Source organism: Mycobacterium sp. IDUB_37 (assembly GCF_055419245.1).
The window spans coordinates 297,759-355,429 of record NZ_JBVAXG010000001.1 but is presented as its reverse complement, the minus strand read 5'-3'; the positions used below and the strand labels follow the sequence as shown (position 1 = coordinate 355,429).

The 57,671-nt window shown below is 65.6% G+C and carries 50 protein-coding genes and 1 pseudogene (2 of these 51 cut by a window edge); 14 read left to right on the top strand and 37 right to left on the bottom strand.

Features of this window, described 5'->3' with window-relative positions; all coding sequences use genetic code 11:
• Window positions 1-516: the 5' portion of a 50S ribosomal protein L3 gene (gene rplC / locus ACZY1I_RS01630; RefSeq protein WP_463752538.1), read on the bottom strand. The gene continues 138 nt to the left of window position 1, outside the view; 516 of the gene's 654 nt are visible here — the first part of the coding sequence; the start codon lies at window positions 514-516; its stop codon lies off the left edge, out of view.
• Between the two features lie 13 nt (window positions 517-529).
• Window positions 530-835, bottom strand: a complete 306-nt coding sequence (rpsJ, locus tag ACZY1I_RS01625) for a 30S ribosomal protein S10 (RefSeq protein ID WP_085179197.1) — start codon at window positions 833-835, stop codon at window positions 530-532.
• A 383-nt stretch (window positions 836-1,218) separates the two neighbouring features.
• Between rpsJ and ACZY1I_RS01620 the strand changes: the two genes are divergently transcribed.
• Window positions 1,219-1,605, top strand: a complete 387-nt coding sequence (locus ACZY1I_RS01620; RefSeq protein WP_463752537.1) for a hypothetical protein — start codon at window positions 1,219-1,221, stop codon at window positions 1,603-1,605.
• Between the two features lie 36 nt (window positions 1,606-1,641).
• Window positions 1,642-2,892, top strand: coding sequence for a cytochrome P450 (locus tag ACZY1I_RS01615; RefSeq protein ID WP_463752536.1), 1,251 nt, complete (start codon window positions 1,642-1,644; stop codon window positions 2,890-2,892).
• Here ACZY1I_RS01615 and ACZY1I_RS01610 read toward each other — a convergent pair.
• Window positions 2,858-3,517 carry a TetR/AcrR family transcriptional regulator gene (locus ACZY1I_RS01610; RefSeq protein WP_463752535.1) on the bottom strand — a complete coding sequence of 220 codons (660 nt, stop codon included), beginning with the start codon at window positions 3,515-3,517 and terminating at the stop codon, window positions 2,858-2,860. The genes ACZY1I_RS01615 and ACZY1I_RS01610 overlap by 35 nt on opposite strands.
• Window positions 3,518-3,818: 301 nt before the next feature.
• Here ACZY1I_RS01610 and ACZY1I_RS01605 point away from each other — a divergent pair, with 301 nt between their 5' ends.
• Window positions 3,819-4,523 carry a PE family protein gene (locus ACZY1I_RS01605; protein WP_463752534.1) on the top strand — a complete coding sequence of 235 codons (705 nt, stop codon included), beginning with the start codon at window positions 3,819-3,821 and terminating at the stop codon, window positions 4,521-4,523.
• A 13-nt stretch (window positions 4,524-4,536) separates the two neighbouring features.
• Here the strand turns inward: ACZY1I_RS01605 and mftG are convergent, their stop codons facing one another.
• The 7 genes from mftG to mftA form a co-directional block, all read right to left on the bottom strand.
• Window positions 4,537-5,970: a mycofactocin dehydrogenase MftG gene (mftG, locus tag ACZY1I_RS01600; protein ID WP_463752533.1), complete on the bottom strand. Its 1,434-nt coding sequence runs from the start codon at window positions 5,968-5,970 to the stop codon at window positions 4,537-4,539.
• An 8-nt stretch (window positions 5,971-5,978) separates the two neighbouring features.
• Window positions 5,979-7,403 (bottom strand): mycofactocin biosynthesis glycosyltransferase MftF, encoded by a 1,425-nt coding sequence (gene mftF, locus ACZY1I_RS01595; protein ID WP_463752532.1) that lies wholly within the window; start codon window positions 7,401-7,403, stop codon window positions 5,979-5,981.
• Window positions 7,400-8,194, bottom strand: coding sequence for a mycofactocin biosynthesis peptidyl-dipeptidase MftE (gene mftE / locus ACZY1I_RS01590; RefSeq protein WP_463752531.1), 795 nt, complete (start codon window positions 8,192-8,194; stop codon window positions 7,400-7,402). Before mftE ends, mftF begins: the two co-directional genes overlap by 4 nt.
• 176 nt (window positions 8,195-8,370) lie before the next feature.
• Window positions 8,371-9,546: a pre-mycofactocin synthase MftD gene (gene mftD, locus ACZY1I_RS01585; protein WP_463752530.1), complete on the bottom strand. Its 1,176-nt coding sequence runs from the start codon at window positions 9,544-9,546 to the stop codon at window positions 8,371-8,373.
• A 2-nt stretch (window positions 9,547-9,548) separates the two neighbouring features.
• Window positions 9,549-10,754: a mycofactocin radical SAM maturase gene (mftC, locus tag ACZY1I_RS01580; RefSeq protein WP_463752529.1), complete on the bottom strand. Its 1,206-nt coding sequence runs from the start codon at window positions 10,752-10,754 to the stop codon at window positions 9,549-9,551.
• Window positions 10,751-11,062 carry a mycofactocin biosynthesis chaperone MftB gene (gene mftB, locus ACZY1I_RS01575; RefSeq protein WP_463752528.1) on the bottom strand — a complete coding sequence of 104 codons (312 nt, stop codon included), beginning with the start codon at window positions 11,060-11,062 and terminating at the stop codon, window positions 10,751-10,753. The genes mftC and mftB overlap by 4 nt, the downstream gene beginning before the upstream one ends.
• Window positions 11,063-11,064: 2 nt before the next feature.
• Window positions 11,065-11,178 carry a mycofactocin precursor MftA gene (gene mftA / locus ACZY1I_RS01570; RefSeq protein ID WP_463752527.1) on the bottom strand — a complete coding sequence of 38 codons (114 nt, stop codon included), beginning with the start codon at window positions 11,176-11,178 and terminating at the stop codon, window positions 11,065-11,067.
• A 111-nt stretch (window positions 11,179-11,289) separates the two neighbouring features.
• On the opposite strand from mftA, the gene mftR reads away from it, so the two are divergent.
• From mftR to ACZY1I_RS01550, 4 genes are read left to right on the top strand one after another with little or no spacing between them, the layout of a single operon-like run.
• Window positions 11,290-11,886, top strand: coding sequence for a mycofactocin system transcriptional regulator (mftR, locus tag ACZY1I_RS01565; protein ID WP_463753454.1), 597 nt, complete (start codon window positions 11,290-11,292; stop codon window positions 11,884-11,886).
• Window positions 11,883-12,938: a DUF2332 domain-containing protein gene (locus ACZY1I_RS01560; protein ID WP_463752526.1), complete on the top strand. Its 1,056-nt coding sequence runs from the start codon at window positions 11,883-11,885 to the stop codon at window positions 12,936-12,938. Before mftR ends, ACZY1I_RS01560 begins: the two co-directional genes overlap by 4 nt.
• Before the next feature lie 40 nt (window positions 12,939-12,978).
• Entirely contained in the window at window positions 12,979-13,500 is a 522-nt protein-coding gene (locus ACZY1I_RS01555) for an RNA polymerase sigma factor (RefSeq protein WP_463752525.1), read from the top strand.
• Window positions 13,497-14,753 (top strand): VOC family protein, encoded by a 1,257-nt coding sequence (locus ACZY1I_RS01550; protein WP_463752524.1) that lies wholly within the window; start codon window positions 13,497-13,499, stop codon window positions 14,751-14,753. Before ACZY1I_RS01555 ends, ACZY1I_RS01550 begins: the two co-directional genes overlap by 4 nt.
• Here the strand turns inward: ACZY1I_RS01550 and ACZY1I_RS01545 are convergent, their stop codons facing one another.
• The 9 genes and pseudogenes from ACZY1I_RS01545 to ACZY1I_RS01505 form a co-directional block, all read right to left on the bottom strand.
• Window positions 14,754-15,932 carry an NAD(P)/FAD-dependent oxidoreductase gene (locus tag ACZY1I_RS01545; protein WP_463752523.1) on the bottom strand — a complete coding sequence of 393 codons (1,179 nt, stop codon included), beginning with the start codon at window positions 15,930-15,932 and terminating at the stop codon, window positions 14,754-14,756.
• A gap of 25 nt (window positions 15,933-15,957) precedes the next feature.
• Window positions 15,958-16,776: a mycofactocin-coupled SDR family oxidoreductase gene (locus ACZY1I_RS01540; protein ID WP_463752522.1), complete on the bottom strand. Its 819-nt coding sequence runs from the start codon at window positions 16,774-16,776 to the stop codon at window positions 15,958-15,960.
• Between the two features lie 68 nt (window positions 16,777-16,844).
• Entirely contained in the window at window positions 16,845-17,648 is an 804-nt protein-coding gene (locus ACZY1I_RS01535; protein WP_463752521.1) for an SHOCT domain-containing protein, read from the bottom strand.
• Window positions 17,649-17,736: 88 nt separating this feature from the next.
• Window positions 17,737-18,246, bottom strand: a pseudogene (locus tag ACZY1I_RS01530) (PGRS repeat-containing protein); the annotation flags it as partial.
• A 72-nt stretch (window positions 18,247-18,318) separates the two neighbouring features.
• The gene (tuf, locus tag ACZY1I_RS01525) at window positions 18,319-19,509 is read right to left on the bottom strand and encodes an elongation factor Tu (RefSeq protein WP_463752520.1); all 1,191 of its coding nucleotides are present in this window, start codon (window positions 19,507-19,509) and stop codon (window positions 18,319-18,321) included.
• Between the two features lie 122 nt (window positions 19,510-19,631).
• Entirely contained in the window at window positions 19,632-21,737 is a 2,106-nt protein-coding gene (gene fusA, locus ACZY1I_RS01520) for an elongation factor G (RefSeq protein ID WP_463752519.1), read from the bottom strand.
• 73 nt (window positions 21,738-21,810) lie between these two features.
• Window positions 21,811-22,281: a 30S ribosomal protein S7 gene (rpsG, locus tag ACZY1I_RS01515; protein ID WP_463752518.1), complete on the bottom strand. Its 471-nt coding sequence runs from the start codon at window positions 22,279-22,281 to the stop codon at window positions 21,811-21,813.
• Complete coding sequence (gene rpsL / locus ACZY1I_RS01510; RefSeq protein ID WP_463752517.1) at window positions 22,281-22,655, bottom strand: 30S ribosomal protein S12; 375 nt, start codon at window positions 22,653-22,655, stop codon at window positions 22,281-22,283. Before rpsL ends, rpsG begins: the two co-directional genes overlap by 1 nt.
• Before the next feature lie 272 nt (window positions 22,656-22,927).
• Window positions 22,928-23,575, bottom strand: coding sequence for a TetR/AcrR family transcriptional regulator (locus tag ACZY1I_RS01505; RefSeq protein ID WP_463752516.1), 648 nt, complete (start codon window positions 23,573-23,575; stop codon window positions 22,928-22,930).
• A 233-nt stretch (window positions 23,576-23,808) separates the two neighbouring features.
• Between ACZY1I_RS01505 and ACZY1I_RS01500 the strand changes: the two genes are divergently transcribed.
• Window positions 23,809-24,174, top strand: coding sequence for a DUF3060 domain-containing protein (locus ACZY1I_RS01500; RefSeq protein ID WP_463752515.1), 366 nt, complete (start codon window positions 23,809-23,811; stop codon window positions 24,172-24,174).
• A gap of 56 nt (window positions 24,175-24,230) precedes the next feature.
• Window positions 24,231-24,710 carry a DUF3060 domain-containing protein gene (locus ACZY1I_RS01495; RefSeq protein ID WP_463752514.1) on the top strand — a complete coding sequence of 160 codons (480 nt, stop codon included), beginning with the start codon at window positions 24,231-24,233 and terminating at the stop codon, window positions 24,708-24,710.
• Here the strand turns inward: ACZY1I_RS01495 and ACZY1I_RS01490 are convergent.
• The 6 genes from ACZY1I_RS01490 to ACZY1I_RS01465 are packed head-to-tail and all read right to left on the bottom strand — an operon-like array spanning window position 24,694 to window position 30,455.
• On the bottom strand, window positions 24,694-25,470 hold the full coding sequence (locus ACZY1I_RS01490; RefSeq protein ID WP_463752513.1) for a crotonase/enoyl-CoA hydratase family protein: 777 nt from the start codon (window positions 25,468-25,470) through the stop codon (window positions 24,694-24,696). The genes ACZY1I_RS01495 and ACZY1I_RS01490 overlap by 17 nt on opposite strands.
• Window positions 25,467-26,204 (bottom strand): PaaX family transcriptional regulator C-terminal domain-containing protein, encoded by a 738-nt coding sequence (locus ACZY1I_RS01485; RefSeq protein WP_463753453.1) that lies wholly within the window; start codon window positions 26,202-26,204, stop codon window positions 25,467-25,469. The genes ACZY1I_RS01490 and ACZY1I_RS01485 overlap by 4 nt, the downstream gene beginning before the upstream one ends.
• Window positions 26,205-26,226: 22 nt before the next feature.
• Window positions 26,227-27,165 (bottom strand): crotonase/enoyl-CoA hydratase family protein, encoded by a 939-nt coding sequence (locus tag ACZY1I_RS01480; RefSeq protein ID WP_463752512.1) that lies wholly within the window; start codon window positions 27,163-27,165, stop codon window positions 26,227-26,229.
• A 9-nt stretch (window positions 27,166-27,174) separates the two neighbouring features.
• On the bottom strand, window positions 27,175-28,803 hold the full coding sequence (locus ACZY1I_RS01475; RefSeq protein ID WP_463752511.1) for an acyl-CoA dehydrogenase family protein: 1,629 nt from the start codon (window positions 28,801-28,803) through the stop codon (window positions 27,175-27,177).
• 47 nt (window positions 28,804-28,850) lie between these two features.
• Window positions 28,851-29,693 (bottom strand): extracellular catalytic domain type 1 short-chain-length polyhydroxyalkanoate depolymerase, encoded by an 843-nt coding sequence (locus tag ACZY1I_RS01470; protein WP_463752510.1) that lies wholly within the window; start codon window positions 29,691-29,693, stop codon window positions 28,851-28,853.
• Between the two features lie 6 nt (window positions 29,694-29,699).
• Window positions 29,700-30,455, bottom strand: a complete 756-nt coding sequence (locus tag ACZY1I_RS01465; protein WP_463752509.1) for a deoxyribonuclease IV — start codon at window positions 30,453-30,455, stop codon at window positions 29,700-29,702.
• Between the two features lie 105 nt (window positions 30,456-30,560).
• Between ACZY1I_RS01465 and ACZY1I_RS01460 the strand changes: the two genes are divergently transcribed.
• Complete coding sequence (locus ACZY1I_RS01460; protein WP_463753452.1) at window positions 30,561-32,465, top strand: neutral ceramidase; 1,905 nt, start codon at window positions 30,561-30,563, stop codon at window positions 32,463-32,465.
• Here ACZY1I_RS01460 and ACZY1I_RS01455 read toward each other — a convergent pair.
• The 5 genes from ACZY1I_RS01455 to ACZY1I_RS01435 all read right to left on the bottom strand — a co-directional run bounded on the left by ACZY1I_RS01455 (window position 32,459) and on the right by ACZY1I_RS01435 (window position 44,320).
• Window positions 32,459-33,394, bottom strand: a complete 936-nt coding sequence (locus tag ACZY1I_RS01455; RefSeq protein ID WP_463752508.1) for a hypothetical protein — start codon at window positions 33,392-33,394, stop codon at window positions 32,459-32,461. The genes ACZY1I_RS01460 and ACZY1I_RS01455 overlap by 7 nt on opposite strands.
• A 140-nt stretch (window positions 33,395-33,534) precedes the next feature.
• Window positions 33,535-37,485: a DNA-directed RNA polymerase subunit beta' gene (locus tag ACZY1I_RS01450; RefSeq protein ID WP_463752507.1), complete on the bottom strand. Its 3,951-nt coding sequence runs from the start codon at window positions 37,483-37,485 to the stop codon at window positions 33,535-33,537.
• Window positions 37,486-37,533: 48 nt separating this feature from the next.
• On the bottom strand, window positions 37,534-41,067 hold the full coding sequence (rpoB, locus tag ACZY1I_RS01445; RefSeq protein ID WP_463752506.1) for a DNA-directed RNA polymerase subunit beta: 3,534 nt from the start codon (window positions 41,065-41,067) through the stop codon (window positions 37,534-37,536).
• A 550-nt stretch (window positions 41,068-41,617) separates the two neighbouring features.
• Window positions 41,618-42,604, bottom strand: a complete 987-nt coding sequence (locus ACZY1I_RS01440; protein WP_463752505.1) for an ABC transporter ATP-binding protein — start codon at window positions 42,602-42,604, stop codon at window positions 41,618-41,620.
• A 201-nt stretch (window positions 42,605-42,805) separates the two neighbouring features.
• Window positions 42,806-44,320 carry a carotenoid oxygenase family protein gene (locus ACZY1I_RS01435; RefSeq protein WP_463752504.1) on the bottom strand — a complete coding sequence of 505 codons (1,515 nt, stop codon included), beginning with the start codon at window positions 44,318-44,320 and terminating at the stop codon, window positions 42,806-42,808.
• A gap of 61 nt (window positions 44,321-44,381) precedes the next feature.
• On the opposite strand from ACZY1I_RS01435, the gene ACZY1I_RS01430 reads away from it, so the two are divergent.
• The gene (locus ACZY1I_RS01430) at window positions 44,382-45,089 is read left to right on the top strand and encodes a TetR/AcrR family transcriptional regulator (protein WP_463752503.1); all 708 of its coding nucleotides are present in this window, start codon (window positions 44,382-44,384) and stop codon (window positions 45,087-45,089) included.
• Between the two features lie 63 nt (window positions 45,090-45,152).
• Here the strand turns inward: ACZY1I_RS01430 and rplL are convergent, their stop codons facing one another.
• The 7 genes from rplL to ACZY1I_RS01395 form a co-directional block, all read right to left on the bottom strand.
• Window positions 45,153-45,539 (bottom strand): 50S ribosomal protein L7/L12, encoded by a 387-nt coding sequence (gene rplL, locus ACZY1I_RS01425; RefSeq protein WP_463752502.1) that lies wholly within the window; start codon window positions 45,537-45,539, stop codon window positions 45,153-45,155.
• Between the two features lie 54 nt (window positions 45,540-45,593).
• Complete coding sequence (gene rplJ, locus ACZY1I_RS01420) at window positions 45,594-46,196, bottom strand: 50S ribosomal protein L10 (protein ID WP_463752501.1); 603 nt, start codon at window positions 46,194-46,196, stop codon at window positions 45,594-45,596.
• 257 nt (window positions 46,197-46,453) lie between these two features.
• Complete coding sequence (locus ACZY1I_RS01415; protein WP_463752500.1) at window positions 46,454-49,618, bottom strand: AAA family ATPase; 3,165 nt, start codon at window positions 49,616-49,618, stop codon at window positions 46,454-46,456.
• Between the two features lie 37 nt (window positions 49,619-49,655).
• Window positions 49,656-50,561, bottom strand: coding sequence for an ROK family protein (locus tag ACZY1I_RS01410; protein WP_463752499.1), 906 nt, complete (start codon window positions 50,559-50,561; stop codon window positions 49,656-49,658).
• Window positions 50,561-51,178: a DUF7158 domain-containing protein gene (locus ACZY1I_RS01405; RefSeq protein WP_463752498.1), complete on the bottom strand. Its 618-nt coding sequence runs from the start codon at window positions 51,176-51,178 to the stop codon at window positions 50,561-50,563. The genes ACZY1I_RS01410 and ACZY1I_RS01405 overlap by 1 nt, the downstream gene beginning before the upstream one ends.
• Window positions 51,175-55,332, bottom strand: a complete 4,158-nt coding sequence (locus tag ACZY1I_RS01400; RefSeq protein WP_463752497.1) for a glycoside hydrolase family 38 N-terminal domain-containing protein — start codon at window positions 55,330-55,332, stop codon at window positions 51,175-51,177. The genes ACZY1I_RS01405 and ACZY1I_RS01400 overlap by 4 nt, the downstream gene beginning before the upstream one ends.
• Before the next feature lie 9 nt (window positions 55,333-55,341).
• Window positions 55,342-56,313 carry a helix-turn-helix transcriptional regulator gene (locus tag ACZY1I_RS01395; protein WP_463752496.1) on the bottom strand — a complete coding sequence of 324 codons (972 nt, stop codon included), beginning with the start codon at window positions 56,311-56,313 and terminating at the stop codon, window positions 55,342-55,344.
• 63 nt (window positions 56,314-56,376) lie between these two features.
• On the opposite strand from ACZY1I_RS01395, the gene ACZY1I_RS01390 reads away from it, so the two are divergent.
• The 3 genes in view from ACZY1I_RS01390 to ACZY1I_RS01380 are tightly spaced (at most 23 nt apart) and all read left to right on the top strand, a layout consistent with a single transcriptional unit that may run on beyond the window.
• Complete coding sequence (locus ACZY1I_RS01390; RefSeq protein WP_463752495.1) at window positions 56,377-56,907, top strand: DinB family protein; 531 nt, start codon at window positions 56,377-56,379, stop codon at window positions 56,905-56,907.
• 23 nt (window positions 56,908-56,930) lie between these two features.
• A complete protein-coding gene (locus ACZY1I_RS01385; RefSeq protein ID WP_463753451.1) occupies window positions 56,931-57,506 on the top strand; it encodes a DinB family protein in 576 nt (191 codons plus the stop codon).
• Between the two features lie 9 nt (window positions 57,507-57,515).
• Window positions 57,516-57,671: the beginning of an alpha/beta fold hydrolase gene (locus tag ACZY1I_RS01380; RefSeq protein ID WP_463752494.1), read on the top strand. Its footprint extends 747 nt past the window's final position; 156 of the gene's 903 nt are visible here — the first part of the coding sequence; the start codon lies at window positions 57,516-57,518; the stop codon falls past the right edge of the window.

The following is a 57,671-nucleotide window of genomic DNA, read 5'->3' as shown; positions in this document are numbered from 1 at the left end:
GCTGCCCATGCGGCCCGACATCCGGGTGCCCTTGAACACCCGGCCCGGAGTGGAACATCCGCCGATGGAACCGGGACGACGGTGCACCGCCTGGGCACCGTGGCTGGCGCCCTGGCCCTTGAAGCCGTGCCGCTTCATGGTGCCGGCGAAGCCCTTGCCCTTGGAGGTACCGGTCACGTCGACGTAGGCGCCGTCGGCGAAGATCTCCGCCGTCAGCTCCTGGCCGACCTCGTACTCGGCCGCCGCAGTCGTGTCGTCGAGCCGCAGCTCGGCGAGGTGCCGCCGCGGGTTCACGCCCGCCGCGGTGTACTGACCGGTCACCGGCTTGGTGACCTTGCGGGGACTGATTTCGCCGTATGCCAACTGCACGGCGCTGTAACCGTCGAGTTCCGGGGTACGGATCCGGGTGACCACATTCGGCCCAGCCTTGACGACGGTCACCGGCACGACTCTGTTGTTCTCGTCGAATACCTGCGTCATGCCCAGCTTGGTACCCAGAATGCCTTTTCTTGCCATTGCTCTGGATCTCCTACTGAATATTGACGTCGACACTGGCCGGAAGATCGATGCGCATCAAAGCGTCAACGGTCTTCGGCGTCGGGTCGAGGATGTCGATCAACCGCTTGTGCGTCCGCATTTCGAAGTGCTCTCGCGAGTCCTTGTACTTGTGCGGCGAACGGATGACGCAATAGATGTTCTTCTCGGTCGGCAGTGGCACCGGACCCACGACGCTGGCACCCGTACGGACGACGGTCTCGACGATCTTGCGTGCCGACGCGTCAATTGCCTCATGGTCGTAGGCCTTGAGCCTGATGCGGATCTTCTGTCCCGCCACGCTTCTCCTACCTCTTCTCCCGCTGGTGGGGCCCGTAAACGGACCTGGTGCCCCCGGCGCGCAGATCGACCGCCCTCGTGAGGGCCGATCTAGCGTTGCGCCGGATACTGCGCCGCTGTTTACCTGTCGTGGTTCAACCGTTCCCCCCGCGGTCGGGTGTGTCACCCGCACGCAGCCTTCTAGGCGACCGAAATAGTCGCGCTCCAAGGTTGGGACCGGACGCGCCCTGGTGGGCGCTGGTCGTATGCCCGTCCAGGCGCAAACCTGGCGCAGGGCAACCTGAACAGTATGCCCCAGATCACCGCGCGAGCCAAATCCCAGGTGATCGGCGTCCGCACCGAGCCTAGCTGGGTTTATAGGCCGCGACGCGTACGCTCCTAACCGTGTTCGGGCCAAATTCGGGAGAATCTGACGTCGCGCAGCCGATGATCGACTGGATCAACGACGCACCACCGGCCGAGTTGGCCGTCGAACTCATGGCGGCCTTCGACCCGCAGGTGCCCAGGCGCGTTGCTTGGGTCGCGTTGTCCGAGCTCACCGACTGGATGTTCCGGGGATATCCGGAGCGGACCGGCCTGATCCTGCGCGCCAGGCCGGTACAGGAGTCGATATTGGAAGCCGTTCAGCTGCTGGAACATTCTGAACTGGTTTTCGTGCGTTTCATCGTCGACAGCGACAGCAGATGGAGCCCCACCCGGCTGGGCTTGGCGACCTTGGCGCAGGGCAAGGACGCCGTCCGGCAGCGGATCAAGGATCGAACGGGTCTCTAGAGCTAGGCTGGCGGGCAGCCACTTCTGAGGAGCCCGATGAGCACACCGATCATCGATGAAGCCGCGAAGGTCTTCGCAATCCCTGCCTCCTATACAGATGAGACGCGACTACACGCGGCACTGACGCACCTGCGGGCACATGCCCCGGTGTCGTGGGTGGACCGTCCGCCCTTCCGCCCGTTCTGGGCGATCACCAAACATGCCGACGTGGTGGAGATCGAGCGGGCCAACAACCTGTTCGTGAGCGCACCCCGCCCGCTGCTGGCGCCGGCCGAGGCCGATGACCTCGCGCAGTCCTTACTGGACGCTGGGATGGGACTACGCACGCTGATCCACATGGACGACCCGCAGCACCGGGTGGTGCGGGCCATCGGCGCCGACTGGTTTCGCCCGAAGGCGATGCGCGCACTACAGGTGCGCATCGGCGAACTGGCCAAGGTTCACGTCGACCGGATGCTCGAGGCCGGCACCGAGTGCGACTTCGTGACCGAGGTCGCCAAAAAATTCCCGCTGTTCGTCATCATGTCGCTGCTGGGCCTGCCCGAATCGGACTTCCCGCGGATGCTCAGCCTCACCCAGGAGATGTTCGGCGGGGACGACACCGAGTTCCAACGCGGCACCACTGCCGAAGAGCAGCTCCAGGTGCTGCTCGAATTCTTCGGCTATTTCAACGAACTCACCGCGGCCCGCCGGGCGAACCCGACCGACGACCTGGCTTCGGCTATCGCCAACGCCCGGGTGGACGGCGAGCCGTTGTCCGATATCGACACCGCGTCCTACTACGTCATCATCGCCACCGCAGGTCACGACACCACCAGTGCAACCATCGCCGGCGGCCTGCAGGCCTTAATCGAAAACCCCGACCAGTTGCACAGATTGACCGACGACCCCGGCCTGATGCCGTTGGCTACCGACGAGATGATCCGATGGGTGACTCCGGTAAAGGAATTCATGCGCACCGCCACCCAGGACACCACAGTGCGCGGGGTGCCGATCGCCGAAGGCGAGTCGGTGTACCTGTCCTACGTGTCGGCCAACCGTGACGAGGATGTATTCGACGACCCATTCCGCTTCGACGTCGGCCGAAACCCCAACAAGCACTTGGCATTCGGATTCGGCGTACATTTCTGTCTGGGGGCGGCACTTGCCCGGATGGAAGTCAGCAGCTTCTTCAACGAGTTGATCCCGCGGCTGAAATCCATTGAGCTGAACGGTAACCCAGAACTCATTGCCACCACCTTCGTCGGTGGCCTCAAGCACCTGCCGATTCGGTACTCCCTGCGCTAGAACCGTTCGCCCTTGCGGCTTCGGTCTTCTGCACATACAGGAAGCCGTCGACGGCGGCGCGCGCCGCTGCCTGATAGTCGAAATCCGGCAACGTGCTGAAGCGGCCGAGCACCAACGGGCCGATCAACAACGCGATCACCCGGGACCGGTCCACCTGACCCAACTCGGCGGCTTCCGGGCTGTCCAGCAGGGCGTCGAACGGCGCAGCGTACTGCTGGGCGATGCGCTCCCGCAGCGAACTGATCGCGCTCTCGCCGCCGCGGGAACGTGGCAACTCCTGCAGGTCGGGGCCCAGCGCCAGCCAGGACATGGCGGTCAGCAGTGCGGGGGCATCGGCGATCGCGTCAGCCTCCGCCAGCACCAGTGCCAGCAGTCGATCGCGCAACGAGCCTGTCGCCGGTGGCATCGGCGGCGCGGGTATGAGGCTGTTGAATGTTGCTGCCAGCAAATCATTTCCGCTCGGAAAGTGGCGATAGAGAGTGGCTCGGGCAACGTTGGCCGCCCTGGTGACCGCATCCACGGTCACCGCACTGGGCCCCCCGGCACGCAGCAGTGCCGCGGCCGCCTCGAGCAGACGAGCACGCGAGCGCGCCGGACGGGGATCTGGGTTACTCCCGTCGCTCACCGTGATGCACCTCCATGTCTTATGCCAAGACTACTGATTGTGCGTGATGCGGTCAGCGCACCGAGGAACTGGCGGCCGGGAAGTTAACCGGCGAGGCCCGGTCCTGTTTTGCTACTTCGCTTTTCGCATTGCCGCCCAACGCTTTCGCCGCACTCGACATACCGCAGTCGAGACAGCCGGCGACGAATTGGTACGCATTACGCGAAAACACCTCGGACGGCGGCGAGTCGGTCTACCATTCGATTCAGGGGAAGGTCCAAGCGGGTAGTGGACACGAGCCAGACAAACGCTGGGGGGCGGAATGTCGTATGTAATCGCTGCGCCCGAATATGTTGCTACCGCGGCAACAGATTTGGCCAGTATCGGTTCGGCGGTCAGCGACGCGAGCGCGTTCGCGTTGGGGCCGACGACGGGGGTTGCGATCCCGGCGGGTGCCGATACGGTGTCGGCGGAGATCTCCGCCCTGTTCGCGGCGCACGCGGAGGCATTCCAGGCTCTCAGCGCCCAGGCCGCCGCTTTCCACGACCAGTTCGTGCAGCTGATGAGTCTCGGCGGCCAGCAGTACGCCGTCAGCGAAGCCGCGAACCTGGCAAGCTTCCAGACTGGATCGGCCAACCTGCCCCAGCAAACGTTGGCCGGGCATTTGGCGGACCAGACTACGCAATTCGTGCCTACCACCGGAGCAGTCGCGCAAACGGTGGCGATTGCTTCGACAGCGGCGGCACCGGCGCTCGCGGCAGCGCCGACGGGATCGGTGGGGTCACTCGGGGGGTTGGGGTCGGTCGGGGGTGTGGGGTCCGCAGTAGCGGCGGGATCGGCAGGGTCGGTGGGGCGTCAACCGATTCCGTCGCTACAAGCGGGCCCTACCACCGAGACCGAGACAACGGTCGCGTCCCCAGTGACCGCGTTGCCGGCCGCCTTGGCAACACGCGCAGCACCGGCGGCGGCGCTGGCCCCGGAACCTGCCGCACCCCGTCAGGTGACCTCTCAAGAAGCAGGCTACTGACGCGACTCGCGGCTCATCTGACGAACTCAGCCGCTCGATGCGCCAGCATCACGATCGTCGCATGCGGACCCCGGCTGGGGACCACCGGCAGAACCGACCCGTCGATAACCCATAGCTGTTCGAAACCTTTTACCCGACAACGATGGTCGACGACAGCCTGCGGATCGCGCTCGAAACCCATTGGGGCGCTGCCACAAAGGTGCTGCGACGTCGACCACACCGCAGGGCCGATATCGGTTACCGCACCACAGATTTCACGTGCGAGTTCACTTCCTGCCCGCAGCGCCGCGACATCGGCGGACTCGCTGTCGTAGCGATGTTCGATCCGCAAGGGCACTTCAGGATTTGACGAGACCAACGAAATGCGCCCGCGGGCATGGGGTTGCATGAGGGCCACTCCGATGTGCGGCCAATCTCTATGTCCCGCAGAGCCATCCCCGGTCATTGCCACGAAACCGCCGGTATAAGGCCGGATCTCGACACCTTCGCTGGTACCGAGCACCACTTCCAGCACCGGACGGTCAACTGCCACATCCCAATTGGTGGGCATGACCCATTCCGGGTGATCACTGCAACGGGCCCCGACCGGCAGTGTTGCCCGCACTTTCACCCCGGCGTCCCGCAGCATCGCTTCCTCCCCCACGCCGGAGAGCATCAGCAGATGCGCGGACTGAATTGCGCCTGAACAAAGAACAACCTTGTCCGCCTCGAGAGTGATCGGGCCTTCGGAACCGACCGCGTCGACGCCCACCGCGGTAGTCCCGGAGAAACGCACCCGCAGCGCCCGGGTCTGCGCCAGCAGCGTCAGGTTGGGCCTACGCAACGCGGGCAGCAAGAATGCCGCGCCGGGACCGGTGCGCACGCCGTCGATGATGTTCAGCGGCACCGCACCGGCCCCGGCGGGCAACACGGGTCCAACGTCGGCGAGATCGTCGATCCAGGGAAAGCCGGCCCGCAAAGCCTCGGCAACGAAGATTTCGGAGGCCCCGGTCAAGTCGCTGGTGCGTCGGACCGGGATGGGCCCGTCGGCACCGTGGGCGGGTGTCTGGAAGTCCAGATCCGTTTCGATGGCCCGGAAGTGTTCGCAGACTTCGGCCCACGTCCACCCGGGGACCGGGTCGCGGTCGAAGTCGCTGGGCAGTCCGCGACAGAAGTAGCCGCCGTTGACGGCGCCGGAGCCACCCACTGTCGCGCCCCGCACGATCGGCAGTCGCCGTGCGGGGTGATCGGTCAGCGTCGTCAGGTAGCGCTCGACCAGCGGGCTGCCCGCACCGATCGGCAGTTGCAGCCCGTTGGCGGTACTTGCCAGCAGGGCCGCATCGGCGAGTCCGGGGCCCGCTTCCAGCACTGTCACCGCACAGCTGGGATCGGCAGAAAGGCGTTCAGCCACAACCGAACCGGCGCTCCCAGCACCAACAATCAGCACGTCGCTGTGCCGGGTGGACAAGGTGGCCGTTACGTCCGAATCTGCGGCTTGAGCGCACCGACATTGCGTTCGCGCAGCACCCCGTACCAGAGGCCGATCCCGTAGGCCAGGTCGTCGACGCGCTTGAGCACCAGGAAGGTCAGCAGTCCGATCGGTTCGGCTTCGTCGTCGACGGCGTCGCGGCGGCGAAGCCAGTCCGCTACGCCATCCACGATCGCCGCGATCAGCACTACCCGTCGACAGTGCCGCGACAGGATCGCCGCGATCAGTGCCACCGGCCAGTAATGCCGGCAGATCGCCGACGCCAGTTGCAGAGCCGCCGACCACAACCCGCGGGTGGCCACGACGACCACGTCCCACAGTGATGTCTGGAACGAGGATTCCGAACTGCGCATGGCTTTCGCGATCCGCCGACCTGTCATCACCGCGATGACGACCGACGCCAACTGAGCGACGCCCGTGCCGAGCGCCATCAGGAACCAGGCCATCAGTGCCCAGCCGGAAATCACCACCGGGGCAGTCTTGTCGGGGTGCCGAACCGAAAGTGGAGCCGCCGAACCTCCGTAGAACGCCTTTCGGCTGATCCAGCCGCGCAGTTCGGTTCGATGATCGTGGGCGACCCGGGCAATGGGCTCGTACCGCAGCCGTGCGCCAGTTTCAACGAGCCGCCAGCACAAGTCGACATCTTCTCCAGAGCGCAAGGTCTCGTCGAAGCCGCCGACCTCACGGATGGCCGAGGCGCGACAGACGATCGCGGCGCTGGGCACATACGACACCGTGCTGTGCGGCAGTACCGGTGCTTCTCGCTGGCCGAGGTCCAGGGACGAATGCACCGCCTCATAGCGGGCGATCACATTTTCACTCTGCGACAGGCCGACGATGCGAGGCGCAGCCAGCGCGACAGTGGGATCGCAGAAGTGGCCGAGCAAGGCTTCCAGCCAGCCCCGGCGCGGCGCCACGTCGGAATCCAGGAACGCGACAAAATCGGTGTTGCACGCGGCCAGGCCGGTGTTGCGAGCCGCCGCCGGGCCCCAGCTACGCCCGTGGTGCAGCACCTCGATGTCGCAGTGCGCGCCGGCGAAGTCTTCCAGCTCGATCGGGCATTTGGAGCCGTCGTCGACCACGATCACCCGCAGTCCGCGCAGTGAACTCACCAGTCGGCGAACGCCGGTTGCGTTGTCTCGCACCGGAATAACGATGGTGACATCGCGGTAGGACGGACCCGTAGCCGGGCGCGGGTGGGCGACCGTGGCGTCCAGCAAGGTGCGCGCCAGTTGGGCGCTGACTTCGTCTCTGACCTTCAGGCGGCCGTCGGAGAGCATGTTCTGGGCGACGGGCGCCAGGTGCAGCAACCGGGTCGGCGAACCGCCGAGCAGTGCCTTGCCATCGCCGAGCACGCGAACTCGACGATCGACCTGCACCGCGAACCCGTCAGGCAGCCGGGTCTGGGTCATGTGCGCCGCCCCTGCGCGCCGCTGCGGCTCTGCATCGCCGCGGGCGCGCCGGTCAACATTCCGTCGGGCCCGGGCAGCCATCGGGCAATTCGACGCACACCGTCATCGACCATCTCGCCAAAGATCCGCCTCCCCTCGACTGCGGTGGCCGTGGTCGGATCCCCCAGCACCCCGATCTGGCTCACTGCGGCAACCCCGCCCTGGCGCATCCAAGGTAGCAACTCGCGCAATGGCGCCTCGTTGCCGGCGCGGATCTGGTCCGCGCGCACGTCACCCGGCGAAATATGCAGCAAGACCGATGTTTCGGTGTGGCCGGCATGAGCGTCGCCGCCGGGACTCACGCAGGGAACCCAGACAACATCACGGCCTTCGGATCGCAGCAGGCTGACCGCGCGGACCAGGGCGCCGATGTTGCCGCCGTGGCCGTTGACGAAGACTAGGCGCGCGGCCCAACAAGTGGCCGACCGGCCGTACTCCACCAGCAGCGTCGTCAAGGCCTCGGTTCCGATTGAGATGGTTCCGGCAAAACTCTGGTGCTCGCCGCTGGCACCGTAGGCAATGGCGGGCGCCACCTGCCAGGCCGGGTGCTCCTCGCCGAGACACCCAGCAATGCCCCGGGCGACCGCGGTCGCGATCCGGGTATCGGTGTCGAGCGGCAAGTGGGGTCCGTGCTGTTCGGTGGACCCCAGCGGGATGAGTATCGAGGACGAGGCAGTTATTTCGAGTTGCCTCGACGTCGCACTCCCCAGTTCGCCGAGTACGGGCATTCGGTGATGGTAAGACGAATTCATCTGGCGTGCACCAATTGTTGCCTTAACTATCGAAATTTTTTTTCGTCCTGTTGACCGACAGACTAAATTGCGGCTCGTATGCCACGTATGCCACGTATGTATCAGCCTTCAGGCGTATACCCAATCGAATGGCACTTCACCAGAAACCATGCTGTGGTACTGAGGCAGTCCGCCCGTCAGGAAACACCCAACTCGCGGGTGAAGCCGGCGGGGATGAGAAGGTCGCCGGGGCTCAGGTCATGGATCGAGGAATGCCCGAGACCCATCAACGCCGAGTCGATGCCGCCGCGCAGAATGTCGAGGACGTTCTCGACGCCGGCCTGGCCGGCCGCGGCCAGACCCCACAAGTAGGCGCGGCCGATCATCACCGCGCGAGCTCCCAGTGCCACCGCTTTGACGACGTCGCTCCCGCGCCGGATGCCGCCGTCGAGCAGCACCTCGACCTGGTCACCAACGGCCTCGGCGACTGCGGGCAGAGCGCGGATCGAGGCGGGCGTACCGTCCAGGTTGTTACCGCCGTGGTTGGACACCGAGATCGCCGAAACACCTGCGTCCACAGCCCTTTTGGCGTCGTCCACCCGCATTACGCCCTTGAGCATGAAGGGCCCGCCCCACAGTTCCCGCAGCCAGGCGATGTCTTCCCAGGTCGGTGGGGGTGTCCCCATCCATTCCCCATAGGCCGAGAAGAACGGCGGGCCGGGCTCACCGCGACGGCCCTGGTTGGGTACCCGCAGGTCCGGCGGTCGCATCGTCTTGCCGAAATTCCACAGCCAACGGGGTTTGGTGATCGCCTCCGGCGAGAGCTTGAGAATGGTCTTGAGATTCATCTCTTCGGGGATCTTGGGGCTGCCCCAGTCGCGCCCGTGCGAGAAGGTCCAGTCGGTGGTGACGATCAGTCCGACCGCGCCGGCCTGCCGCGCCCGCTCGGCACGCCCGGCGATCGCTTCCCGGCCGCCGAGCCAGTAAATCTGAAAGAAGATCGCGGGATTGACGGCGATCACGTCCTCGATCGGCTTGCTGGCAAACGAGGACAGTCCCATTGCCGTGCCCCGCGCCGCCGCGGCCCGGGCGACCGCCACCTCGCCATCCGGATCGACCGCCTGAACACCGGTCGGCGAGATGAGCACCGGCATCGAAATGTCTTGCCCCATCACGGTGGTCGACAGGTCCCGTTTCGCGCTCGCCCCGATGACATGCGGCGCGAAACCGAGCTCACTGAAGGCCGCCACATTGTCGGCGACCGTCAATCCCTTTTCACTCGCGGAGATTAAAGACGAATAGACCGATTTCGGCAGGCGGCGCTTGGCGCGCTGCTGGGCAATGGCAACAGTTTCAAACCATTGGTCCGCCATGCTTATACGGGACTTTCATTGCAGGGCTTGCTTGGCGGGCGAGACGGCGTATGCGCAGGCGGCCTCATCGACAGGGTGAGCGGCACCGGTGTCGAGATGCGCTTTCCCCGGGAGTGGTCGACACGCGGCCGCGGCGTCTGCCGTTCCTGCTCCAGTGCGGGCGAACCATAACCCTGGACACACTCGGGATCCGGACCGTCGAGCGGCAGGCCGGTGAAGAACTTGGCCGCCATGCAACCGCCCCGGCAGCTGTCGTAGTGCCCGCAACTGCCGCACGCCCCCGCGGACTGCGGCTCACGCAGCTCACGGAACAGAGGTGCGTTCTTCCAGACATTGTCGAAGCCGGCGTCGTCCAAGACGTTTCCGGCCAGAAAGCGGTCGTGGATGGCGAACGGGCACGCGTAGACGTCGCCCACCGGGTCGATCAGGCAGACCACCCGGCCGGCGCCGCACATGTTCAGACCGGCCAGCGCGCCGGCAGAACCGAGCGGGGCCAGATGGAAAAAGGAGTCGCCGGTGAGCACCCCTTCGCCCTTGGCGACCAGCCAGTTGTACAGGTCCACCTGCTGAGCGGCGGTGGGGTGCAAGTCTTCCCAGACGTCGGCCCCACGTCCCGACGGGCGCAACCGGGTGATCCGAAGCGTGGCATCGTACCGGTTTGCCAGAGCCGCGAACTCGTCGAGTTGCCCGACGTTATGCCGGGTGACGACGACGGAAATCTTGGCGTCCTTGAAACCGGCCTCGGCCAGGTTCTGCAGGGCACGCACCGCCATGTCGAACGACCCGGGTCCGCGCACGGCGTCGTTGACCTCAGCCGTCGCGCCGTCGAGGGAGATCTGGACGTCGACGTAGTCGCTGGCGGCAAGACGCGCGGCCACCTCGGCGTTGATGCGGACGCCGTTAGTGGAGAACTTCACTCCAACATGGTGTTCGGTCGCGTAGTCGACCAACTCCCAAAAGTCCGGTCGCACAGTCGGTTCGCCGCCGCCGATGTTCACGTAGAACACCTGCATGCGTTCCAGTTCGTCGATGATGTTTTTGCACTGCCGCGTGGAGAGCTCGCGCGGGTCGCGTTTGCCCGACGACGACAGGCAGTGCACGCACGCCAGGTTGCAGGCGTAGGTGAGCTCCCAGGTCAGGCAGATCGGCGCGTCGAGTCCATGCTCGAACTGCTCGATCAGCCTGGGCACTTTGGCGGGGGCGGTCATTTGTCCTCCTGCGGCAACAGCATCTTGGAATCGGCAAGCACACCCAATGCGTGCAAGTAAGGCCGCTGATCGGCATCGTCAACGCCCGCGGCGATCAGGGCGGACCTGACTGTGGAGTGCTCGGACAGCGACTGCACGACGGTCAGGATCGTCCGGTTCTTCAGGAAGGACAGCTTGCGGGTGCCGAAGTGATAGAGCAGCGCACCAAAGGGTTCCGGCCGAACCGCAACCTGAGGATGCAGTCGCCAGCCGCTGTCCGGGTCGAACACGATCGTGTCGCCTGCCGGCGCGCTCGCGGGCGCGGGCACTGTCAGTAGACCCCGCACATGCCGTCGATGGAAACCTCTTCCACCAGCGTCTCGTTGACGAGTTCGGTGCCGGCCTGGTTCTCGTTCTCGTTGTCCGTCTGGTTTTCGTTGTCCATCGTGGTGACCTTTCTAGATGCAACATCGAGGTATAGACATTGATGGGTGGTACGGATCACAATCGTGATCAGAATATGGCATCGAGTGCCGTAATGGAAGGTCCGGGTCTGATGCTGCAGGAGTCGCGGGTTGGCCGGCGCCGTTTGACGACACCGCTGCACATCTCCGACGTCGCCATCGATTTGTTTGCTGCACGCGGCTTCGCCGACGTCAGCGTCGACGACGTCGCCCAAGCTGCCGGCATCGCTCGGCGCACTCTGTTCCGCTACTACGCCTCCAAGAACGCCATCCCCTGGGGTGACTTCGACACGCAGCTGCAGCAGTTGCGAGAACTGCTCGACGGCATTGATGCGCAGGTACCACTATGTGAGGCGCTGCGCGGGTCGCTATTGGCATTCAATACGTTCGACGAATGCGAATCGGCGCGGCATCGGCAGCGCATGCGGGTGATCTTGGAAACCACTGAACTGCAGGCTTATTCGATGACGATGTATGCGGGCTGGCGCGAGGTGATCGCCGGCTTTGTGGCGCAACGCGCCGGGGCGAAGGTCACCGACCTGCTGCCTCAGACAGTCGCCTGGACGATGCTCGGGGTGGCACTGAGCGCCTACGAGCACTGGCTCGGCGACGAATCGGTGTCGCTGCCCGAAGCGCTCGGAAATGCGTTCGACGTTGTTGGTGCGGGACTGAATGGCCTGGACCCGTGACCACCCCACATTTGCTGCATACGCTGCGGGCGCAGGGGCGGTTCTGCGCCCAATCCGGGTCGACGATGTACGGCGAGTTGTGCGAACTGGTTGCCGGCGACGTTGAAACCGGCGGCATCTTCGCGACGATTCTGGACGGCCACCAGGATGCCCCCTCGGGCCAGGCGGTACCACTGCGGTTGCTGGGCGGACTGCATCGAGTGGTGCTCGATGGACGCACACCGCAGTTGCGCGGTTGGTATCCCAGCACGGGCGGCGACTGGGACGCCGCCAGCGCGTGGCCTGAGATCCTGCTGGTCGCGACGGAGCACGCGGAGGTGTTGCGCGCGGCCCTGGGCCAGCCGCCGCAGACCAACGAGGTGGGCCGGGCGGCCGCGTTGATCGGCGGGCTATTGTGCATCAACGCTGAATTAGACTTTCCGATTAGGCTTTTCGAGATCGGTTCGAGCGCGGGACTCAACCTGCGGGCCGACCGCTATCACTACCGCTACGCCGGCGGATGGTGGGGACCGGCGGACTCGCCGGTGACCATCGACGACGCGTGGCGGGGTCCCCTGCCGCCCGACGGCCAACTGCACATCGTGGCACGACACGGCTATGACATCGCTCCGCTAGACGTCACCGGCAGCAACGGTGCCGACATGGAACTGAGTTTGCTGAGCTACGTCTGGCCGGATCAGCAGGCCCGGATGCAGCGGCTGCGGGGCGCCATCGCGGTCGCCCGCGAGGAGCCCGCCGACCTACAGCGCCAGACCGCATCAGACGCTGTCAGAGGCCTCACCCTGGCCGACGGCACGCTGACCGTGCTCTGGCATTCGATCACCTGGCAGTACCTGTCCGCCGAGGAACGCACCGGGGTACGGGCCGGGATCGACCTGCTGGCCGCCCAGGCCGGCGCTCGGTCCCCGTTCGCGCATCTGACGCTCGAACCCGTGCGGGACGGTCCGGACAACACACTCAAGTTTCTGGTGCGCCTGGCCATGTGGCCGGGCGGCCGGCAGCAGGTGCTGGCCGAGTGCCATGCGCATGGTCCGCCGGTAATTTTTTCGTGAGACCCGTTGGATTTTCGGCCGCCGACGCGACGATAAGGGTGTGAGCGCCCAACCGGATCGTCATCGCGACCCTCAGCGCGCACTGTTGGCGCTGTACGACGACGCGTTGCCGGTCGTGTACGGGTACTTCGTCCGCCGCTGCCCGGATCGCGGAACAGCGGAGGACCTGACCTCGGAGACCTTTCTGGCGGCCGCCGAACGGGCCTGCGAGAGCAGCGGCGACCCGCCGCCGATCGGGATTGCCTGGTTGCTCGGGGTGGCGCGGCACAAGCTGGCCGACCACTACCGGCGGCGGCGTGATCCGGTGCCGGTGGCCGAGCCGCCGGAGCCGGTCGAACCGGCCGACGACTGGGATGCCGCGCTGGACCGAATGGTCGCCGAAAGCGTGCTGACGCGCCTGAGCGAGCCGCATCGCGCGGTGCTGGTCTTGCGCTACATGGACGACTGCAGCGTCGGGCAATGCGCCGAATTGCTCGGGCGGACAGTGCACGCCACCGAGGCACTGCTGATCCGCGCGAAACGGGCGTTCAGAAAAGAGTATCCGGAAGGAGGCACGCTATGAGTCAGCTAGACCCGTTCGACGTGCTGCACTCCGATCACCCTCCGGTGCAACCAGATCCGGCGTTCGCCGCACGACTGCGCAGACGTCTGGAAGCCGCACTGGCCATGCCGAGCGGCCCATCGAAAGGAATAGTCATGACTACAACATCTGCGGTTGCGCCGCGGCCGGCGGCGTTGCCTTACCTGTGTGTGTCCGATGCGCGAGCCGCAATCTCCTGGTACACCGACGCTTTCGGTGGGACGGTGGTCGGTGAGCCGATCGTGATGGACGACGGGCGAATTGGCCACGCCGAGATTGAAATCAACGGCGGCATAATCTACCTGGCCGACGAGTACCCAGAACTCGGGTTGCGCGCACCCGCACCGGGGGCGGTGTCGGTCAGCCTGATGTTGCATGTCGCCAGCACGGATGTGGCGCTGCAACGGGCCCGCGAGCAAGGTGCCACGGTCGCGCGGGAGATCTATGAGGGCCACGGCGCACGCCACGCGACCATCGTCGACCCGTTCGGCCACCGCTGGATGCTCAGTGGGCCGGTAGGCGCACCCGTCGACGGCATCCGACAAGGCGACATCGGCTACATCTCCGTGTGGTCCCCCGACGCCGATCGCGCCGCCGAGTTCTACGGTCACGTGCTGGGCTGGACTTTTGAAAAGGGTTCAGCTGCCGTGTCCCATCAGGTGACGAACACCGAACTGCCGACGGGCATTCACGCCAGCCCGGGTGGCTCGACGCTGTTCTGCTGCTACTCGGTCACCGACCTCGAGGCCGCTCGCGCGGCCATCACCGAAGCGGGCGGGACCACCGGTGAGATCCGGGAAACCGAGCACGGCGCGATCCTGGATGCTACCGACCCGCAGGGCGCGGCCTTTGCGGTATTCGAGGCATCCGCGAGCCGGAAGCGCCCGGAGCTCAACGGGTCTGGGCCCGGCGAGCTGTCGTACGTCACGTACGAGGTGGCCGACTCCCCCGCGTTCCGCGACTTCTACGGCCGCGTGCTCGGTTGGACGTTTGAGCCAGGCCGAGTCGCCGATGGCTGGCAGGTGTCCGAGGCACACCCGATGTCGGGAGCGGCCGGCGGCAGCCAGAATCCGAGCACGGTGCCGATGTGGACCGTCGCCGATATCAACGCCGCCGTCGCGCGGGTCCGCGAGGCCGGCGGCACGGTCCTGGCCGAACCGTCCCGGCGGCCCTACGGCCTGTCCGCCGAATGCACCGACGACCAAGGCGGTCGGTTCTACCTTGGTGAGTTCTGACTAGCCGGAGGCTTCCAACATCTCGGCGATGGGCGTGGCCGCGGCGATCTTGGCCCGCACCTTCATGACCTTGCCGGGCAGACCCCCACCGACCACGCCGACCAGCACGCCATCGCGCTCGTAGTACGCGAGGAACTTGCGGCCGTCGTCCTCGACGAGGTGAACGATGTCGTTGGCTTCGGGTTCCCCGAGGCACTGGATCTTGACGTCGTACTGGTCGCTCCAGAAGTACGGCACGACGACGTTGGACGGCACATCACGACCGAGCAGGGCCGGCACCACAACCCGGGCCTGGTCGGCGACGTTGCTCCAATGCTCAACGCGCGCTTGGTGTCCGGTCGCGTCGCGCCAGGACGCGACGTCGCCGAGCGCCCAGACGTTCGGTGCACTGGTGCGGCCGGCCTCGTCGCAGACGATCCCGTTGTCGACCTCGATGCCGGTGCCTTCCAGCCAGTCGGTCGCCGGGTGCGATCCGATGCCGACCACCACGAGGTCGGCAGGAACTTCCGCGCCATCACTGAGGACCACCGAGTCGACGTGCCCCGTGCCTCGGACCTCGGCGACCCCGATTCCGGTGCGCACGTCCACACCTTCGTCGCGATGCAGCCGCGTCACCAGTTCGCCGATCTGCTCACCGAGCACTGACGCCAGCGGCGTCGGCTGGGGTTCGACCAGCACCACGTCGACGCCGAGTCCGCGCAGGCTGGCCGCCACCTCACAGCCGATGAACCCGGCCCCGATCACTACGGCCTTCTTCGCCGACGAGGCGTGCGTGCGCAGCGCCATGCACTCGTCGAACGACCGCAGCACCCGGATGCCGTCCAGATCGGGGAAGCTCGGAATGCGCCGCGGCACCAGGCCGGTCGCGATGACCAGTTCGTCGTAGCCGAGCGACGTTCCATCGGCCAGGGTCAGCGTCTGGGCCGCGGTGTCGATGCCGGTAGCCGCCGCGCCAAGGCACAGGGTGATGTCCTTCTCGTCGTACCACTCGCGCGGCTTGAGGGCCGTGTCGTCGACTTCGGCGCGCAGCACCTCTTTGGACAGCGGCGGCCGGTCATACGGCAGGTGCACCTCGTCGCTGACGATGGTCACCGGGCCGGTGTACTCCGCGCGACGCAGTTGCTCTGCGGTCCGGGCGGCGGCCAGACCGCCGCCGACGATAACGATTCCGTTGGTCACGTGGTGTTCATACCACGCTTGACGTTCAGTACTTTAGGGCACCCTTATCCACCGGGATCTGGGTGCCCGACTGGGTCCCCGAGCCGTCACCGGCCAACCAGACGACGACGTCGGAAACCTCGTCGGGCGTCATAAAACCCTTGTATTGCATCGGCATTGGCGGGAAGGCGTGCACGAAGCGCGGATGCTTGCCGAACACCTTCATCATCCCTTCCGGATCGATCATCGGGGTGTCGACCGAATAGGGGTGAATGGAGTTGACCCGAATGCCGAACTCTCCGAGTTCCATCGCCAACGTGTTCGTCAGCGCGGTCAGGCCGTGCTTGCTGGCCGCGTAGTGACCGTTGCCCGGAGTTGCCCGCAGTCCCGCGGCAGAGCTGACCACCACAATGGAGCCGCCATTGCCGGCTTCGATCATCGCCGGGATGGTGGCCCGCAAGGTTCGCCAGGTTCCGGTCAGGTTGATCCCGATGACGGTGTCCCACTGCTCGTCGGTGAGTTCCCAGACTCTGCCCCAATGCAGGACGCCCGCGTTGGCGACCACGATGTCGAGGCGACCGAACTGCTCGACACCGTCGGCCACCAACTGGCGCAACGCCGCGTCGTCACGCACATCCACCTGGCGGGCCAGCACCTTGCGACCTTCAGCCTCCACGGCACTGACCGTCTCGGCGAGGTCTTCGGGTGTGGCCGGTGCATAGGTCAGGCTGTCCGACACGGGTGCGCAGATATCTGAGGCGATGATGTCGGCACCTTCGCGGGCCAGCCGAATCGCGTGCGCCCTGCCCTGGGCCCGTGCGGCGCCGGTGATGAAAGCCACCCGCCCTTGCAGTGATTCAGCCATGTGTCCCCTTTCGCTGAAAGTCAGGCTAGCAGCGAAACTGAAACGTGTTCTAGTTGGCCTGGCGGGCGTCAGATCTCGGAGATGATCTGGGCGCGACGGCTGGCGTATTCCTGGTCGTTGAGGACACCGCGGGCGCGCAGCGCCTCCAACTCCCCCAGTCGGTCGCCGATCGATGCCTGCGGGGCTGCATCCGGGGCGACCGCCGCCGCCTGCTGTTGACCGGCCCGGCGCACCACCGCCAGGACCTGCTGGCGCAGCGGCGGATTCGAGCGGATGTCGATCATGTTGTTGAGCGGGACGCCGTTGGCCTTCAGGATCTGCAGGATCTCCATCAGCGGACCGGTCTGGCCCCGCAGGTCGTAGGTGCGATTGTCCTCTTCGATGGTGAACTGAGCCGGAACCAGACCATTGACCAGGGCGCTTCGCTCCCAATCGATGCGGAACTGGTTGGTGGCCGGATCGACCAGCACGACGACCTTGCGGGCGTTGAGGTTACCCATCCGCGACATGTTGGCGATGACGCGGTCTTCGGCGTCGAAGGTGGCGATCCCCGGCCCAGAGACGTGCAGATGCACCCTGATAACCGGTTGCTCGTTGATCCGGGTTCCGGTCTCGCTGATCCCGTTGATGTCCGCGAGCGCCAGCACCCCAGTCTGCTCGAGTGCCTGGTTCTTGGCGGACGTGTTGACGCTCCAGAAGGTCAACGCCAGCGCCGCCAGCACATCGAGGACGGTGACGAGCAGGCCCGCGTAGAACATCCAGGACAGCAGCTCGCCGAACCCGGTGGTGAAGTAGACGACCAGAAAGATCGGCCCGACCAGACCGCCGCACAGCAGCACGAGCAATTGCATCTTGATGTAGCGCGCCAGCATGTGTTCGCTCCTTGTTTGCGCAGGTAGATATACCAGAAAGACGATGTCACAGTAACGCCGTCTGCGCTGCTACCGATCACAAGATATTCAGACCGGCGTCGCCGCCGTCGCCACCGTCGCCGGAAGCCAGGGGGGCGGCTCCGCCTGCGCCGCCATCGCCATAGATGCGTCCGCCCAGACCGCCGTCGCCGCCCAAGCCGTTGACTACGGGAGCCGCGCCGCCTGCGCCATCGGTACCGAACAACCCGGCGTTGCCGCCGTTGCCGGCGAGTGTCGCGTTGATGGCGCCCGGCAATGCCCCGCCGCCCTTCGCTCCAGCACCGCCGGTCCCGATCATTCCGGCGCTACCACCCGCGCCGCCCCGGGCACCCAGGGAGGGATCTCCCAGATTCTCCCCGGGCGCCCCGCCCATGCCGCCGGCCCCGCCGATGCCGAACAACCCCGCGGAACCACCCGCACCGCCGGGCCGACCGGTCGAGCCTGCGCCGCCGTCGCCGCCGTTGCCGAACAGCAGGCCGCCCACCCCGCCCGCCTGGCCGGGACCGCCCGGCGCGCCATCGCCGATCAGCATGCGGCCGAACAGCAGCTGGGTCGGCGCGTAAGTGGAGCAAACGCATCAGGCCCGGATCGCCGCTATGGGCGATCCGGGCCTGATGACCGAAAAGAACTACTACTTGATGATCTTGACAACCCGGCCGGCGCCGACGGTACGGCCACCTTCACGGATTGCGAAGCGCAGACCCTCGTCCATGGCGACGGGCTGGATCAGCTTCACAGTGATGTTGGTGTTGTCACCGGGCATCACCATCTCGGTGCCCTCCGGCAGCGTCACCACACCGGTTACGTCCGTGGTGCGGAAGTAGAACTGCGGGCGGTAGTTGTTGAAGAACGGCGTGTGACGGCCGCCCTCGTCCTTGGACAGGATGTAGACCTGGCCCTCGAACTCGGTGTGCGGCGTGGTGGTGCCGGGCTTAATGACAACCTGGCCACGCTCGACGTCTTCACGCTTGATACCACGCAGCAGCAGACCGACGTTGTCACCGGCCTGACCCTGGTCGAGCAGCTTGCGGAACATCTCAACACCGGTGACCGTGGTCTTCGTGGTCGTCAGCTTGATACCGACGATCTCGACTTCCTCGTTCACGTTGACCACGCCGCGCTCCACACGACCGGTGACAACGGTGCCACGGCCAGTGATGGTGAAGACGTCCTCAACGGGCATCAGGAACGGCTTTTCGGTCTCACGGACCGGGTCCGGGATCGACTCGTCGACCGCGTCCATCAACTGCTCGACGGACTCGACCCACTTGGCGTCGCCCTCGAGCGCCTTGAGCGCCGAGACCCGAACAACCGGGGCCTCCTCGTCGAACTCCTGGGCGGCCAGCAACTCGCGGACCTCCATCTCGACGAGCTCGAGCAGCTCCTCGTCGTCCACGGCGTCAGACTTGTTCAGCGCGACCAGGATGTAAGGCACACCAACCTGACGAGCGAGCAGCACGTGCTCACGCGTCTGAGGCATCGGGCCGTCGGTAGCCGCGACCACCAGGATTGCGCCGTCCATCTGGGCGGCACCGGTGATCATGTTCTTGATGTAGTCGGCGTGGCCAGGAGCATCGACGTGCGCGTAGTGGCGCTTCTCGGTCTGGTACTCGACGTGCGCGATGTTGATCGTGATACCACGCTGACGCTCTTCAGGCGCGTTGTCGATCTGGTCGAACGCCTTCTTCTCGTTCAGGTCCGGGTACTTGTCGTGCAGGACCTTGGTGATAGCCGCGGTCAGTGTGGTCTTGCCGTGGTCAACGTGACCGATGGTCCCGATGTTGACGTGCGGCTTGGTCCGCTGGAACTTCGCCTTCGCCACTTCTGTGTCCTCCTGGACTGTTGGTGCTTAAAAAAGCAGTGTTGATTTTTCTTGGATTTGCCGCGGTCGTAACCGGGCCAGGTTACTCCCTGTTGAAATTCACTCGCCCGTCGCCTGGCGACTCACTCGCCAGTAGCTTTCGCGATGATCTCCTTCGACACGTTCGCCGGAACTTCGGCGTAGTTGTCGAACACCATGGAGTAGTTCGCCCGGCCTTGTGTCTTGGACCGCAGGTCGCCGACGTAGCCGAACATCTCTGACAGCGGGACGTGCGCCCTGACGACGCGCGCACCTGCCCGCTCCTCCATGGCCTGGATCTGGCCACGGCGGGAGTTCAGGTCGCCGATCACATCACCCATGTAGTCCTCGGGCGTGGTGACCTCGACGGCCATGATCGGTTCCAGGATCACCGGCTGTGCTTGCGCCGCAGCCTTCTTCAGCACCTGCGAACCGGCGATCTTGAATGCCATTTCCGACGAGTCGACGTCGTGGTACTGACCGTCGAGCAGAGTGACCTTCAGGTTCACCAGCGGGTAGCCGGCCAGCACGCCGTACTGCATGGCGTCCTGCGCACCGGCATCCACCGACGGGATGTACTCGCGTGGGATGCGGCCACCGCTGACCTTGTTCTCGAACTCATAGGTGGCACCGTCTTCGCCGTGGAACGGCTCGATGGAGATGAGCACCTTCGCGAACTGGCCGGAACCGCCGGTCTGCTTCTTGTGGGTGAACTCGACCTTGTCGACCTTGCGCTTGATGGTCTCTTTGTAGGCCACCTGCGGCTTGCCGACATTGGCCTCGACCTTGAACTCACGACGCATGCGGTCCACCAGGATGTCCAGGTGCAACTCGCCCATGCCGCCGATCACGGTCTGGCCGGTCTCGACGTCCTGGTGAACCTTGAACGTCGGGTCCTCTTCGGCGAGCTTCTGGATCGAGAGGCTCAGCTTCTCCTGGTCGCTCTTGGTCTTCGGCTCGATCGCCACCTCGATGACCGGATCCGGGAAGGTCATCGACTCCAGTACGACCTGGTTCTGCGGGTCGCTCAGGGTGTCGCCGGTGGTGGTGTCCTTCAGCCCGATCACCGCGTAGATGTGACCGGCCGAAGCCGTCTCCACCGGGTTCTCCTTGTTGGAGTGCATCTGGAACAGCTTGCCCAGCCGCTCCTTCTTGCCCTTGGTCGCGTTGATGACCTGCGAACCGGAGTCGACCTTGCCGGAGTACACCCGGACGTAGGTCAGCTTGCCGAAGAACGGGTGCGTGGCGACCTTGAAGGCCAGCGCCGAGAACGGCTCATCGGTCGACGGCTTGCGCACGACCTCCTCGTCCTCCTTGTTCGGTGCGTGACCGACCGCTGCCGCCACATCGAGTGGGGTGGGCAGATAGTCGATCACCGCGTCGAGCATGGGCTGGACGCCCTTGTTCTTGAACGCGCTGCCGCACAGCACCGGGTACGCCTCGGAAGTGATCGTCAGTTTGCGGATTGCGCCCTTGATCTCCGCGACGGTGAGTTCTTCACCGCCGAAGTACTTCTCCAGCAGCGCCTCGTCAGTCTCGGCGACCGCCTCGAGCAGCTTGGTGCGGTACTCGTCGGCCTTTTCCTGCAGGTCGGCCGGGATGTCGATGGTCTCGTAGGTCTCGCCCAGCTTGGTCTCGCCGCGCCACACCTTGGCCTTCATCTCGACCAGGTCGACGATGCCCTCGAAGTCGCCCTCGGAACCGACGGGCAGCTGGATCGGGATCACGTTGGCGCCGAGGCGCTCCTCCATGGTCCGCACCGAGAAATAGAAGTCCGCGCCGATCTTGTCCATCTTGTTGACGAAGCAGATGCGCGGCACGTCGTACTTGTCGGCCTGACGCCAGACCTGCTCGGACTGGGGCTCGACGCCCTCCTTGCCGTCGAAAACGGCAACGGCGCCATCGAGAACACGCAGCGACCGTTCGACCTCAACTGTGAAGTCGACGTGTCCTGGGGTGTCGATGATGTTGATCTGGTTGCCGTCCCAGAAGCAGGTGGTAGCGGCCGAGGTGATGGTGATACCCCGCTCCTGCTCCTGCTCCATCCAGTCCATGGTGGCGGCACCGTCGTGCACCTCACCGATCTTGTAGCTGATGCCGGTGTAGTAGAGGATGCGCTCGGTTGTCGTCGTCTTACCGGCATCGATGTGCGCCATGATGCCGATATTGCGGACCTTGCTCAGGTCGGTCAGAACGTCCTTCTGTGCCACAGAAGTCTTCCCACTCTTTCGATTGCTTAGTTAGTTCGCTGACAATTGCGCCCAGCGTGACCGCTGGGAACTGTCACCAGCGGTAGTGCGCGAAGGCGCGGTTGGCCTCGGCCATCTTGTGCGTGTCCTCACGCCGCTTGACGGCGGCCCCGAGGCCGTTACTGGCATCCAGGATCTCGTTAGCCAGGCGCTCGATCATCGTCTTCTCCCGACGTGCCCGCGAGAAGCTGACCAGCCAGCGAAGCGCCAGCGTGGTCGAGCGGTCCGGGCGCACCTCGACGGGCACCTGATAGGTCGCACCGCCGACGCGGCGGCTGCGGACCTCAAGAGCCGGCTTGACGTTGTCCAGAGCACGCTTGAGCGTGATCACGGGGTCGGTGCCGGTTTTGTCGCGGGCTTGTTCGAGCGCAGCATAAACAATGCGCTCGGCCAGCGATTTCTTCCCTTCCATCAGAACTTTGTTCACCAGCTGGGTAACCAACTGCGACCCGTAGACGGGATCGTTAACCAGCGGACGCTTGGGCGCGGGTCCCTTGCGTGGCATTAGCTCTTCTCCTTCTTGGCGCCGTAGCGGCTGCGAGCTTGCTTGCGGTTCTTGACACCCTGGGTGTCGAGCGAGCCGCGGATGATCTTGTAGCGCACACCGGGCAGGTCCTTCACCCGGCCGCCACGCACCAGCACCATCGAGTGCTCCTGCAGATTGTGGCCCTCACCGGGGATGTACGCCGTGACCTCAACCTGACTCGTCAGCTTCACGCGGGCGACCTTACGAAGCGCCGAGTTCGGCTTCTTCGGTGTGGTGGTGTACACGCGAGTGCACACGCCGCGGCGCTGCGGGCTGGCCTTCAGGGCCGCGGTCTTCACCTTGGCGACCTTGTCGCGGCGACCCTTGCGGACCAGCTGGTTAATGGTTGGCATGTACCGGCTTTCTGTGTTGCTGTTCGAAATGTGTTGTAAAAAAGTCTCTGTACTGCAGTTATGCCTATCCGCGGAGTAACTACTTCACCCCGTGGTCGGGCGTGTCGCATGCGCATGCCCGGCACACATCCGTGTTATCCGTCGCACTGTGGACACGCGAATTGGCCCAGCATTTACGCCCCAGAACTACAGGCGCAGCAAGCCGCCAGGCACGAGCAACCACAATACCTCTCGGCGGTCTAACAGGTCAAAAGCGGTCGCCTTGGTGGTAGTTAATGAGGTCTTTCGGCCGCCTGAGCGGTGCGCATGTTCATCCCGGCCGCCAGCCGCAGCACCATGTCGGTGAATACGGCGTCGGTATCGATGCCGTCCATGACGCCGGTCATCTCCAGCAGCACAAACCCGTGCATCGCCGACCAGAACTCGAGCGCCGCATAGAACGCTTCCTCGCCCTCGAGCCCGTAGGAGGACAGCACCGAGATCACGGGTGCGGCGGCACCCTTGGTCACCGCGGAGTACTCGGGGTCGTCGCCACCAAGGGGCATCCGGGTGAATGCCGAATACCGGCCGGGGTGGTGGTGTGCGTAGCTGCGGTAGGCGCCGGCCATGACCAGCACGGCGTCGTCGCGGGCGCGGCCCTCTCCCACCCTGTTCAGCATCGTGATGATGTCGTCGATGACCCGAATGCGGACCGCACGGCGCAGGTCCTCGAGGCTGTCCACGTGGTTGTACAGCGACGGGCCCTTGGTGCCGAGCTGGGTGGCCAGGGCATTGATGGTCAACGAATCCCAGCCCTCCCGGTCCAGGAACGTCAGGGCGCCGTCAACGATGCCGTCGCGGCTCAGCTTGCCCTGCCGCGCGCCGGTTCTCCCAACGCGTGGCCGAGCGCCGGCTGACGGTGATTCCGGCCGAGCTGCCATGGCGATTGCCCTTCGGTTAAGTGACCGGCTTCGAAACCAGGCGAGTCAAGAGGAGCTCGGTTCAACTAATGACTCTAGTTGACCCAGTCACCATCAGCCGATGCCTGGCGACACGTCGCTCTAAAGCGCGGTGCGGTTGGCCGCTCTGGTATATGCGTTTAAGGCTGTTTTCCTAGCCGCCACTAGCCGTAGGCTCAGACGCAGATCACCCGCCCAACGAAGGGGGGCCCGCAGTGAAATGGACGACTGCCGTCGGGACATTGGCTGTCTGTGTCGCAGCCATCGTCGCCCCGACGCCGCCGGCGCAGGCCAAAAATGGCGATACGCACATCACCGGGCAGGGCATTGAGCAGACGATCGACTGCAACGACTCCACGCTCATCGTGAACGGCACCGCCAACGTCATCACCGCGAAGGGCACGTGCTGGGCAGTGACCATCATGGGGTCGTCGAACATGGTCGTCGCCGACACCGTGATCAACGACATCACCGTGTACGGCTACGACGGGACGGTGTTCTACCACAACGGCGATCCGGTCATCTGGGACCGCGGCCGCGAACTGGGTATGACAAACCGGATCGCCCGCGTCGGCCCCTGAGTCACCAACTGCCGATTCCCAACCACCGCAAGCTAATACCGGGAGGAACCCAGACTATGCGCGCCAACCTTGCAGTAATCCGTGTGGCTGCCGCTGCCGTCGCCATAGGAACACTCGGGCTGGCGGGGTGCAGTTCAACTGCCAGCCCGCCGGGAGGCACCGCGTCATCCTCGACCAAGGCGTCGAGCACCGCGACGAGCAGTGGCACCGCCGAACCCAGCTCGTCGGGCAGCGCGACCACCACCGCGTCCATCGAGATCGGTGACACGCTGACCTACGGTTCGATGAACACCACCGCCACCCTCGACTGCGCCCAGGGCAAATCGCTGAACGTTGCCGGCGGGGACAACACGCTGACCGTGACCGGCACGTGCGAATCGGTGCGCGTGCTGGGCGCCGGCAACAAGATCACCATCGACAACGTCACCAGCAAGATCACCGTGGTGGGTCGCGAGAACACCATCACCTATAAAGACGGCGACCCGAAGGTGGACAACATCGGCGGCTCGAGCAACAAGATCACGAAGGGCGGCTAGCCGGCGCGCCGTGCCGTCCGGCACCGCCCGCGAACCGCGCCGCTCCCGCCAGCGACTCCCCCGCCACCCGGGCGATGCTGGCGAATTCGGAGTCCATTGCCGCAGACTCGGGCAAGCCCCACTGGTGCAGCGCCGACAGCCGGTCCGACCGCATGCACTGTTGCGGTAGCTCGGCCAGTTCGGCCGCCAACTGCTGAGCCGCTTGTTGCGCTTGACCTTTGGGCACCACGCGATTGGCCAGGCCGATCGACAGCGCCTCGTCGGCCTTGACCGCACGACCGGTGAGAATCATGTCCATCGCCCGGCTTTGGCCGATCAGCCGCGGCAGTCGCACGGTTCCACCATCGATGAGCGGCACTCCCCAGCGGCGGCAGAACACGCCGAACACCGCGTCCTCCTCCGCAACTCGCAGATCGCACCACAACGCCAGCTCGAGACCCCCGGCCACCGCGTAACCATCGACGGCGGCGATCACGGGTTTGGACAACGTCATTCGCGACGGGCCCATCGGTCCGGGACCGGTGCGGTGCACGGCGTTGGACTCCGATGTGCCCATGGCCTTCAAATCTGCTCCCGCACAGAATGTTCCGCCTTCGCCGCGCAACACGGCCACGGCAGCGGTGTCGTCGCGATCGAATTGCTCGAACGCGGCGTAAAGCGCGGCGGCCGTCGGGCCGTTGACCGCGTTGCGCGCCTCCGGCCGGTTGATGGTCACTGTGGTCACCGGGCCGTGGTGCTCGACACGCACCAGATCGCTCACGTCGCCTCCTGGAGTTGGGTCCTGCCTTCTTGCGCACCGTCCCGCAGTTGTGCGAGTTCGGTGGCGAAGTCGTGATAGGCCGCGCGCAACTGGGCGCCCGGCCACTCGGCGGGCAGCAGTTCGGCGGGCAGCATCGGGTCGGACAGCAGGTGACGAACCATCGCCGCGGCCACCACAAACCGTCCGGGAATATCAGAGGCCGTGGCCATCTCGTCAAGCAATCGGTGACCGTTGGCGGCCCACTCAGACAGGTCCCACAGTTGGCCGGCCAGTGCGGCAGGCGCGTCGTCGCGCGCCGTGAGCACCTGCACCCGACCCGCGATGTCGTCATCGAGATTGAAGTCGAGGTTATCGGGGCGCATCCACACGCCCTCGCGCAACTCTGCGAATCGCTTGTCGTACATGCCGTTTCGCAATGCAGCCCGGGTGCGTGGATCGGTGCCGACACTGGTGACGATGACGAGATGCCAGCTCCCCTGCCAGGCCCGGGTGGGTGGGCGCATGGCCTCGTCCTGCCGGCGCTGACGGGCCAGCAAGCGGTCCGAGAGACGGTAACCGTCGGCGGATCGGATCAGGTCGCCGGCACTGACCATGCGGGTCAACGCCACCCTCAGCGTCGTCTCCTTGATATCGAAATCGGCTGTCAGCGAGATCAATTCGCCGGCGCTGGCCCACGCGGGATGAGCACCGAGCAGCACGCTGAGCACCACCGACCGAGCGGTCATGCGCGCCAACGATTTCGGCATAGTCCCAGCCTTACACAGAGGAGGCCCGCCGACCGTGATCCCCGAACGGCTCGTCCCGGTGCTTGACGGCATCACGGAAACCGTGCTCGACCGCGTCGGCGACAAATGCATGCCCCTCCGGGGTGTGCCGCGCAACTCCGTCGAACACGGTGCTGACCATTCGACTGGTCGTCACACCCTGTTGCAGTAACGGGGCGTTCAGAGCGAGCTTGATCATGATCAGCTGATTCACCGGCAACGCGGCGATGCGGGCCACCAGACGCTCGGTGCGCTCGTCGAGATCCTCGGGGTCGGGTGCTTCCACCGCCAACCCCCACTCCGCGGCCTGCGCGCCGGTGATGCAATCGCCGGTGAACAGCAGTCGCTTGGCGCGTTGGTCGCCGAGTCGGTGAGCCCACAGACCGGCCGCCGGAACACCCCACACCCGCGTCGGCGGGTAGCCGATCTTGGCATCAGAGGCGGCGATCACCTGGTCCGCGTGCAAGGCGATGTCGGTGCCGCCGGCCACGCAGTAACCGTGGATCTTGACCACCGTCGGTTTGTCCGCGTGCATCAGGCTGGAGAAGCCGCGGACGAACCGACTCATCATCTGGTAGTCGATCATCGGATCCCAGGGCTGGTTGGGCAGGTGGTTGATCCCTTGGGTCTTACCGTCGAGCACGGTGCCGTTGTAAGCGCCGGTCCCGCCCGCCGAACCTGTTCCGTCGGCGTACGCGGACAGGTCGAAGCCGGCACAGAAGCCCTCACCACGTCCCGATACCAGGATGACGTGCACGTTCGGGTCCAGATCGGCGCGTTCAACCAGGGCCGACAACTCCAGCGGTGTGTCGGCGACAATCGCGTTGCCCTTTTCGGGCCGGTTGAAGGTGATGCGGGCGACGCGATCGGTGACCTCGTAGGTCATCGTTTTCAGGTTGTCGAAATCCACCGGCCGGACAGCGTGAGTCATCGCGGCCGCTCAGCCTTTGACCAGGGCGCGCTCGATGATGGGCGCCAGGTCCAGACCGGTCGGCATGGTGCCGAACGCGCCGCCCCACTGCCCGTCCAGGCGGGTGGCCAGGAACGCCTCGGCGACCGCGGGATGACCGTGGCGCACCATTAGCGACCCCTGCAACGCCAGGCAGATGTCCTCGGCAACCTTGCGGGCCCGGTACTGGATGGTTTCGAGATCGGCCAGTTGCTGACGCAACTTCTCGACGTGCGCGTCCTGACGGGCATCCTGACCCGCGGTCTGGGCCAGTTCGTCGAACAGCACCTCGATGGACTCCGGCCGGGTCGCCATGGCTCGCAACGTGTCCAGCGCGCTGACGTTGCCCGAGCCCTCCCAGATGCCCATCAGCGGGGCTTCGCGGTATAGCCGCGGCATGCCGGAGTCTTCGACGTAGCCGTTGCCGCCCAGGCATTCCAGCGCTTCGGCGGCGTGTGGGGTGGCACGCTTGCACACCCAGTACTTGCTGGCCGCCAGCCCGATGCGGCGCAACAGCGATTCCCGCTGATCCCCGCGGACCGCCTTGTCGGTGGCCCCGGCCATCCGCATCGCCACCATGGTGGCCGCCTCGGCCTCCACCGCCAGGTCGGCCAGCACGTTACGCATCAGCGGCTGGTCGATCAGGTAAGCGCCGAAAGCCTTGCGATGTTGCGCGTGGTAGATGGCGCGGGTCAGACCGGTCCGCATGCTGGTCGCGCTGCCCAGCGTGCAGTCCAGACGGGTCAGGTTGACCATCTCGATGATCGTCGGGACGCCACGGCCTTCTTCGCCGACCAGCCATGCGGTCGCTCCGTCGTACTCGACCTCGCTGGAGGCGTTGGCGTGGTTGCCGAGCTTGTCCTTGAGGCGTTGCAGGAACATCCGGTTGCGGGTGCCGTCGGGCAGGATGCGCGGCAGCATGAAGCAGGACAGGCCACCCGGCGCCTGCGCGAGGACCAGAAAGATGTCGCACATCGGCGCCGAGGTGAACCACTTGTGGCCGCGCAGCCGGTAGGTTCCGTCGCTGTTGGGCGTCGCCTCGGTGGTGCCGGCCCGCACGTCGGAACCGCCCTGCTTCTCGGTCATCGACATGCCCGCGGTGATGCCGGGTTTCGAGGCGGCCAGCGTCAGCTCCGGGTCGTACTCACGACTGGTCAGCAGCGGCTCGTAGACGGCCGCCAACTCGGGGTTGAACCGGAGCGCCGGGACCACGGCGTAGGTCATCGAGATCGGACAGATGTGCCCCGCCTCGACCGTCCACACCGACGTCTTCGCGGCGCGCACCACATGTGACCCGAGCCGGTCGTCGGCCCACGGAGCACCGTGCAGGCCGTGCGTGACCGCGACGCGCATCAACTCGTGATAGGCCGGGTCGTACTCCACTTCGTCGACTCGGTTACCGACCCGGTCGTGGGTGTGCAGGACGGGCCGGTTGCGGTCGGCCAATTCTCCCCAGCGCTGCGCCTGCGGGCTGCCCGAGATCGCTCCGAGCTCATTTACCTCGTCCAAGCCCCACTGGCCGCCCTCCCGGATCAGGGCCTCGATGAGGACCGGCGAGGAGGCCGGATTGTGGTTTTCCAGCGGCGGGACCTGGTTGGTGACGACATGCGTGTCCGACATGGTGTCGATATTACTTTTTTTCAACAACCGCACAAGAGGTGTAATGCTCAGCGCGGATGGTCGGCGAAGAACTGCCACAGCGACTTCTCCGCAAACCCGGGCCAGTCGTGGCCGCCGCCTGCGACCGAGACGAGCACGACGCCACGTTTGTCGGCGCATTCCGCGGTCGAGGTGGCGAGCGTGCCCTCGGTCGTGACGGCGGGTTCACCGCATTGATCCACATTGCGCCAGAAGGCAACAGACTGCTGCACCGGTGGAAAGTCCATCCCTTTGAAGCCCGGGCCGCCGTTGTAGGGCACGACCGGATCGGCGGTTCCGTGTATGTGCATGACCGATGTCGGGTGCGGAGATCGGCAGTCGTTCAGTTGTGCGGCGGCAACCGGGCCGATCGCCGCGAAGGTGTCGGTCACGCACGCCAGCGTGTAGGACATCAGGCCGCCGTTACTCATCCCCGCGGCATAGACCCGCCGGGGGTCGATGCCGACGTTCTTCGCGATCTCGGCGACGGTCGCACTGATGAAGCCGACGTCGTCGATTCCGTCACTTGCGGGAGTGCCGCAGCACCCTCCCCCATTGACGTTCCAGGCCCGGTCGAGCCCGTCCGGGTAGGCCACGACGAACTTGCCCGAGTCGGCGGTCGCGTCCCACCTGGACCCCTTTTCCGCTTGCCTCGCGGTCGCTGAGTAGCCGTGCATCATGACCACCAGCGGGGCAGCGGAGGGCAGTCCGGCCGGCAGGTAGAGCCGGTAGCTGCGATCGTGTCCGCCGCTGTTGATGTGGTGGAGGCTGGTGCCGGTGACGAAGCCCGTCGGCAGCATCCAGTCCTCGATTACCGAGCAACCCGCGGCCAACAGGACTACCCCGAGCAATGTTGCGAAGCGGCGCAGCACAGTGGGTCAGTCGCCGGTGTGTTCGCGCAGGAACGCGATGTCGTCCTTGCGCCCCTCCTCTGCGGTTTCGCAGATGACGGGCGCATCAGCGGCTTGCACGACGGCAACGAGTAGGTCGGGGTCGATTTGACCGGTCCCGAAGTTCGCGTGCCGGTCGGCTCCGGAACCCGCGGCGTCCCGGGAGTCGTTGCAGTGCACCAGGTCGATGCGGCCGGTGAGCGCCTTGATCCGGTCGACCGCGTCGATGAGGCCTTCGCCGGCAGCCCACGCGTGGCAGGTGTCCAGGCAGAAGCCGATACCGCTGTCGCCGATGTGGTCCCACAACCGGCCGATGGTGTCGAAATGGCGGGCCATCGCATGGTCACCGCCCGCGGTGTTCTCCAGATAGACCGCGACATCGGTTTCGAGGTAGTCCAGCGCCTTAACCCACCGTTCGAAGCCGGCCTCCATGTCGTTGTCGTCGGCGTGACCGCCGTGCACGATCACCGCGGTCGCGTTGATCTGCGCTGCAGCGTCGCAGGTGTCCTGCAGGATCTTGCGTGACGGGATCCGGATGCGGTTGTTCGCCGATGCCACGTTGATCAGATACGGCGCATGGACATACAGCGGCACGCTGGAGGCCTTCAGCGTCTCGGCGTCGTCACGCGGCTTGGGCTTCTTCCAGCTCTGCGGGTTGCCGAGGAAAAACTGGACCACGTCGGCGCCGTCTGTCGCAGCCGCTGCCAGTGGGTCGTCTTGGGAGACATGTGAACCGATGAGCACTCCACCACTTTAATGAGGCGAACCGACGCCTCGCCGCGAAGCGTTGCGAATAAGGTGGCTCCGGGGCAACGACGTCGGGCGACAGGGACGGTGAAGATGCAGGCAGTGCTGTCGGTAGGACGAGGCATCTCTGATATCACGGGCGAGGCCGCCGAGTGCGGAATGCTCGGCTACGGCAAGGTCGAGCAGCGCACCGCCGGCATTCATCTTCGGCTGCGGGCCCGGGCTTTCGTCTTTGCCAATGACTCCGCGCGGGTGTTGATCGTCGTCGCCGAACTGCCGTTACCCGCGCAGAACGTGACCAACGCGGTGCTGGACCGGTTGGCGCAGTCCTACGGCGACACTTATTCCGCGCAGAACACCCTGATCACGACGACACATACGCACGCAGGCCCCGGCGGTTACTGCGGGCACCTGCTCTACAACTTGTCGACGAGCGGGTTCCGGCCCGCGACCTTCACGGCGATCGTGGACGGAATCGTCGAATCGGTTCGACACGCCCACGACGATCTCGCACCGGCCGAGGTGTCGTTGTCGCACCGCGAGCTACACGGCGCAAGCATCAACCGATCACCCGCATCCTTCGACCGCAACCCGGCGTGCGATCGCAAGTTCTTCCCCAGCGCTATCGACCCGCACGCCACGTTGGTGCGCATCGACCGTGGGGATGCCACCGTCGGCGCGATCCATTTCTTCGCCACCCACGGCACCAGCATGACCAATCGGAACCTCCTCATCTCCAGCGACAACAAGGGTTACGCGGCATACCACTGGGAGCGCACCGTCGGCGGTGCGGATTATCTCGCCGGCCAACCCGACTTCATCGCAGCGTTCGCCCAGACGAACGCGGGTGACATGAGCCCGCATGTAGACGGGCCGGTCGCTTACGGGCCATCGACCTCCGACGACGAGTTGGAGAACACCCGGACCATCGGGCTTTCCCAGTTCGAGGACGCCTTCACGCAGTTGGACACCGGGACCCCGATCGGCTCAGATATCGATTCCCGCTTCACCTACGTTGATCTCAGCTCCGTGGTGGTCCGCGGCGAGTACACCCCCGACGGTCGCGAACGCCGCACCGGGAGGCCGATGATTGCCGCCGCCATGTTCGCCGGGACCGACGAGGGCGAAGGCTTCCCCGGCTTCCGCCAAGGACGAAATCCGTTCTGGGACAGGATATCTCGCGGCATCTACCGACTCGGCCAACAAGTGCGGGCGATCCAGGAGCCCAAAGGCATGGTGTTGCCCGCCCACGCGCTGAGCCGCCTGCAGCCCTTCATCCAAGAGATAGTGCCCGTCCATCTGTTGCGAATCGGGCGGCTCTATCTGATCGGCATCCCGGGCGAACCGACCATCGTCAGCGGCCTTCGGCTGCGTCGCACGGTGGCTGCGATCGTTGGCGCCGAACTCGACGATGTGCTCTGCGTGGGTTATTCCAACGCCTACATCCACTACGTGACGACGCCCGAGGAGTATCTCGAACAGCGCTACGAGGGCGGCAGCACCTTGTTCGGCCGATGGGAGTTGCCGGCCCTGATGCAGACCGTCGCCGGACTGGCCGAGGCGATGCGCGACGGTCGATCGGTTACGCCCGGCCCCGGCCCACGTCCGAACAAGCCTCCCAGCTGGTTGCGCAGCGCCCGGGCCGACACCGGTTCGTTCGGCGCGATCGTCGCCGAGCCCGCTGCGACATACCGCCCCGGTGACTCGGTGGAGACCATTTTCGTCAGCGCACTCCCTAACAACGACCTGCACCGCAACCGGACGTTTCTCGAAGTGGTCCGCCTCGATGGTGATGACTGGATACGGGTGGCCGATGACTGCGACTGGTCGACCACCTTCAGATGGCAGCGCGAAGGGCGCAGCGGCTCACGCGCCAGCATCGGCTGGGACATTCCCGCCGATGCCGCGCCGGGTATCTACCGCATCGTCCATCACGGAGTAGCTCGGGACAGCCACGGCAGGCTTGCGCCGTTCACATCGACCACCCGTGAGTTCGCTGTTCACTGACCCTCGCGAGCAGACGCATAAGCCCCCAAATCTGGGGTGATTTGGGGGCTTATGCGTCTGCTCGCCAAGTGGTGCTTGATGCGGTCTGAAAGGCCAACCGGGTCACTGCGGACGTCGTCGACGGTGATGGGCACAGTCAGCAAGCCGCACTGTTGCAGCCGAGCGGATTTCAGCCGATCGTGCAGAAACGCCTCGCGTCCCAGATGCCACTGCACGCTGTCATATTCGGCGACGACTTTGGCGTTTGGCCAGGCGAAGTCGACGCGCCACACTTTCCCGTACAAGTCCACGATCTCGTATTGCAGCTCTGGCGTCGGAACCTGATTGTCAATGAAGACAAGTCGCACTTCGCTTTCCATCGGCGACTCCGCCCGCCCGTCGGCGTAGCCGATCAGTTCTCGCACCTTGACGACGCCGCGACGACCCTTGTGCTCACGAATGGTCGAGTCGAGTTCCCCCTTGGTACAAGCCTGGATGTGCAGCGCGGCGTCCAGAATTGCGAGAGCACGCGGACGCCTGAGAGTTCGCGCGACCTCGATCGCGGTCCAGGCCGGCGCTGTGGCCAGGCGACCATCCACCCGTCTCAGCGGAGCACCAACCCGTTGATGCACCATGAGGCCGGCCGACGGCCGCATACGCACACCCGGATCAAGGATGTGCAGGCGTGACACGTTCTCTGTATCGAAGCCGTACATTGCAGCAGCGGTGCCCATGCAGGCGACGATCGGCGCGCGCGTCATGAGATCCAGAGCGGCCAATTGCCCGAACACATCCGGCTGACTGCACCCGTATACGCCGTGGCAGATCCGAATTAGCTTGCCCGCTTTGACAAGTCCCGCCAGACGCTTACGGCTCATTATCGTCAGAAGTTCTGCAGTGGTCGCCAATCCGTTGGCACCTAGCGCGCTTTGGATGTCCATGCTCGGCATGATGCTGCCGGGCCGGCGACCGTACTAGGCAGAGAACGCCGATATGTGGAAACACACGCCGGTGTGGATGGGTGAGCAGACGCAAAAACCCCCTATTTCCAACGGAAATAGGGGGTTTTGCGTCTGCTCGCGCTACTTGACTAGCGGTAGTCGCTGTACCCGTAGTCGTCCAACGGAACGGCAGCACCGGTGGCCTGACCGAAGTCGGGGCTGTAGTACTGGTCCTCGTAGGACGGGATCGTGTACGCGGCGGCCCGAGCCTCCTCGGTCGGCTGAACCTGGATGTTGCGGTACCGGTTGATGCCGGTACCGGCCGGGATCAGCTTTCCGATGATCACGTTCTCCTTCAGACCCTGCAGCTTGTCGCTGCGGCAGTTGATCGCCGCATCGGTAAGCACACGCGTGGTCTCCTGGAACGACGCCGCACTCAGCCACGAGTCGGTGGCCAGCGACGCCTTCGTGATACCCATCAGCACCGGACGGCCGGCAGCGGGCTCGCCGCCTTCGGCCACCACCCGGCGGTTCGACGCCTCGAACTCCGCACGGTCGATCAGCGAGCCGGGCAGGAACTCCGTCGAGCCCGAGTCGATGATGGTGACGCGGCGCAGCATCTGGCGCACGATCACCTCGATGTGCTTGTCGTGGATCGACACACCCTGCGCCCGGTAGACCTCCTGGGTCTCGCGGACCAAGTGGATCTGCACCTCACGCGGGCCCTGCACACGCAGCACCTCGTGCGGGTCGGCCGAGCCTTCCATCAGCTGCTGGCCCACCTCGACGTGGTCGCCGTCGGACAGCACCCGCTCGGAGCCGTCCTCGTGCTTGAACACCCGCAGACGCTGACGCTTGGACAGCTTGTCGTAGACCACTTCCTCGCCGCCGTCGTCGGGAACGACGGTGATCTTGTAGAAGCGCTCCCCGTCCTCGAGCCGCACCCGGCCGGTGACGTCGGCGATCGGCGCCTTACCGCGGGGGATGCGGGCCTCGAACAGCTCCTGGACACGCGGCAGACCGCCGGTGATGTCCTCACCCACGCCACCCTGGTGGAAGGTACGCATGGTCAGCTGCGTGCCGGGCTCACCGATGGACTGGGCCGCGACGATGCCGACCGCTTCACCGATGTCGACCAGCTTGCCGGTCGCCATCGACCGCCCGTAGCAGGTCGCGCAGACGCCGGTGCCGGTGGTGCAGGTAAGCACCGAGCGCACCTTGATCTGCGTGACACCCGCTGCGAGCAGGGCCTCGATCGACGGGTCACCCAGGTCTTCACCACGCGCGACGACGACGTTGCCGGCCTCGTCGATTGCGTCGGCGCCCAGGGTCCGTGCGTACGCCGAGGTCTCGATGTACGGGTCACGGATCAGGGTGCCGTCGGGCTGACGCTCGGCCAGCTCGACCAGGATGCCGCGCTCGGTCTGGCAGTCGTGCTCGCGCACGATGACGTCCTGCGAGACGTCCACCAGACGACGGGTCAGGTAGCCGGAGTCAGCCGTACGCAGCGCTGTGTCCGCCAGACCCTTTCGGGCGCCGTGGGTGTTGATGAAGTACTCCAACACGGTCAGGCCCTCACGGAACGAGGACTTGATCGGGCGAGGGATGAACTCACCCTTCGGGTTGGTCACCAGACCCTTCATGCCGGCCAGTGTTCGCGTCTGGGTGAAGTTACCGGTCGCACCCGACTCCACGATCGTGATGATCGGGTTGTCGCTGGGGTAGTGCTCCTTCAGAGCCTGCCCCACCTCGTCGGTGGCTTCCTTCCAGATCTCGACCAGAGCCTCGTTGCGCTCGTCATGGTTCAACGCGCCACGTTGGAACTGCTTCTCGACCTTCTCCGCCCGCTCTTCGTAGGCGTCGAGGATCTCCTTCTTCCGCGGCGGCACGAGCACGTCGGCCATCGACACCGTCACACCGCTTCGGGTCGCCCAGTAGAAGCCGGCGTCCTTGAGCTTGTCGACGGTCTGCGCGACCACGATCATCGGGTAGCGCTCGGCCAGGTCGTTGATGATGGCCGCCTGGACCTTCTTGTGCATCTGCTTGTTCACGAACGGGTAGCCCAGCGGCAGCAGTTCGTTGAACAGCACCCGGCCCAGCGTGGTCTCCGCCACCCAGGAATCACCCGGGTGCCAGCCGATCGCGCCGAACCGCTCCGCTTCGACCTCGGCCGGCGGACGCAGTTGCGTCAGCCGCACCTTGATCTTGGCGCGCACCGACAGCACACCGCGGTCGGCCGCCATGATGGCCTCGGCCGGTGACGAGTAGACACCCACCTCGGGGCTGTCTTTCCCGGCCGGCTGGTACTCGCCGATGTCGCCGTCGATCTCGGTGGTCAGGAAGAACAGCCCGGTCACCATGTCCAGTCGGGGCATGGCCAGCGGGCGGCCAGATGCCGGCGACAGGATGTTGTTCGACGACAGCATCAGGATGCGGGCCTCGGCCTGCGCCTCGGCGCTCAGCGGCAGGTGCACTGCCATCTGGTCACCGTCGAAGTCGGCGTTGAACGCCTCACAGACCAACGGGTGCAGCTGGATGGCCTTGCCCTCGACCAGCATCGGCTCGAAGGCCTGAATGCCCAACCGGTGCAGGGTCGGTGCACGGTTCAGCAGCACCGGGTGCTCGGCAATGACCTCTTCGAGCACGTCCCACACCTGCGGACGCTGGCGCTCGACCATTCGCTTCGCGCTCTTGATGTTCTGCGCATGGTTGAGGTCGACCAGCCGCTTCATGACGAACGGCTTGAACAGCTCCAGGGCCATCAGCTTGGGCAGACCGCACTGGTGCAGCTTGAGCTGCGGACCGACCACGATGACCGAACGGCCCGAGTAGTCGACACGCTTACCGAGCAGGTTCTGCCGGAATCGGCCCTGCTTGCCCTTGAGCAGATCGGACAGCGACTTGAGCGGACGGTTGCCCGGCCCCGTGACGGGCCGGCCACGACGGCCGTTGTCGAACAGCGCGTCCACGGACTCCTGCAACATCCGCTTCTCGTTGTTGACGATGATCTCGGGTGCGCCGAGGTCGATCAGCCTCTTGAGGCGGTTGTTGCGGTTGATCACGCGGCGGTACAGGTCGTTCAGGTCGGACGTGGCGAACCGGCCACCGTCGAGCTGGACCATGGGACGCAGCTCCGGCGGGATCACCGGGACGGCGTCGAGCACCATGCCCATCGGCGAGTTGCCGGACTGCTGGAACGCCGCGACGACCTTCAGCCGCTTGAGCGCACGAAGCTTCTTCTGCCCCTTGCCGCTCCGGATGACCTCACGCAGAATCTCGGCCTCGGCGTCGATGTCGAAGCTCTGCATGAGCTTCTGGATCGACTCCGCGCCCATGGCACCGGTGAAGTACTCGCCGTAGCGGTCCTGCAACTCGCGGTAGAGGTTCTCGTCCACGATCAGCTGCTTGGGAGCCAGCTTCGTGAAGTTGGTCCAGATCTCCTCGAGCCGGTCCAGCTCGCGCTGGGCCCGGTCGCGCAGCTGACGCATCTCGCGCTCGCCGCCGTCGCGGACCTTGCGCTTGGCGTCCGCCTTGGCACCCTCGGCTTCCAGCTCGGCCAGGTCGGCCTCGAGCTTCTGCGCGCGGGCTTCCAGGTCTGCGTCGCGCTGGTCCTCGACACCCTTACGCTCCACCACCATCTCGGCTTCGAGGGTGGACAGCTCGTTGTGGCGCATCTCGTCGTCGACCGCGGTGATCACATACGCGGCGAAGTAGATGATCTTCTCGAGGTCCTTGGGAGCCAGGTCCAGCAGGTATCCCAAGCGCGAGGGAACGCCCTTGAAGTACCAGATGTGGGTGACCGGCGCGGCCAGCTCGATGTGGCCCATCCGCTCACGACGCACCTTGGCGCGAGTTACCTCGACGCCACAGCGCTCACAGATGATGCCCTTGAAGCGCACCCGCTTGTACTTGCCGCAGTAGCACTCCCAGTCGCGAGTCGGTCCGAAGATCTTCTCGCAGAACAGACCGTCCTTCTCCGGCTTGAGCGTGCGGTAGTTGATGGTCTCCGGCTTTTTGACCTCACCGTAAGACCACTGACGGATGTCGTCCGCGGTGGCCAGGCCGATGCGGAGTTCATCGAAGAAGTTGACGTCTAGCACGTAACTCCCTTTCCCCTTGCGGGATTATTTCCAGAAGGACACACAGATTTACGCAAGATCCTCTACAGACGCGGATTCGTTGCGCGACAAGTTGATTCCAAGGTTGGCCGCGGCGCGTTCGAGGTCCTCGTCCTCGCCTTCCCGCAGCTCGATCGCGGCACCATCGGACGACAGCACCTCAACGTTGAGGCACAGCGACTGCAGCTCTTTGAGCAGCACCTTGAACGACTCCGGAATACCAGGTTCCGGAATGTTCTCGCCCTTGACGATCGCCTCGTACACCTTGACCCGGCCGACGGTGTCGTCGGACTTGATGGTCAACAGCTCCTGCAGCGTGTATGCGGCGCCGTAGGCCTGCATGGCCCAGCACTCCATCTCGCCGAACCGCTGGCCACCGAACTGCGCCTTACCGCCCAGCGGCTGCTGGGTGATCATCGAGTACGGGCCGGTGGAGCGGGCGTGGATCTTGTCGTCCACCAAGTGGTGCAGCTTCATGATGTACATGTAGCCAACCGTCACCGGGTACGGGAACGGCTCACCGCTGCGCCCGTCGAACAACCGGGCCTTGCCGTCGCCGTTGACCATGACCTCGCCGTCACGGTTGGGCAGCGTCGCCGACAACAGGCCCGTCAGCTCATCTTCCTTGGCGCCGTCGAACACCGGAGTCGACACGATCTGGTTCGGCTGTGCGTGGCGCAGCCCCTCAGGGAGGTTGACCGCCCATTCCGGATCGCCTTCGATGTTCCACCCAGCCTTGGCAACCCAACCGAGGTGGGTCTCCAGGATCTGGCCGATGTTCATCCGTCGCGGCACACCGTGCGTGTTCAGGATGATGTCGACCGGAGTGCCGTCCGGCATGAACGGCATGTCCTCGGCCGGGAGGATCTTGCCGATGACGCCCTTGTTGCCGTGCCGGCCGGCGAGCTTGTCGCCGTCGGAGATCTTGCGCTTCTGTGCCACGTAAACGCGGACCAGTTCGTTGACGCCGGCGGGCAGTTCGTCGTCATCCTCGCGAGAGAACACCCGAATGCCGATCACCTTGCCGGATTCACCGTGCGGCACCTTCAGGGAGGTGTCGCGGACTTCGCGGGCCTTCTCACCGAAGATCGCCCGCAGCAGCCGCTCTTCCGGAGTCAGCTCGGTTTCACCCTTCGGGGTGACCTTGCCGACCAGGATGTCGCCGTCACGAACCTCGGCCCCGATGCGGACGATGCCCCGCTCGTCGAGGTCCGCCAGGACCTCGTCGGAGACGTTCGGGATGTCCCGGGTGATCTCCTCGGCGCCCAGCTTGGTGTCGCGGGCGTCGATCTCGTGCTCCTCGATGTGGATCGAGGTCAGCACGTCCTCTTCAACCAGACGGTTGGACAGGATGATGGCGTCTTCGTAGTTGTGGCCTTCCCACGGCATGATCGCAACCAGCAGGTTCTTGCCCAGAGCCATCTCACCGTTCTCGGTGCAGGGGCCGTCGGCGATTACCTGGCCGGCTTCCACCCGGTCCCCCGCATCCACGATCGGGGACTGGTTGGCGCAGGTGCCGTGGTTGGAGCGGGCGAACTTACGCATCCGGTAGGTGCGCCGGGTACCGACGTCGTGCATCACGGTGATGTAGTCGGCCGACACCTCCTCGATCACGCCGGCTTCCTCTGCGACGACGACGTCGCCGGCGTCGATCGCGGCACGCAACTCCATGCCGGTGCCCACCAGCGGTGCCTCGCTGCGGACCAGCGGAACCGCCTGGCGCTGCATGTTGGCACCCATCAGGGCACGGTTGGCGTCGTCGTGCTCGAGGAACGGAATCATGGCCGTGGCCACCGACACCATCTGGCGCGGCGAGACGTCCATGTAGTCCACCTCGGACGAAGTCACGTTGTCGACCTCGCCTGCCTTCCGACGAACCAGAATGCGCGGCTCGGCGAAGTGGGAAGCACCGGCCTCATCGATCGTTAGCGGCGAGTTGGCCTGCGCCACGACGTGGCGGTCCTCCTCGTCGGCGGTCAGGTAGTTGATCTCGTCGGTGACGACACCATCGACCACCTTGCGGTAAGGCGTCTCGATGAACCCGAACGGGTTGACCCGGGCGTACACCGACAGCGAACCGATCAGGCCGATGTTCGGGCCTTCCGGGGTCTCGATCGGGCACATCCGGCCGTAGTGGGACGGGTGTACGTCACGAACTTCCAGGCCGGCACGCTCACGCGACAGACCACCAGGACCCAACGCCGACAGGCGGCGCTTGTGGGTCAGACCCGACAGCGGGTTGTTCTGGTCCATGAACTGCGAGAGCTGGCTGGTGCCGAAGAACTCCTTGATCGCCGCCACCACGGGACGGATGTTGATCAGGGTCTGCGGCGTGATCGCCTCGACGTCCTGAGTGGTCATCCGCTCACGGACGACACGCTCCATCCGGGACATGCCGACCCGGATCTGGTTCTGGATCAGCTCGCCCACCGTGCGCAACCGACGGTTGCCGAAGTGGTCGATGTCGTCGGTCTCCACCGGGACCTCGGAGCCGCCGGGCACAGTCATCTCGTGCTGGCCCTCGTGCAGCCGGACCAGGTACTCGATGGTCGCGACGACGTCTTCTTCGGTCAGCGTGGAGCTGGTGATCGGCTTACCGGCGTTGAGCCCCAGCTTCTTGTTGACCTTGTAACGGCCGACACGAGCCAGGTCGTAGCGCTTCTCCTTGAAGAACAGGTTCTCCAGCAGGGTCTGCGCGGACTCCTTGGTCGGCGGCTCGCCCGGGCGCAGCTTGCGGTAGATGTCCAGCAGCGCCTCGTCAGTACCGGCGGTGTTGTCCTTCTCCAGCGTCCCCATCATGATCTCGGAGAAGCCGAACCGCTCGTGGATCTGCTCGTTGGTCCAGCCGAGTGCCTTGAGCAGCACGGTGACGGGCTGGCGACGCTTGCGGTCGATGCGCACACCCACGGTGTCGCGCTTGTCGACGTCGAACTCGAGCCAGGCGCCGCGGCTGGGGATCACCTTGACGCTGTGCAGCATCTTCTCGGTGGACTTGTCGATGGTCTCGTCGAAGTACACACCAGGCGAGCGAACCAGCTGGCTCACCACGACACGCTCGGTGCCGTTGATGATGAAGGTGCCCTTCTCGGTCATCATCGGGAAGTCGCCCATGAACACCGTCTGGCTCTTGATCTCGCCAGTGTTGTTGTTGATGAACTCGGCCGTGACGAACAGCGGGGCCGCGTACGTCATGTCCTTGTCTTTGCACTCGTCGACAGGCGCCTTGACCTCGTCAAAGCGCGGGTCGGAGAACGACAGCGACATCGATCCCGAGAAGTCCTCGATCGGCGAAAGCTCGTCGAGTACCTCTTCAAGACCGCCTTTGGGGCTGACCTCGCCCCGGTCCAGCGCGCGGTCACGCCAGTCCGGCGAGCCGATCAGCCACTCGAACGAATCGGTCTGAACGTCAAGAAGCCCCGGAACCTCAAGCGGTTCACGGAGTTTGGCGAAGGAAACTCGGTTTGGCGCGCCAGGGACCGAGTTGTTCGACGAACTTTGCGGGCGACTTTGATCGGGACTAGCGTCTGTCTCGCTGAAATCAGCCAAGATGCGTCCTTCCAGCACCTCGTGCGACTAACGAAAGCCTCGAAGAACCGTTCAAGCCGGTGCCAACCAGGCCGTTCGCCGCATCTTTTTTGTGGTTCGGCTGGCGGACGAACTGTCCGGATCTCACGCGCGCAACTAAATAGCTGAGCCTCAGTAGAGGGCTCAGGCTAAGACCACGGTGTCATGTGGCGGGTGAGGTGGGCAGGAGGTAGCCAGCGCAACGTCCAACAATAGCGCAGGACGGCGCATTCCTCAAATACCCAAAACAGGTCACACCCATCACAGGCCCACGGAGGCTAGGGCGCTGGCTGGCACCTCGAAATTCCCGCGAACACATGCTGCCCAACAGATTGACCCGTTTAGGCCCCGTCGTCAAGACCTACGTTCGGCAAGTTGCGACGAATTAACGCGAAATCGCGAGGTACAGGTGCCGCTACGAGCACCCCAGGAAACGAAACGCCGCCAGAATTGTGATGATTGCAACTCACCCGCGCGCGCCCACGAACTACTGCTGAGAGCCCAGTTCGGGCACCCTTCGGCGCGCGGGCCGCGCTACTGGCCGGACGTACTACCCGTGGGTGGTCGCCAGGTCCTCACGGATGACTTCCTGCGCGGCCGGGGGCAGCGTGTGCAGGATGGCACGGACTCGTGCCTGACGCCGTCCGACGGCCTTGCGCTCAGGCATGCCGGGCGTGGCGCTGATCTGCGGCGGCACACCTTCGACCTCGTCGACACCGCCGTCGCTCTGACCGGCGTCGAGGGCGGCCTGCTCGGCGGCCGCGGTCGCCTGGTCCTTCTCCTCCGACATACCGATCGGGCCGATACGCCGGCCGTTGAGGAACTGCTTGACGGCGGGCTCCTCGCTGGTCAGCAGCACCTCACGCGGCCCGAACATCACCAGATGCTTGCGGTAGAGCATGCCGATGTTGTCCGGCACGGTCCGGACGATGTTGATGTTGTGCGTAACGATCAGGATGGTCGCGTCGATCTGCGCGTTGATGTCGATGAGCAGCTGGCTCAAGTAGGCGGTACGCACCGGGTCCAGGCCCGAGTCGGGCTCGTCCACCAGGATGATCTGCGGGTCGAGCACCAGGGCGCGGGCCAACCCGGCACGCTTGCGCATACCGCCGGAGATCTCACCGGGGAACTTGTGACCGTCGTTGGGCATACCCACCATGTGGAGCTTCTCCATGACGATGTCACGGATCTCGCTCTCCTTCTTCTTGGTGTGCTCGCGCAGCGGGAAGGCGGTGTTGTCGTAGATGTTCATCGAGCCGAACAGCGCACCGTCCTGGAACAACACGCCGAACAGGGTCCGGATCTCGTAGAGCTCCTTGGCCGAGCACTCGGTGATGTCGGTGCCGTCGATGACGATGGAGCCGCGCTCCGGGCGCAGCAGCCCGATCAGCGACTTCAGGAAGACCGACTTACCGGTACCCGACGGGCCCAGCATGACGCTGACCTCACCGGAGGGGATCGTCAGCGTGACGTCTTCCCAGATCTTCGCGGATCCGAAAGACTTCGTGAGTCCGGTAACCTCGATGCTGACGCCCATGGAAAGTCCTTCCGTCAACGCGCGAATTCGCCACCACGCCCCGTGTGGCTTGAGTCACTGTAGCGCACGCCTATGGCGCGGCATCAGGGTTGGCAAGATAACAATCCCGGCGACCTCGGACAAGTAGATCAGACGCTCTCTCAACTAACCCAACGGTTGCGATCCGCTGCACTCGGCTAGTCGCCGCGCTTGCGATCTCAACTAGTTCGCAGCCCAGTTGCCATGGAAGCCCATCGGCACCCGCTGCGGTAGATGAACGGTTGCCATCGTCTCCAGCGTCTGGGCATCCAGGATCAGCAATAGACCCTCGTCGCGGCCCCGGTGGCTGCCCATGCCCATCAGAACGCCGTCGTCCTCGGCCTGGCCGGCCGGACCCGCAGAAGCCGGGTTGGGCACGAACGACATCTCACCGATCAAGATGTCTGGATCGAGCCGGGCAACCGAACTGGAGCCGGTCGCGTAGTCGTGCTTGTACAACGTCGTGGTCATGTCGTTGGCACCTGCCGAGAGGTAGCCGCCGTCGACGCCGAGGGTGTAGCCGAACCGGTGCCGGCTGCCGAGCAGCGTCTCGTTGATGCGGGGGAATTCCTGCGGCCGGTCGTCGCGACGTTCGGTGGTGACAGCTCCGGTGACCAGGTTGATGGTCCAGCGGTCCAGAGTCGGCCTGCTGTCGCCCGGACCGCGCAGGTCGCGGTCGAACATCCGCGCGTACCGCACCACATCGAGCACCAGGATCTCGGCGCCGTCCCGCTTCTCGGTGTAGGCGTTGAGCGGGTGGAAGACGTAGCAGGGCTCCACCTCGAACCACCGGACGTCCTTGTTGTCACCTTCACGGGGCAGCACACCGATGCGCGCCGGGTAGTCGGAGTTCCAGCGGTACGGCATCCGATGCATGGGTTGCGGATTGCGGTTGATCATCGCCGTGATGGGGTTGGGGATCCGGACGCGTCCCAGAATCGACTGCAACACCAGCCGGGCCGGCGTGCGTAGTGCGCGTGGTACCTCCGCCGGCACGATCTGCACCGGATCGAACGTGACGGGGAGGTCGTAGATCACCACGTAGTCGTCGGTCAGGGAGAAGTCGTGCATCATCGGCGACCCGCTCACCTCGATGTCGACCGTCCGGCGGGCCCGTCCCTGGTTGTCGATCACGGAGTACTGGACGGTCCGCCCGCGGGTGAACGAGTAGGACAGGGCGTGCAGTTCGCCGGTTGCCGGATCGCGGTGGGGGTGTGCGGTGTAGCCGCCGAACAAGGTTCCGTCGAAGTCGCAGGGCGCCACGGTGTCCAGCTCATCGGTGAGTTGATAGTTGGCGCCGCCGCCCTCCACGAGCGCCAGTGTGCGTCCGGCGTGGCTGAGCGAGTTGGTGTTGGGTCCGACGGACAGCAGGCCGGCACGCGGGTCCAGCCCCGTGGGCCGTGGTTCGCCCAGGGCGGCGCAGACCGCCGGGGTTCGCACCCAGCGATTGCGGTACCAGACGGCCTGCCCGTCGTGCAGGGCCAAGCCGTGCACCATGGCGTCGCCACTGAACCAGTGGTAGATGGCGGGGTCGACTTCGGCGACCGGGTTGGGACCGTTGCGCAGATAACGGCCGCTCAGGTGCTCCGGGATCTTCCCCGTCACCTTCAGGTCGGTCGCGGTCACTTCGGCGCGCACCGGCGCCAGAAAGTCCTCGAGGTAGGGGTTCCGGGATTCGACGGTCTGCACGGAAGTCATCCTGAGCTCCTATAACATTGTTATTACGTCGTTATTGGAACCGTACGCCGCCGATGAGAAGATGGCAAGGATGACTGAGGAAGCGACAGTGCAGACGCAACGCAGCGTTCGGGACGAAATGCTGCACGCCGCCGTGGAACTACTCAACGAGCACGGGCCCGAAGCGCTACAGACCCGCAAGGTCGCCAACGCCGCCGGAACCTCGACGATGGCTGTGTACACCCACTTCGGCGGGATGCGCGACCTAATCGCCGAGGTCGCCCTGGAGGGATTGCGCCAGTTCGGCGCGGCGCTGACGGTAGCGCCGAGCGACGATCCGGTGGCAGATCTGATGGCCGTCGGTGCAGCCTATCGGCGCTATGCGACCGAGCGGCCACACATGTATCGGCTGATGTTCGGCAGTACCAGCGCACACGGCATCAATGCGCCGACCGGCAACGTCCTGACGCTCACACTTGCCGAGATCGAGCAGCATCAGCCCAGCTTCGCCCGCCTGGTAGGCCCGGTGCGCCGGTCGATGCAGGCGGGCCGGATCACGGCGTGTTCCGCGGACGACGACACTGCTGTGGTGGCGACAGCAGCCCAATTCTGGGCGCTCATCCACGGCTTCGTGATGCTCGAGCTGGCTGGTTTCTACGGCGACTCGAGTGTCAGTGACTCGGCCTTCCTCCCGGTGCTGGCGGCGATGACCGCAAATCTTCTTATCGCTCTGGGCGATTCGCCCGAGCTGGTGCATCGGTCCCAGCTGGCGTCGGTCGCCTCGGGCTGAGCACGCTGGAAGAGCGAAAAGCCCCCGGATCCCGAAGGATCCGAGGGCTTTGCGCAAAACGAACTACTTGACGGAAACCTTGGCGCCGGCGGTCTCCAGCTTGGCGCGGGCCTCGTCAGCGGCCTCCTTGGTGACCTTCTCGAGCAGCGGCTTGGGCGCGCTGTCGACCAGGTCCTTGGCCTCCTTGAGGCCCAGGCCGGAAACGATCTCGCGAACCACCTTGATGACGCCGATCTTCTTCTCACCGGCGGCCTCGAGGATCACGTCGAACTCGGTCTGCTCCTCGGCGGCCTCAACGGCAGCCGGGCCTGCACCTGCAGCGGCGACGGCGACCGGAGCGGCCGCGGTGACCTCGAAGGTCTCCTCGAACTTCTTGACGAAGTCGGAGAGCTCCAGCAGGGTCATTTCCTTGAAGGCGTCGAGCAGGTCGTCGCCAGAAAGCTTTGCCATGGGGTGGGTCCTTCCTAATTCTTTCGGTTTCTTTGGGTTTGTGTGTTGGGGTGGTTATTCGGCCGTAGCTGGTTCTGCGGCCGGCGTCTCGGTGCTTTCGGTGCTTTCGGGGGAAGCCTCCACCGCGGCGGCTGCCGGAGCCTCTGCTTCCTTCTTTTCCTGAAGAGCAGCCAACAGGCGAGCCATCTGTGAGACGGGTGCGTTGAAGAGGCCGGCAGCCTTGGAAAGGTTGCCCTTCATCGCGCCGGCCAGCTTGGCCAGCAGCACCTCGCGGGATTCCAGGTCAGCGATGCGCTCGACCTCGGAGACGGACAGCGCGTGACCGTCCATGTAGCCACCCTTGATGACCAGCGCCTTGTGTTCCTTGGCGAAGGTCTTCAGGGCCTTGGCAGCATCGACCGGCTCGCCGGTGACGAATGCGATCGCCGTCGGGCCGGCGAACAACTCGTCGAGTCCTTCAACCCCGGCCTCGGACGCTGCCCGCTTGATGAGGGTGTTCTTCGCCACCGCATAGGTGGTCGACGCCCCAAGCGAACGACGCAGCTCAGCAAGGTTGGCAACCGACAGACCGCGGTACTCGGTGATGACCGTCGCCGTCGAGGCCTTGAAGTGCTCTGCGATGTCTGCAACGGCGGTGGCCTTGTCAGACCGGGCCATGCATACCTCCTGAAAGTTTGTGGACTTGGCGTCTCTATCCACTGTCGGAACCGTTAAGAACGCCAAACGCCCCGGCGCAGGATGCGGCCGGGGCGTTGAGATACGCCGGCACAACGGCCGGCAGAACTGCCTCGTCCTCCTGCGTGGGCCGCCGGGATGTTCCCGGACCTTCAACCGATTGCTCGGTGACCGACGGTCTTCGGTGGATCAGCGACAACAATAGCGTGGTCGCCTCGATCAGCCAAAACGGTGCCGCGCTAAGCCATCGCCTGGGCCCACTGCATGTGACCTTCGTAGCCCGACGACGTCGCGATCTCGAGACAACGGTCCCGGTAGTCGCGATGGCCCACCTCGTCGCCCTCCGCACGCGCGAGCAGCGCCCGCAGTCGCAACACCCAGGTTTCGTGGAGGGCATATCCCGCCTCCACCCGTGTGGCCGCCAAGCGGTCTACGACGGCCCGTGCCTCGCGGCGGTCGGCGTCCGAGCCCCTGCGCAGCAGGACGTCGACCAGCGCGGCGGTCATCGACGCGCGATGAAGTTTGTCGCCAGATGCGATCACCTGCTCCAGGGCAGCCCGCGCCGGTGGGATCGCTTCGTCGAGATCGCAGTCTCGGGCCTGATGTTGCGCGTGCATAAGCTCGACAGCCGCGGAAACGATAAAGGAGAAACGATCCTGCAAAGCGGCTTCCTTCGCCGCGGCGAGCAGTACGAAACCCTCACCGACGTCGAACTGCGACAGAACGAGCCCATGCGCGTAGCGGGCACTGGCCAGCGTGAATGCGTCGCCGGATCGCTCGGCGAGGTGTAGCAGCTCGGCCGTTTCGTGCAGATCGATCGGATCAGGCAGCAGAACCAGATTGACCACGGCCAGAGTGCAGGTGAAGACCGTGCTCATGCCGCGCAACCGCGGAACATTTGTGGGCTCTATTTCGCGCAACGTCGCGTGTGCGTCGTCCGCGATGCTTTTCCAACCCCGCTCGCCACGGCAACACCGGACACAAGCGCTCACCACGAGGGCGGCCGTCAGTGGCGAAGAAATAACCAGGTCACCCTTGCGCGGATCACCATCGGCGATCGCGATCATGCGGTCCGCCAAACGCATTACCTCGGCGAACTCGCCAACCTGATACTTCGCGACAACGGCTGCATACAGCAGCGACAACGTCAGCAACGGATCGTCGATCGAGCCGAGCAGCACCACAAGTTCCGACGCAAGGTCCGAGGCGCTGTCGAAGCGGGCGTGCACGATCAGCGACGACAGGCGCCCTGCCATCGCAATGGCGAGTGACACCTTGTCGCCATTGGCGTCAGCCAGGCCGCGCAACTCATCGAAGCCGGTGTCGTCCAAGCTGCCACCGACCATCCAGGAGCTGACGCAGAGCATGGTGCGGGGCGAGATCTGCTTCGCGGCGCGTTCATGGACGCCGTCGGGCAGCCGATCGGCGGCTTGGGCCGCACGCTGCCAGCTGGCGCGCGCTGCCCCGGGGTCCCGGTGAACAAACCAGGCACCCGCCCTCATGTGCCAGCCGAAAGCAGGCTCGAGGTCCCCGGCCGCTTCAAAATGTTCAGCGATCAGTGCGGCATGCTCCTCGGCGGCTTCGGGCTCACCGTCTTCAATCGCAGCCGCCACCTGCCGGTGCAATGTCGCACGATCCGACTTGAGCTGAGCCTCGTATGCGACGGCGCGAATCAACGGATGACAGAACACAAACTCGGGTTCCCGGGTGAACCCCACCTGTTCGATGAACTCGCCCGACAACAGGTCGGCCACGTTCGGCTCGACCCCAAGCGCGGTCAGCAACTCAAGGCCGAAGCGGGAGCCCAGCACCGCTGCCGCGCCGAGTGTCCGTTTCGCGTCCGGGTCGAGGCGGTCGATGCGCGCGGCAATAGCGGCCTGCAAGGAGGCAGGCACCGTTATCTCAGCTCCCTGGGTGACCGCGACGTAGGCACCCCGGGAGCCGCGGAGGACATCGCGCTCGGCCAGTTCGCGGGCAATCTCCTCGGCAAAGAACGGGTTGCCGGCAGCTCTGGCGGTGATGGTGTCGGCTAGTACCTTGACGGACGGATCCGACCCGAGAAGTTCCGAGACGAGCAACGCAGTCTCGGTATCACTCAGCGGCGCAAGGGATATCGTCTGCGCACCCGGCCCTCGCATGAGCACCCCCCGATACTCCGGCCGATAAGTGAGCAGCACCACCGAAGGCGTCTGGGGTGTCACGGTCAGGAAGTCGGCCAGCATCGACTCGCTGACCTCGTCGATCCAGTGCGCATCCTCGACGACATACAGCACAGGGGTTTCGCGGGCCAACGACGCCGCGTTGACCAACGAGGTCAACCGCCTTCGCCGCGCATCGGAGTCGATTGCCGGCAGCGCAACGGCCGGATCGGCGATGCCTAACAGGTCATCGAGCAGCAACAGATCCTCGGGATCCGCGTCGGCAATCCGCTCGCGCACCCGATCGCGCGCGTCCTGGCCGTGTATTTCGTCGACGCCGAGGGCGGCACGCAACAGACGGGAGATCGCGTGAAACGGAATCTGGCTGGCGTGCGACTCACAAAAAGTGCTGAAGACCTCCATGCCCCGTCGGCGCGCCTTGGTAGCCAACTCCCGGCCCAGCCGACTTTTGCCGATTCCTGGTGGCCCGACCACGCCGACCACGCTGCCGTGGCCGTCGACCGCACGCTCCATCAAGCCCTCGACTGTCGACAACTCCCACCGGCGCCCGACGAGGTTCGTGTCGGTTCGAGACGGGTCTCGGCGCGGTTCCCCCGGCCCGAGTAGTTGACGAGCGGGCACTGGTTCGTCGGCACCCTTGATCGCGACGAGTTCAGTGGGACCGAGGTGCACCGCGTCCTCGACCAGGCGCGCCGTCGACGCGCTGAGCATGATCCCGTCAGGCGGAGCTACCGATTCCATCCGCTGGGCGATTCCGACCTGCTCGCCCACCGTCGTGTAACCCAAAGTGCCGGAGCCGATTTTGCCGGCGATTACCTGGCCTGAGTTCAACCCCACCCGCAACCGCAACGCCACGCCGTCGCGGCGCTGCACCTCAGCCGCCAACGGCTTGGCCTGCTGCTGAATCTCCAGCGCGGCTAAACATGCGCGAAGCGCGTGATCCTCCAATGACACGGGCGCACCGAATACGGCCATGATGCCGTCGCCAGTGAATTTGTCGACCGTGCCGTCGAACTGCTGCACCACGGACGCGCATCGGCCGGCAACGTCAGCCATCACCTCGCGCAGCCGCTCCGCACCGACGGCCGCGGCGATGTGCATTGACCCGACCACGTCGGCGAATAGAACCGTGACCTGCTTGTATTCCGCCGATCGGGCCGCACTCGCCACCGGTGCGCCGCATTCGCTGCAGAACTTGGCCGTTGCGCTCAGCGCGGTGCCGCACGACCCACACGTCAGGTCCACGAAAGTATGGTGTCACCGCTAGTCGACACGTGTCTATTTATAAACCGCCAAGCCGTGCCGCACCTACCAGGCCGGCATCTCCCCCGAGTTCGGCGGGCACCACGCGGAGACCTTGGAGAAAGGCCAGCCGGGCGTAGTCGGCCAGTGCCGCGCGCAGCGGATCAAAGAGCAGTGCGCCGGATTTGGCCACTCCCCCGCCGATGACCACCAGATCCAGGTCGCACACCGCCGCCACCGACGCGATCATCCGGGCCAGCGCATCGGCGCCGCGATCAAAAGCCTGCAATGCCAACGCATCCCCCGCCGCCGCGGCGTCGGCCAACTCCTTGGCCCCAGCGGCAGGCGGCGCCGACCAACCGTTAGCGCGCGCCCAGCGCGTCATCGATGGGCCGGATGCAATGGTCTCGACGCAGCCGCAGCCACCGCATGCGCACGGTAGGCCGTTTGGTTCGACCACCACGTGACCGACGTGACCGGCATTGCCGGTGCGGCCGTCGTAGGGAGATCCGTCAAGCACCAATCCGCCGCCCACGCCGGTGGAGACCACCATCCCGAGCAAGAAGTTCGCGCCACGTCCGGCACCGCGCCAGTGCTCGCCGAGTGCCATGCACACGCCATCGCCGCCCAGCCGTACCGGCAGGCCAGGCACCAAAGCCGCGACTCGGTCGCGCAGCGGAAACCCGCGCCACGAAGGAATATTGATCGGGCTGACGGTCCCGGCAGCCACATCGACCGGCCCGGCCGAAGCGATGCCCACCCCCACAACCGACCCCCCGGCCGCGCCCAACGCGTCGGCGATCAACGCGGCGACCGAGGCCCACACCTGCTCGGCGCCCGCGCCAGACGGGGTGGGACCGGTCACGGTGTGCACCAGGGCACCGGCGGCGTCCGCGAGGCCGACGGCGATCTTGGTGCCGCCGATATCGAGGCAAAGATTGAGCATCAGTGTCGGTGGGTGTTGTCGGGCTGGCGGGGATCGCCGGGATGCTCGTATCCGGGCGCGAGTTCGACCAGCGCGGCACGGCGAGCGTCCAACCAGACCCGGAACGCGCGTCGGCGGGCGGTGCCCAACAGGTGCTCCGCGACGGCGGTCCGCACCTGTTCGAGAGGCGGAGCCGAGACGGCGGGAGCACGCCAGCCGTCGCCGCTGGCGCGCGGCGCCGCGAACCGCAGCGGATTGCGCGCGTGGTAATCGGCCACCTCGTCGTCGCTGATCTCGACCTCGGCAGTGACGGCGGCGAACAGAGCACGCGCCCGCGGGTCGGCCAGCACCGCGGCGGCGATGCTGCCGATCTCCAGCCGGGCAGTCACGTCGGGCAGCAGGTCGTCCTCGGTCGGGGCGTCGACGCGGTCAACCGGGCGGACCCGTACCTCGGCGTCGATCACTCGCTCGGTCACGATCAGTTGGGTAAGCCAGCGCCGCAGTTGCCGGCCCTCGCTGGTGCCACTGGCCGGCAGTGCGGCGGCGCGCGGACCGCTACGCAGCCTGGCTTCGCGCGCGTCCACCTCGTCAGCGGCTACCGGTCCCCCGCCGACGGTCGCGACCGGATGCTCATTCACGTCACTGTCACCTTCACCGCCGGCGAATAGACCAGCCGACCGGCGCAGCCGACTCGGACCAGCGCCCACCACTGCCCGGGTGCCAACCATGCCGGTGGCCTCACATCGAAGACGAGGTCGACGGTGCCCTGCGCGGGTAGATCAGCGCCCAGCGCGGCCGGGCCGATCCACTCCCATGTTCCCCAGGGGCTGATCAGGTGTGCTTCCAGCGCCAGATCGGCATGCGCGCGACTACCGATCGTGACGGAAAGGCGCGTGGCCTCCCCGGCGGCCAGCTCGATCGAGGCGGGGCCGTCGACGAGGTAGACCAGCTCGTCGACTTCGGACCCGATGGCCACGATCGCGACATCCTCGACCACCTGACGCCATGCGGCCGGCACCTGACCGTCGGAGGAGGTGACTTGCAACTGTGCCCGGATCGGATACAACCCCGGCGGCGCATCCGCCGGGATCGTCACAACGACGTCGGTTTCCAGATGCGCACCGGCGCCCAGGGTGAACGGCAGCTCGACCGGAGCGACCGACCAACCGCCGGGGTGTATCACTTCGACCTTGCCGCTCAATTCCGAATCGGTGCAGTCGCTGGCCGCGGTCAGGCGCAACGACACCTCGGCACCGGAGTCGGCGTTCAACTGCGCAGGATGCAGATGCGCGACTACCGGCAACCCACCCAATGGGGCGGGACCGCGATTGTGCAACCAATACCGTGCGTAGAGCGGTTGGGCCGGCTCGGCCTCCGGCGCCAATTCGGCCACGGGGTTGGCAACCAGTTCGGGCACGTCGAGTCGTGCGAGCACGGTAGCGACCTGAAAGCCGTGCAGATCGATGACTCGTTTGCGACGTTCCGGCGTTTCCAGCAGGTTCGCCTGCTCGAGCGCGCGGAGCTTGCCGAGTTCCGAGCCGACCACCACCAGGGTCGCAGCGCCGGTCGACTCCACCAATCGGAGCGCGACTACACCCGGCACTACCGGCTCGGCGCTGCCGGCCGTCAGCGGGTTGCCTGCCGCCTTCAGAGCACCCAACTGCACCGCGCCGGCGGGCTCAACATGCAGCAACGACCCACAGTCCGGTAGCGCGCCGTGCCGCTGTTGCGGGGTGACCGCCAGCAGCGGGTTGGAAAACTGTGCGCTGCGAGCCGGTAGGCCGGCGCGTCGCCAGTCGCCACTACCGCCGACCAGCGCGTAGTCGAAATCGTGCGTCCAGTGCTGTAGTTGGAAGTTGGAGCCGTCCGGCGCGGTGCGACGGGGTTCGTCGATCCAGATCCCAGAGGGCCAGCCCGTGCAAGATCGCATCAGGGCGGTGTGGAGGGTGCCCTCGATATCGACAGCGAAACTGGGCACCCCGCGGTTGAGCAGCGCGACCGTGTAGTCCTCGAAGGGGTCTGATCCCGATGGGGCGCGTTGTTTCACCGGTATCTCGGCGTCACCGAGGTCTTTGACCACGGACGCGATCGCGGCGTATAGCCTCTTGTCGTCGCGGCCGTCGATGACCAACACCGGCAACGCGCGTGCAGCCCGCAGGTCGGCGTCGGGCACCCAGACCGCCGCCAAGGGTTCGGCCGCCGGCACCCATATCCGCGCCTGACCGTTTTTGGTGAGCTGCCGCGCCAATTCGGCGGTGTAAGCCGGGTCCGCCTCGGCCAGCAGTGCTTTGGTGAACGGGTTGCGGGCGGGCCCACCCAGCGCAATTCGAGCGTCCGGCAAGTTGGAGTCGACATCGAGATGGCCATAGCGCGGCTTGTCGGCGCCGCTGCAGGTGGCCGTGACGCCGGCGCGCACCAGCGCCACCATCAATTCCCGGGCCAGCGGTCCGGACTCCGACTCCGAAGGCGCGACCACCTCGGCCACCGATACCGCGCGCACCGCGGTCCCGATCCGGATGCGAGCCGCCGATGACAATCCGAACCAGCCGTAGGCGGGGTTGTCCAGCGTCCACAGATGTTCCGCGGTGTCCACCGAGCGGTTCCCGTCGTGCAACAGCGCGAACCCGCGCCCGACGACGGCGTCGCCAACCTCACTGACCGGCATGGCGCCCGGCACCGGACACGGCCAGCGCAGCCGTAACAGCCGGTCCTCGCCGATGAAGTCATCGATGGTGGTGCGGCAGTCCACCCGCGCGATGCCGTGCCACAGCGTCAGGGTTTGGGTGTAGCGCAGCAGGTCGCCGATGCGTCCCTGAACGACCAGCCGCTCACCGAGCGGACCGTGATACGCCTGCGCCGTCGCTCCCGCTTCCGAGCTGCACACCACTGGCCCCTTGGGCAGCAGGTGCCATGGCCCCTCACCTTGGGAGGGATGCGACGGGTATTCCTCGTAGACGGCGAGTTCGTTTCCGACCCGGCCGTCGGCGATCAGCTCGCGGCCGTCCTGAACCAGCGATTGCACCCCTCCGCCGCGCTGCGGATCGGCGGTCAGCCGGTAGTGCTCGTTGGCGATCGTCAAACCCGCAGCCGGCTGCCAACCAGCGGCTTTCGTGGCGCCGACACATCGATACGTCCGCCAACCCAGCGACGGCACATCGCGGGCCAGCCAGGTCACCGACCGCCCATCGTGTTCAACCTGCGCGGGTACCTCGCTGCCGTCGGAGTCCAGCACCCGGGCTCCGGCGGCCAAGGGTGGGTCGAACCGGGCTGTGACGATATCGCTGCGCTGCTGGGTCAGTGGGTTCCACACAACGACCGTGTCCTGCGCACTCGCAACAGCGCTGGACAGCACCTGCAGTGAGTTGTCGCGGGCGGTACGCCCGAGCTCCCACGCGTCGCGCCATCCGGTCAGCAGATCGAGGTAGACCTGGTCGGATTCCGACCCGGTGATCGCGTCGTGGTGGGCGCCGTAGGCGAGCTGCACCCAGGCCTTGGCGAACGCCGCCTGCGGGTAATCGGCGCCGGTCAACACCCCGGCGAACACGGCGAACCGCTCGGCGTCCAGCACCGCGTTCTCCGCGGCCCGGTTGGCCTGCTTGGTGTCGATGAACGACACGTCCTTGCCGGTGTAGATCGGGTTCATATCGCGGGTCTGCGGCGACGCCACCGTTCCCCGCTCCACCAGTTCGGCGCGCACTGCCGCGAAAAACTCCCGGGGCAATCCACAGACGAACCGCGGCCAGGTGTAGCGGTCGGCCCAGTCGCGGTGGATCTCGGTGACCCACTTGTTCGGCGGGGTGTAGTCGGTGCCGACCGGCAGCAGCAAATTGCGGGTCAGCGCAACCTTTTTCAGCTGGTCGAACAACGCATAAGTGGCTTCCTCTGCCTCGGCAAGGGTGGTCGAGGAATCCATCCACCAGCCGGCCGAATAATGCGCCGGCATGTAGTGGGTGAGCAGACCGCGCCCGGACGGCGAGATCCATTCGAACTCGCTGGAGAACTGCATCCGGTCCATGCCGTCCTGCCCGGGTCCCCACTGGTGGTGCGGCCCACGCGCCCACGAACTGGAGGTCAGCCCCGCATCCGCGGCCATCCCGGGGAACTGCGGATCGTGGCCGAACACGTCCAACTGCCATGCGGTGGCCGGATCGGCACCCAGTACGTCGCGCTGAAAACCGATGCCATGCACCAGGTTTCGGATCGTGGTCTCTGGGCTGGTCAGGTTGGTGTTGGGCTCGTTGTAAGTGCCGCCCATCACCTCGACGCGGCCCTGCGCCAAGAATCGACGCAGGTCGGCGCGGTCCTCCGGACGGGTGTCCCAGTACGGCTTGAGGTAGTCGACTTCGGCCAACACGAACTTGTACTCGGGCTCGCGGCGGGCCATCTCCAGGTGGGCGTGGACCAGTTCGAACCCGTTGGTCTGACGGGCGCGGCCGGGCGGGTCTTCGTGCCACTCGCTGGTGTAGGCGCCCTGGGTGTTCCACCAGACCGGGTCGTAGTGGAAGTGACTGACCATGAACATCGTCCAGCCAGGCTCGGCGACCACGAATTCGAACGCGAACTCCGCGGCGCTGGCATTGCGTCGCTCACCGACGACCGGCTTACTCACCAGCACCGGAATTTCGATGACTTCGGCACCGGGTTCGGCTACCGCTTCGCCGCTGAGGCCGTCACCCCCGACCCGGACGACCGTCGGCTGCGTGCACCCGGTCACGGTCAGGCGAGCCAGCTGAAGCGGTGCGTCCGGCGGCCCGACGAATAGTTCGGTCGACTCTGCAGCGATCACCTGCATGTCCGCACCTTACGGGCCGGGCGCCGCGCGCTGCAGGCGTTGCCCCATCAGGCGCGCCGCGGCCTGCACCTCGGGCGGCTCGAGCACCTCGAAATCGGCGTCCACCATCGCGAAATGCAGCACCATCCCAGCCGGGTGGTCACCACCGGCAATCACCACGCAGGCGTCCTCGCCGTCGGGTTCGACGCGCGCTGACTGCGGCGAGAAGTGCCGCGCGATCTCGGACACCGGCGCCCGGTAGCGAACTCGGGCAACGTAGCGGTACGGCGCCGCGCTGATTGCGTGCCGCACATATTCGCGTGCATCGGGTGCGGGCCGCGGCGCGAAAGTGCTGCCCGCCGCTAGCACCTCACCCATCCGATCCAGGCGCAGGCTGCGCCAGTCGTCCCGGTCACGGTCGTGCGCGAGGAGATACCAGCGGCGGCCGGTGGTCACCAGCTGATAGGGCTCCAGCCGTCGCCGGCTCGGGTTGCCGTCGCGGTCGGTGTAGTCGGCCGTCACGTGCTCGTGATCGCGGCACGCACGCGCCAGGGTCATCAATGTGTCGGGCTCGACCAGGTTGGCTTCAGACGTCTCGGGCGTCAGCGTCACCGTCGCGTCGTGGACCGCGGCCACCTGCGCCCGCAGCCGCGCCGGCATCACCTGGTCCAACTTGGACAGCGCCCGCAACGCCGAGTCACCCACACCGGCGACGCTGCCACCGGCGGCCAGGCGCAAACACACCGCCATGGCAACCGCCTCGTCGGGGTCGAGCAACAGTGGCGGCAACGCGGCACCGGCGCCAAGTCGATATCCGCCGCCCTGCCCCTTGCTAGCACCCACCGGGTAGCCCAGTTCGCGCAACCGTTCGACGTCGCGGCGGACGCTGCGGGTGGTCACCGACAGCCGCTCGGCCAGCTCCTCCCCTGTCCACACCCGGCGTGACTGCAGCAACCCCAGCAGCTCGAGCACCCGGCTTGTAGTGGACGTCCCCGCTGACACATCATTCAGTCTGCCCCAGATTTAGGACCGTTTCTGTCCGCTATTGCTGGAAAGCTGAGCGATATGACAGACCTGATCACACAACTCGCAGATCAGCTCGACTGGCACTGGTCCGGGCAGTTGCGCGCACGCTTGGACGGCTTGACCGACGACGAATACTTCTGGCAACCGGTGCCCGACTGCTGGACCATCCATCCCGACGGCGCCATCGACTTCGCCTATCCGCCGCCCGAGCCGGCACCGTTCACCACCATCGCCTGGCGGATGGCCCACGTCATCGTCGGCGTATTCGCCATGCGTAACCACAGCCACTTCGACGGGCCGCCCGCCGACTACCAGAATTGGCGCTACGCAACCGACGCCGCCACGGCTCTGCAGCAGTTGGACGAGACCTACGCGACGTGGATCGCCGGCGTCCGGTCGCTGTCCATCGACGATCTGAAGCGCCCGTGCGGCCCGGCCGAGGGGCCCTACGCCGACTACGCGCTGTCCGAGTTGGTGCTGCACATCAACCGGGAAGCGATCCATCATGGCGCCGAAATCGCCTGCGTGCGCGACCTTTACGCCCACCAGCCGAACAATCAGGAGGACTGAGCATGCCCGCCCTAGCCCCACCAGTGACCGACGACCGCAATGCCCTGCGCGAATTCTTGGCCTACCACCAGAGTGCTTACTTCGCGGTCTCCTACGGCCTCACCGATGAGCAGGCCCGTGCCACTCCATCGGCCAGCGCGCTGTCGATCGGTGGCCTGATCAAACACGTCACCGGCATGCAACGCATCTGGATGACACGGGTCGCCGCGGCACCCGGCGAGCCCGAGAAGGACAACCGGCCTTTTGAAGTGCGGGCCGCGGAATTCCAGGACGAGTACGTGATGGGATCCGACGAGACGCTGGACGGGCTGCTGCGCGCCCTGGAAGAGCAGAACGCGAAAACACTGCGACTGGTGGAGACCGCTGATTTCGACGTCCCCGTCCCGGTGCCGCAGGATGCGCCCTGGTTTCCCAAGGATTTTCCCGCGTGGTCGGTGCGCTGGGTGATCCTGCACGTGATCAACGAATTGGCCCGGCACGCGGGGCACGCAGACATCATCCGGGAGACGATCGACGGCGCCACCATGTACGAACTGATCGCCGGACTCGAAGGCTGGGAACCGCAACCGTGGCTCACTCCCTGGCGCAAGCCTGAGTAGAAAGAGAAGGTGCTCAACCGCAGCGGGACCACCAGCGGCTCCATCGAGCTCTACTACGAAGACCTCGGCGATCCGGCCGACCCGGCGGTGCTGCTCATCATGGGCCTGGGCGCTCAGTTGCCAATGTGGCCAGACGGCTTCTGCGCACGGCTGGTCAACACCGGT

Coding starts and splice junctions, on each gene's coding strand:
- ACZY1I_RS01615 (WP_463752536.1), top strand. CDS start 1,642: ATGAGCACACCGATCATCGATGAAGCCGCGAAGGTCTTCGCAATCCCT.
- ACZY1I_RS01605 (WP_463752534.1), top strand. CDS start 3,819: ATGTCGTATGTAATCGCTGCGCCCGAATATGTTGCTACCGCGGCAACA.
- mftF (WP_463752532.1), bottom strand. CDS start 7,403: ATGACCCAGACCCGGCTGCCTGACGGGTTCGCGGTGCAGGTCGATCGT.
- mftE (WP_463752531.1), bottom strand. CDS start 8,194: ATGAATTCGTCTTACCATCACCGAATGCCCGTACTCGGCGAACTGGGG.
- mftD (WP_463752530.1), bottom strand. CDS start 9,546: ATGGCGGACCAATGGTTTGAAACTGTTGCCATTGCCCAGCAGCGCGCC.
- mftC (WP_463752529.1), bottom strand. CDS start 10,754: ATGACCGCCCCCGCCAAAGTGCCCAGGCTGATCGAGCAGTTCGAGCAT.
- mftA (WP_463752527.1), bottom strand. CDS start 11,178: ATGGACAACGAAAACCAGACGGACAACGAGAACGAGAACCAGGCCGGC.
- mftR (WP_463753454.1), top strand. CDS start 11,290: ATGCTGCAGGAGTCGCGGGTTGGCCGGCGCCGTTTGACGACACCGCTG.
- ACZY1I_RS01550 (WP_463752524.1), top strand. CDS start 13,497: ATGAGTCAGCTAGACCCGTTCGACGTGCTGCACTCCGATCACCCTCCG.
- ACZY1I_RS01540 (WP_463752522.1), bottom strand. CDS start 16,776: ATGGCTGAATCACTGCAAGGGCGGGTGGCTTTCATCACCGGCGCCGCA.
- ACZY1I_RS01535 (WP_463752521.1), bottom strand. CDS start 17,648: ATGCTGGCGCGCTACATCAAGATGCAATTGCTCGTGCTGCTGTGCGGC.
- rpsG (WP_463752518.1), bottom strand. CDS start 22,281: ATGCCACGCAAGGGACCCGCGCCCAAGCGTCCGCTGGTTAACGATCCC.
- rpsL (WP_463752517.1), bottom strand. CDS start 22,655: ATGCCAACCATTAACCAGCTGGTCCGCAAGGGTCGCCGCGACAAGGTC.
- ACZY1I_RS01505 (WP_463752516.1), bottom strand. CDS start 23,575: ATGGCAGCTCGGCCGGAATCACCGTCAGCCGGCGCTCGGCCACGCGTT.
- ACZY1I_RS01495 (WP_463752514.1), top strand. CDS start 24,231: ATGCGCGCCAACCTTGCAGTAATCCGTGTGGCTGCCGCTGCCGTCGCC.
- ACZY1I_RS01480 (WP_463752512.1), bottom strand. CDS start 27,165: ATGACTCACGCTGTCCGGCCGGTGGATTTCGACAACCTGAAAACGATG.
- ACZY1I_RS01475 (WP_463752511.1), bottom strand. CDS start 28,803: ATGTCGGACACGCATGTCGTCACCAACCAGGTCCCGCCGCTGGAAAAC.
- ACZY1I_RS01455 (WP_463752508.1), bottom strand. CDS start 33,394: ATGCCGAGCATGGACATCCAAAGCGCGCTAGGTGCCAACGGATTGGCG.
- ACZY1I_RS01440 (WP_463752505.1), bottom strand. CDS start 42,604: ATGGGCGTCAGCATCGAGGTTACCGGACTCACGAAGTCTTTCGGATCC.
- ACZY1I_RS01435 (WP_463752504.1), bottom strand. CDS start 44,320: ATGACTTCCGTGCAGACCGTCGAATCCCGGAACCCCTACCTCGAGGAC.
- ACZY1I_RS01430 (WP_463752503.1), top strand. CDS start 44,382: ATGGCAAGGATGACTGAGGAAGCGACAGTGCAGACGCAACGCAGCGTT.
- rplL (WP_463752502.1), bottom strand. CDS start 45,539: ATGGCAAAGCTTTCTGGCGACGACCTGCTCGACGCCTTCAAGGAAATG.
- rplJ (WP_463752501.1), bottom strand. CDS start 46,196: ATGGCCCGGTCTGACAAGGCCACCGCCGTTGCAGACATCGCAGAGCAC.
- ACZY1I_RS01410 (WP_463752499.1), bottom strand. CDS start 50,561: ATGCTCAATCTTTGCCTCGATATCGGCGGCACCAAGATCGCCGTCGGC.
- ACZY1I_RS01400 (WP_463752497.1), bottom strand. CDS start 55,332: ATGCAGGTGATCGCTGCAGAGTCGACCGAACTATTCGTCGGGCCGCCG.
- ACZY1I_RS01390 (WP_463752495.1), top strand. CDS start 56,377: ATGACAGACCTGATCACACAACTCGCAGATCAGCTCGACTGGCACTGG.